The organism is Allobosea sp. P4_C6 (genome assembly GCF_056402015.1).
The window spans coordinates 1-40,523 of the sequence record NZ_JBFUIF010000038.1; the positions used below are offsets into that span (position 1 = coordinate 1).

The 40,523-nt window shown below is 65.7% G+C and carries 40 protein-coding genes and 3 pseudogenes; 23 read left to right on the plus strand and 20 right to left on the minus strand.

The genetic code is table 11. The features are described from left to right. From AC1DVA_RS21235 to AC1DVA_RS21250, 4 genes are all read left to right on the plus strand, one after another. A partial coding sequence (locus AC1DVA_RS21235; protein ID WP_476807186.1) for a DNA translocase FtsK occupies positions 1-406 on the plus strand: 406 nt, incomplete at its 5' end. 188 nt (positions 407-594) lie between these two features. Beyond that, positions 595-1,446, plus strand: a complete 852-nt coding sequence (locus AC1DVA_RS21240; RefSeq protein WP_476807187.1) for a LolA family protein — start codon at positions 595-597, stop codon at positions 1,444-1,446. Between the two features lie 82 nt (positions 1,447-1,528). After that, on the plus strand, positions 1,529-2,344 hold the full coding sequence (xth, locus tag AC1DVA_RS21245; protein ID WP_476807188.1) for an exodeoxyribonuclease III: 816 nt from the start codon (positions 1,529-1,531) through the stop codon (positions 2,342-2,344). A 117-nt stretch (positions 2,345-2,461) separates the two neighbouring features. After that, entirely contained in the window at positions 2,462-3,544 is a 1,083-nt protein-coding gene (locus tag AC1DVA_RS21250) for an EamA family transporter (protein WP_476807189.1), read from the plus strand. Between the two features lie 22 nt (positions 3,545-3,566). Here AC1DVA_RS21250 and AC1DVA_RS21255 read toward each other — a convergent pair. Together AC1DVA_RS21255 and AC1DVA_RS21260 are read right to left on the minus strand one after the other, a co-directional pair. Continuing rightward, positions 3,567-3,854 (minus strand): annotated as a pseudogene (locus AC1DVA_RS21255) (cyclic nucleotide-binding domain-containing protein); the annotation flags it as partial. A 3-nt stretch (positions 3,855-3,857) separates the two neighbouring features. After that, positions 3,858-4,544, minus strand: a complete 687-nt coding sequence (locus AC1DVA_RS21260; RefSeq protein WP_265050914.1) for a response regulator transcription factor — start codon at positions 4,542-4,544, stop codon at positions 3,858-3,860. A gap of 82 nt (positions 4,545-4,626) precedes the next feature. Here AC1DVA_RS21260 and AC1DVA_RS21265 point away from each other — a divergent pair, with 82 nt between their 5' ends. Beyond that, complete coding sequence (locus AC1DVA_RS21265) at positions 4,627-5,181, plus strand: L,D-transpeptidase family protein (RefSeq protein ID WP_265050915.1); 555 nt, start codon at positions 4,627-4,629, stop codon at positions 5,179-5,181. A gap of 115 nt (positions 5,182-5,296) precedes the next feature. Next, positions 5,297-5,676: pseudogene (locus AC1DVA_RS21270) on the plus strand (glyoxalase superfamily protein). An 85-nt stretch (positions 5,677-5,761) separates the two neighbouring features. Here the strand turns inward: AC1DVA_RS21270 and AC1DVA_RS21275 are convergent. Beyond that, positions 5,762-6,427: a YggS family pyridoxal phosphate-dependent enzyme gene (locus AC1DVA_RS21275; RefSeq protein WP_265050916.1), complete on the minus strand. Its 666-nt coding sequence runs from the start codon at positions 6,425-6,427 to the stop codon at positions 5,762-5,764. A 153-nt stretch (positions 6,428-6,580) separates the two neighbouring features. Here AC1DVA_RS21275 and leuS point away from each other — a divergent pair, with 153 nt between their 5' ends. Genes leuS through holA form a run of 3 tightly spaced genes read left to right on the plus strand, consistent with a single transcriptional unit; the run spans position 6,581 to position 10,760 of the window. Continuing rightward, positions 6,581-9,205: a leucine--tRNA ligase gene (gene leuS / locus AC1DVA_RS21280; RefSeq protein WP_476807190.1), complete on the plus strand. Its 2,625-nt coding sequence runs from the start codon at positions 6,581-6,583 to the stop codon at positions 9,203-9,205. After that, positions 9,192-9,725, plus strand: coding sequence for an LPS assembly lipoprotein LptE (locus AC1DVA_RS21285; RefSeq protein ID WP_265050918.1), 534 nt, complete (start codon positions 9,192-9,194; stop codon positions 9,723-9,725). The genes leuS and AC1DVA_RS21285 overlap by 14 nt, the downstream gene beginning before the upstream one ends. Before the next feature lie 6 nt (positions 9,726-9,731). Further along, on the plus strand, positions 9,732-10,760 hold the full coding sequence (gene holA / locus AC1DVA_RS21290; protein WP_476807191.1) for a DNA polymerase III subunit delta: 1,029 nt from the start codon (positions 9,732-9,734) through the stop codon (positions 10,758-10,760). Here holA and AC1DVA_RS21295 read toward each other — a convergent pair whose 3' ends face one another. The 8 genes from AC1DVA_RS21295 to hemE form a co-directional block, all read right to left on the minus strand. Next, positions 10,761-11,642 carry a ParB/RepB/Spo0J family partition protein gene (locus AC1DVA_RS21295; RefSeq protein WP_265050920.1) on the minus strand — a complete coding sequence of 294 codons (882 nt, stop codon included), beginning with the start codon at positions 11,640-11,642 and terminating at the stop codon, positions 10,761-10,763. It abuts the gene before it with no gap. 29 nt (positions 11,643-11,671) lie between these two features. Then, positions 11,672-12,502, minus strand: coding sequence for a ParA family protein (locus tag AC1DVA_RS21300; protein ID WP_265050921.1), 831 nt, complete (start codon positions 12,500-12,502; stop codon positions 11,672-11,674). Continuing rightward, positions 12,499-13,146 carry a 16S rRNA (guanine(527)-N(7))-methyltransferase RsmG gene (gene rsmG, locus AC1DVA_RS21305; RefSeq protein ID WP_476807192.1) on the minus strand — a complete coding sequence of 216 codons (648 nt, stop codon included), beginning with the start codon at positions 13,144-13,146 and terminating at the stop codon, positions 12,499-12,501. The genes AC1DVA_RS21300 and rsmG overlap by 4 nt, the downstream gene beginning before the upstream one ends. Then, positions 13,143-15,032 (minus strand): tRNA uridine-5-carboxymethylaminomethyl(34) synthesis enzyme MnmG, encoded by a 1,890-nt coding sequence (gene mnmG / locus AC1DVA_RS21310; protein WP_476807193.1) that lies wholly within the window; start codon positions 15,030-15,032, stop codon positions 13,143-13,145. The genes rsmG and mnmG overlap by 4 nt, the downstream gene beginning before the upstream one ends. Positions 15,033-15,106: 74 nt before the next feature. Continuing rightward, entirely contained in the window at positions 15,107-16,435 is a 1,329-nt protein-coding gene (mnmE, locus tag AC1DVA_RS21315) for a tRNA uridine-5-carboxymethylaminomethyl(34) synthesis GTPase MnmE (RefSeq protein ID WP_476807194.1), read from the minus strand. A 518-nt stretch (positions 16,436-16,953) separates the two neighbouring features. After that, positions 16,954-18,219, minus strand: a complete 1,266-nt coding sequence (gene rho / locus AC1DVA_RS21320) for a transcription termination factor Rho (RefSeq protein WP_265050925.1) — start codon at positions 18,217-18,219, stop codon at positions 16,954-16,956. Positions 18,220-18,442: 223 nt separating this feature from the next. Then, positions 18,443-18,865, minus strand: coding sequence for a protoporphyrinogen oxidase HemJ (gene hemJ, locus AC1DVA_RS21325; RefSeq protein ID WP_265050926.1), 423 nt, complete (start codon positions 18,863-18,865; stop codon positions 18,443-18,445). Positions 18,866-18,875: 10 nt separating this feature from the next. Further along, positions 18,876-19,895, minus strand: a complete 1,020-nt coding sequence (gene hemE, locus AC1DVA_RS21330; protein WP_476807195.1) for a uroporphyrinogen decarboxylase — start codon at positions 19,893-19,895, stop codon at positions 18,876-18,878. A 468-nt stretch (positions 19,896-20,363) separates the two neighbouring features. Here hemE and AC1DVA_RS21335 point away from each other — a divergent pair, with 468 nt between their 5' ends. From AC1DVA_RS21335 to dnaQ, 5 genes are read left to right on the plus strand one after another with little or no spacing between them, the layout of a single operon-like run. Then, positions 20,364-21,194, plus strand: coding sequence for a pyruvate, water dikinase regulatory protein (locus tag AC1DVA_RS21335; protein ID WP_265050928.1), 831 nt, complete (start codon positions 20,364-20,366; stop codon positions 21,192-21,194). Beyond that, positions 21,191-21,817, plus strand: a complete 627-nt coding sequence (locus tag AC1DVA_RS21340) for a Maf family protein (RefSeq protein ID WP_265050929.1) — start codon at positions 21,191-21,193, stop codon at positions 21,815-21,817. Before AC1DVA_RS21335 ends, AC1DVA_RS21340 begins: the two co-directional genes overlap by 4 nt. A 12-nt stretch (positions 21,818-21,829) precedes the next feature. Then, complete coding sequence (locus AC1DVA_RS21345; RefSeq protein WP_265050930.1) at positions 21,830-22,663, plus strand: shikimate dehydrogenase; 834 nt, start codon at positions 21,830-21,832, stop codon at positions 22,661-22,663. A gap of 15 nt (positions 22,664-22,678) precedes the next feature. Next, positions 22,679-23,305 carry a dephospho-CoA kinase gene (gene coaE, locus AC1DVA_RS21350; protein ID WP_476807196.1) on the plus strand — a complete coding sequence of 209 codons (627 nt, stop codon included), beginning with the start codon at positions 22,679-22,681 and terminating at the stop codon, positions 23,303-23,305. Between the two features lie 4 nt (positions 23,306-23,309). Beyond that, on the plus strand, positions 23,310-24,026 hold the full coding sequence (gene dnaQ / locus AC1DVA_RS21355; protein ID WP_476807197.1) for a DNA polymerase III subunit epsilon: 717 nt from the start codon (positions 23,310-23,312) through the stop codon (positions 24,024-24,026). Positions 24,027-24,051: 25 nt separating this feature from the next. Here dnaQ and AC1DVA_RS21360 read toward each other — a convergent pair whose 3' ends face one another. Together AC1DVA_RS21360 and secB are read right to left on the minus strand one after the other, a co-directional pair. Next, on the minus strand, positions 24,052-24,801 hold the full coding sequence (locus AC1DVA_RS21360) for a TerC family protein (protein WP_265050933.1): 750 nt from the start codon (positions 24,799-24,801) through the stop codon (positions 24,052-24,054). 170 nt (positions 24,802-24,971) lie between these two features. Further along, positions 24,972-25,469 carry a protein-export chaperone SecB gene (gene secB / locus AC1DVA_RS21365; RefSeq protein WP_265050934.1) on the minus strand — a complete coding sequence of 166 codons (498 nt, stop codon included), beginning with the start codon at positions 25,467-25,469 and terminating at the stop codon, positions 24,972-24,974. Positions 25,470-25,714: 245 nt separating this feature from the next. Between secB and AC1DVA_RS21370 the strand changes: the two genes are divergently transcribed. The 5 genes from AC1DVA_RS21370 to AC1DVA_RS21390 all read left to right on the plus strand — a co-directional run bounded on the left by AC1DVA_RS21370 (position 25,715) and on the right by AC1DVA_RS21390 (position 29,637). After that, positions 25,715-26,440 carry a Tim44/TimA family putative adaptor protein gene (locus AC1DVA_RS21370; protein ID WP_476807198.1) on the plus strand — a complete coding sequence of 242 codons (726 nt, stop codon included), beginning with the start codon at positions 25,715-25,717 and terminating at the stop codon, positions 26,438-26,440. Next, on the plus strand, positions 26,437-27,612 hold the full coding sequence (gene mltA, locus AC1DVA_RS21375; protein WP_476807199.1) for a murein transglycosylase A: 1,176 nt from the start codon (positions 26,437-26,439) through the stop codon (positions 27,610-27,612). The genes AC1DVA_RS21370 and mltA overlap by 4 nt, the downstream gene beginning before the upstream one ends. Before the next feature lies 1 nt (position 27,613). After that, entirely contained in the window at positions 27,614-28,177 is a 564-nt protein-coding gene (locus AC1DVA_RS21380) for a Smr/MutS family protein (protein ID WP_476807200.1), read from the plus strand. Next, positions 28,174-28,548, plus strand: a complete 375-nt coding sequence (locus AC1DVA_RS21385; RefSeq protein ID WP_476807201.1) for a helix-turn-helix domain-containing protein — start codon at positions 28,174-28,176, stop codon at positions 28,546-28,548. Before AC1DVA_RS21380 ends, AC1DVA_RS21385 begins: the two co-directional genes overlap by 4 nt. Positions 28,549-28,638: 90 nt before the next feature. Beyond that, positions 28,639-29,637 carry an adenosine kinase gene (locus AC1DVA_RS21390; RefSeq protein WP_476807202.1) on the plus strand — a complete coding sequence of 333 codons (999 nt, stop codon included), beginning with the start codon at positions 28,639-28,641 and terminating at the stop codon, positions 29,635-29,637. Positions 29,638-29,797: 160 nt separating this feature from the next. Here AC1DVA_RS21390 and AC1DVA_RS21395 read toward each other — a convergent pair whose 3' ends face one another. The 4 genes from AC1DVA_RS21395 to rpsO form a co-directional block, all read right to left on the minus strand. Next, entirely contained in the window at positions 29,798-30,433 is a 636-nt protein-coding gene (locus tag AC1DVA_RS21395; protein ID WP_476807203.1) for a pyridoxamine 5'-phosphate oxidase family protein, read from the minus strand. 74 nt (positions 30,434-30,507) lie between these two features. Then, the gene (locus AC1DVA_RS21400; protein ID WP_476807204.1) at positions 30,508-31,272 is read right to left on the minus strand and encodes an alpha/beta fold hydrolase; all 765 of its coding nucleotides are present in this window, start codon (positions 31,270-31,272) and stop codon (positions 30,508-30,510) included. Positions 31,273-31,402: 130 nt separating this feature from the next. Continuing rightward, positions 31,403-33,574: a polyribonucleotide nucleotidyltransferase gene (pnp, locus tag AC1DVA_RS21405; protein WP_265050942.1), complete on the minus strand. Its 2,172-nt coding sequence runs from the start codon at positions 33,572-33,574 to the stop codon at positions 31,403-31,405. A 258-nt stretch (positions 33,575-33,832) separates the two neighbouring features. Next, a complete protein-coding gene (gene rpsO, locus AC1DVA_RS21410) occupies positions 33,833-34,102 on the minus strand; it encodes a 30S ribosomal protein S15 (protein ID WP_265050943.1) in 270 nt (89 codons plus the stop codon). A 229-nt stretch (positions 34,103-34,331) separates the two neighbouring features. On the opposite strand from rpsO, the gene AC1DVA_RS21415 reads away from it, so the two are divergent. The 3 genes and pseudogenes from AC1DVA_RS21415 (at position 34,332) to ligD (ending at position 38,002) form a co-directional block, all read left to right on the plus strand. Continuing rightward, a complete protein-coding gene (locus tag AC1DVA_RS21415) occupies positions 34,332-34,583 on the plus strand; it encodes a hypothetical protein (protein WP_265050944.1) in 252 nt (83 codons plus the stop codon). After that, positions 34,583-35,456, plus strand: a pseudogene (gene ku, locus AC1DVA_RS21420) (non-homologous end joining protein Ku). The gene AC1DVA_RS21415 and the pseudogene ku overlap by 1 nt, the downstream one beginning before the upstream one ends. 26 nt (positions 35,457-35,482) lie before the next feature. Next, entirely contained in the window at positions 35,483-38,002 is a 2,520-nt protein-coding gene (ligD, locus tag AC1DVA_RS21425) for a DNA ligase D (protein WP_476807205.1), read from the plus strand. Here ligD and AC1DVA_RS21430 read toward each other — a convergent pair. Then, on the minus strand, positions 37,989-38,387 hold the full coding sequence (locus tag AC1DVA_RS21430) for a winged helix-turn-helix transcriptional regulator (protein WP_265050947.1): 399 nt from the start codon (positions 38,385-38,387) through the stop codon (positions 37,989-37,991). The genes ligD and AC1DVA_RS21430 overlap by 14 nt on opposite strands. Before the next feature lie 124 nt (positions 38,388-38,511). On the opposite strand from AC1DVA_RS21430, the gene AC1DVA_RS21435 reads away from it, so the two are divergent. Then, complete coding sequence (locus tag AC1DVA_RS21435) at positions 38,512-39,123, plus strand: NAD(P)-dependent oxidoreductase (RefSeq protein ID WP_476807206.1); 612 nt, start codon at positions 38,512-38,514, stop codon at positions 39,121-39,123. A gap of 80 nt (positions 39,124-39,203) precedes the next feature. On the opposite strand, the gene AC1DVA_RS21440 is transcribed toward AC1DVA_RS21435, so the two are convergent. Both AC1DVA_RS21440 and AC1DVA_RS21445 read right to left on the minus strand, forming a co-directional pair. Then, positions 39,204-39,554, minus strand: a complete 351-nt coding sequence (locus AC1DVA_RS21440) for an Atu4866 domain-containing protein (protein ID WP_265050949.1) — start codon at positions 39,552-39,554, stop codon at positions 39,204-39,206. Positions 39,555-39,869: 315 nt separating this feature from the next. Further along, a partial coding sequence (locus AC1DVA_RS21445) for a methyl-accepting chemotaxis protein (protein WP_476807207.1) occupies positions 39,870-40,523 on the minus strand: 654 nt, incomplete at its 5' end.

The window sequence follows — 40,523 nt, forward strand, 5'->3', positions numbered from 1 at the left end:
GCTCTACATGGCCGGCGGCGGCCGCATCACCCGCGTCCACGGCCCCTTCGTCTCGGACAACGAAGTCGAGAAGGTCGTCGCCCATCTCAAGACGCAAGGCCGGCCGCAATATCTCGACGCCGTCACCTCCGAGGAGGAGGAAGCCGGCGAGGACGAGGACGGCGCGGTCTTCGACAAGACCGGCATGGGTTCGGTCGAGAGCGACGATCCCTATGAGCAGGCGGTGGCGGTCGTGCTGCGCGACAAGAAGGCCTCGACCTCCTACATCCAGCGCCGCCTCCAGATCGGCTACAACCGCGCCGCATCCATCATGGAGCGCATGGAGAACGAGGGCATCGTCGGACCCGCAAACCACGCAGGGAAACGCGAGATTCTGGTCGAGACCCAGAACCAGCATGACGAATGAGGCGGGCGAAGCGAGGCAAGCCCTTGCAGCCGCCGAGGCCAGTCCTCAAATTGCCATGACGATGCTGCAACCTCGGCAGCTGACCACGCGTTGAACCTTCGGCAGGCCGGCATCCGTCGATCCTCTTGCCGTAACGCGTTTGCAAGCTGCGGCATGGGGATGGCCGGGGCACAGGGAGTGGAGCAGCCTTGCTCGATAGATTGACCCCGGCGGTCCGGACTGCGTTTCTGGCGACGACGGTTTTCGGTTGCGTGATCGCAGCCGCGCCGTTGGCTGCCCAGCCCCTCCAGCTTCTGCCGCCGAAGCCGGTCGCAGCCAAGCCCGCTGCCCCGCGTCTCGTCCTGCCGCCGCCGCGCCCTGCCAATCTCGGGCTGCCGCGAACCGCCGCCGCGGATGCGCCCGCCGTGCAACCCGCCTCGTCCAGCGCAGCCGCATCCACGGCAGCAGCGGCGCCGGAGTCGGCACAGCCTGCGGCTACCCCCGCAAAAGCCAAGGGCACGGCGCCTGCGACCCAGGAAGAGGCGATCGAGCGGCTCAACACCTATCTCAACAGCTTCGCCACGCTGCAGGGCAATTTCATCCAGTTCGCCGCCAATGGCCGGCGTCTCGAAGGGCGCATCTACATCCAGCGCCCCGGCAAGATGCGCTTCGAATACGAACCGCCCACGACCACCGAGGTGATCTCCGACGGCACCTCGGTCGCCGTCCGCGACAAGCGCCTGGCGACGCAGGACATCTACTCGATCGGCCAGACGCCGCTGAAATTCCTGGTGCGCGAGCGCATGGACCTCGCCCGCGAGGGCACGCTGAAGGGCGCCAGCATCGACGGCGACATCCTGTCGGTCAGGCTGGAGGACCGTTCGACGCTCGGCGGCACCTCGAAGATCACGCTGAAATTCGATCTCGTCGCCAACGAGCTACGGCAATGGATCGTCATCGACCCGCAGGGCTATGAGACCTCGGTCTCGCTCTATAATCTCGACACCCGCCGCCGGCCCGATCCGAAGAATTTCGTGATCGACTACCAGCGCACCCTCTGACGCGGATCGGCAAGCCGAAAACGGCTTGCCTTTTTTTGCTTGCCGAACGAGTTTCCGCCCTCCTCTCGGCCGGAATCCTCGCGTGCAACTCACCGTCACCAGCTGGAACATCAACTCGGTCCGCCTGCGCATCGGCATGGTCGGCGAGTTCCTCGCTCGCTACGCCCCGGACGTCCTCTGCCTGCAGGAGACCAAGACGCCGGACGAGCAGTTCCCGGCCAAGGCCTTCCACCAGTTCGGCTACGTCCATCAGGCCTTCATCGGCCAGAAGGGCTATAACGGTGTCGCCATCGTCTCGAAGCTGCCCTTCAGCGAGAAGGACGCGATGTCCATGTGCGGCCGCAACGATGCCCGGCACATGACGGTGACGCTCGACACCGCGGCCGGGCCCGCTGCCGGCATCGCCATCCATAACTTCTACATCCCGGCCGGCGGCGACATCCCCGACCCCGCGAAGAACGACAAGTTCGCGCACAAGCTCGCCTTCCTCGACGAAATCGGCGCCTGGGGCGTGACGAAGAAGCCGACCGACCGACCCGCGATCCTGCTCGGTGACCTCAACATCGCCCCCTATGAACATGACGTCTGGAGCCACAAGCAGCTGCTCGACGTCGTCAGCCATACGCCGATCGAGACAACGACGCTGGAGCGGCTGCGCAGCGAGCTCGGCTGGACCGACGCGGCCCGCACGCTGCGGCCCGAGCCGGAGAAGCTCTATTCCTGGTGGAGCTACCGTGCGCAGGATTGGGAAGCATCGAACAGGGGCCGCAGGCTCGACCATATCTGGCTGTCAGACGCGCTGAAGCCGACGCTGCGCGACCTCACCTTCCTGCGCGAGGCCCGGGGTTGGGAGCGTCCGTCCGACCATGTTCCGGTCACGGTGACGCTGGACCTCTGAAGAGGCCCTCTGACCCACCCATGTGCCGGAGGCGCCACGGACATGCCGCGCCGGGCCATCCTGCCCCGGATTTCCATGATATAGCCGCGGCACGTTTCCTTGCAGCGGCCAGAGCCAGTGCAGCCCGCACCCTCCACATCGCTATCCCTGCGCGACGCGCTTCTCACCCTCGCGGTGATGGTGGTCTGGGGCACCAACTTCGTCGTCATCCATATCGGCGTGGAGCATTTTCCACCGCTGCTCTTCGCCTGCCTGCGCTTCATGTTCGCGCTTCTGCCGGAGGTCTTCTTCCTGAAGCGGCCGGCCGTGCCCTGGAGCAAGCTCGCGGCCTACGGGATCCTGATCGGCGCCGGCCAGTTCGGACTGCTGTTCATCGCCATCAAGGGTTTCATCGCGCCGGGCCTCGCCTCGCTGGTGGTGCAGGCCCAGTCCTTCTTCACGATCCTGCTCGCCGCGGCGATCACACGCGAGCGCGTCCAGCCCTTCCAGATCGTCGGTCTGCTCCTCGCGGCCAGCGGCATTGCCGTGATCCTCTGGCACGCCGACGGCACGACCACGCCGCTCGGGGTCATCCTCGTGCTCGGCGCCGCGCTCTGCTGGGCGTCCGGCAACACCGTGGCGCGCAGCACCCCGCAGGTCGACATGCTCGCCTATGTCGTCTGGACCAGCCTGTTCGCCGTGCCGCCCCTGTTCGCGCTGTCATGGCTTTTCGAGGGTTGGCCTGCGATCCGCGACGGATTGACCGGCGCGCCTCTCGCCGCCTGGGCGGCCGCGATCTGGCAGGCTGTCGGCAACGTCATGTTCGGCTATGCCGTCTGGGGCTGGCTGCTGTCGCGCTACGCCGCCGCCACCGTCGCGCCGACATCCCTGCTGGTTCCCGTCTTCGGCATGGGCGCCGCCGCGCTCTGGCTCGGCGAACCCCTGCCGGGCTGGAAATTCCTGGCGGCCGGCCTCGTGCTGTCCGGCCTGTGCATCAATATCCTCTGGCCGCGATCCGCGCCGCCAGGCACCCGCCATCGTCGTGAGGGGCCGCGCCTCCCGGCGCTTACTTGCGGTCGATGGCGCCGAGCGCCCTCTGCACGGCCGACAGCTCGCCCACGAAGCCGCGCAGCCTGTCGCCGATCGCGGCCATTATCGCCTCGGCCGAATCGGGCGATTCGCCGAGCACGCGCCGCATCACGCTGCGCGGCAGCCGCATGACCTGCGACGGCTCGCGCGCGATGGCCGTGACCTGGCGGGGCACCGAGGTGAAGAGCGCGAGCTCGCCGATCATGGCACCGGGTCCGATGATCTCGCTCGCCGGCTGGCCATCATCCTGGGCCGTCAGCGCGATGGCGCCGGACACGACCAGAACCGCGCCGTCCGAAGGTTCGCCAGCACGGAACAGCACGTCGCCGGCGCGCAGGATGCGGCTTTCCGCCGCGAAGGCGAGCAACCGCAGCGCGTCGCGTTCCATCACGCTCAGCAGCGGCTGCCGGGCCAGCAGTGCCATGTCGTCGTCGAGGGCCATCCGTCAGGGATTCAGCCGGTAGCCGCCGGCATCGGTGACCAGCAGCCGGGCATTGCCCGGATCAGGTTCGATCTTCTGGCGCAGCCGGTAGATATGCGTCTCCAGCGTATGGGTCGTGACCTGGCTGTTATAGCCCCAGACCTCCTGTAGCAGCACCTCGCGGGCGATCGGCTTCCTGCCCGCTCGATAGAGAAAGCGCAGGATCGCGGTCTCCTTCTCGGTGAGCTTGGTTTTCGAGCCCTTCTCGCTGACGAGCAGCTTCGATCCTGGGTGGAAGGTGTAGGGACCGACTTGAAAGATCGCGTCCTCGCTCGCCTCGTATTGGCGCAGATGGGCGCGGATGCGCGCCAGCAGCACGGCGAACTTGAACGGCTTCACCACATAATCGTTCGCGCCGGCTTCCAGCCCCAGCACCGTGTCGGCGTCCGAGCCTTGGCCGGTCAGCATCACCACGGGGCTCTTGAAGCCGTTCTTGCGCATCACCTTGACCGCCTCGCGCCCGTCCATGTCGGGCAGGCCGACATCCATGACCACGAGATCGACGCGCTCGCCCTGCACGGCCTTGACCGCCGCCGCAGCCGTGCCGGCCGTCGTCAGCCTGAACTCCTCATAGAGTGCAAGCTGCTCGGCCAGCGCATCGCGCAGGGTCTGGTCGTCATCGACCAGGAGAATATGATGGACGACGGACATGAGGCGGTTCGCTCGGAAGCAATCGTTAGGGCAACATGAGCCCGCTGAGTCGTCATCGCAAGTCAGGCAGCCTGGAATCCCCGTGAGAAACCGTCCGCATCCCCCCTTTGGCCCGCGCAATCTCTCCTCGCTGCGGGTCTTCGCGTCCGTTCGCGACCGCCGCAAGGGCTTCCTCGTTGCCGGCTCGGCGGTGTTTCCCTGCGCGCTCGGCCGCGGCGGCATCCGCACCGACAAGCGCGAAGGCGACGGCGGCACGCCGCGTACCAGCCTGCCGCTGCGCAGCGTCTTCTACCGCGCCGACCGTCTCGCCCGCCCCCGCACGCTGCTGCCGCTGAAGCGGATCGGACCGCGCGACGCCTGGTGCGACGACCAGAAAGACCGGCGCTACAACCGCCTGATCGATCGCCCGCCCGGCAAAGCCGAGGAGCGGCTCCAGCGCGAGGATCATCTCTACGACGTCATCGTCGAGCTCGGCTGGAACGACAGGCCGGTGATTCGCGGGCGCGGCAGTGCGATTTTCTGGCACCTTGCCCGCCCGGGCTTCACACCCACGGCCGGCTGCGTCGCGGTCGAGGGGCATGTCTTCGCCAAGGTGCTGCCGCGCCTGGCGCGGCATTGCCGGATTCTGGTCAGATAGGCCCCATTGCGCTAGAAGCGCTCCCGAGCACCGTCTCGAACATCCTCTCCGGACTCGGCCGACGCCTCGGGCACCGCCCCGCATCGTCGCGCCGCTCCCAGCTAGAGAACCTGCGATGACTGATTCGGTCTCCACCGGCCTCCGCTTCGGGCGGATCGCCGCCATGCTGCCCGTCGCCGACATGGCGCGCGCCTGCGATTTTTACATCGGCGCCTCGGCTTCCGGAAAACCTTCGAGAACGGCAATCCCGTCGGCTTCATGATTCTGAAGCGGGATGCGGCCGAGCTGCACCTGACGCTCCAGCCCGGCCACGAGCCGGCCGCTTTCAACGTCGCCCATATGATGGTCGAGGATATCGACGCCATGCACGCCATCGTCCGCGAGCGCGGCCTGCGCATCGTCAAGGGCCTGCGCGACAAGGATTACGGCCTGCGCGCCTTCGTCTTCGAGGACCCGGACGGCAACCRCATCGATGTCGGCGAGCCGCTGAAGTAGATCGTCATTCTCGGGCGGAGCGAAGCTCAGACCGAGAATCTCCGGCCAAAGGAGGCCCCTGAGCCTGCCCGAGCATGACGCCGCGCTATCCCCGCGCGCCGAAAATCGCGCTGCCGACGCGCACATAGGTCGCGCCGAGCTGGATCGCCGCCTCGTAATCGGCACTCATGCCCATGGACAGGCCCTTGAGACCGTTGCGGTCGGCGATCTTGGCGAGCAGGCCGAAATGCGGCGAAGGCGGCTCGTCGGCAGGCGGGATGCACATGAGCCCCTCGATCACCAGACCGTGAACATCGCGGCAGCGCGCGAGGAACGCATCCGCATCGGCCGGCATGACGCCGCCCTTCTGGGCTTCCTCGCCCGTGTTGACCTGTACCAGCAGGCGCGGCGCCCGCCCCGCCCGCGCGATCTCGCGCGCCAGCTCCTTCGCCAGGCTCTCGCGGTCGAGCGAATGGATCGCATCGAAGAGCTCGACCGCTTCGCGCGCCTTGTTGGACTGCAACGGGCCGATCATGTGCAGCTCGGCATCGGGAAAGCGTTCTTTGAGCGCCGGCCACTTCGCCTTGGCCTCCTGCACGTAGTTCTCGCCGAAGATGCGCTGGCCGGCTTCGAGCGCCGGCAGGATCGCCTCGGCCGGCATCGTCTTCGAGACGGCGATCAGCGTGACGCTCTCGGGCTTGCGCCCGAAATCGCGCGCGACTCGCGCGATCGCCCCCCGGGTCGCCTCCAAACGCGTAACCGTATCGCTCATCTGCCAGCCTCTCATGCCCTGCGCGCCGTTGACCGCGTGCGCGCAATGGTGTCCTAGAGCAGATTGCGAGAATCCGGCATCCGGTTTTTGCATTCAGCCCCTGCGCCGGCCTGCCTCCGGGAGCCGGCAAACCCGCAAGAATTGCCCGCTGACATGGCCGTCGAACGTTACAACCCGAAAGAGTCCGAGCCGAAATGGCGCGCCGTCTGGGAGGAGCGCAAGCTCTTCGAGACGAGGAACGACGATACGCGGCCGAGCTACTACGTCCTCGAGATGTTCCCCTACCCGTCCGGCCGCATCCATATGGGGCATGTCCGCAACTATGCGATGGGCGACGTCGTCGCGCGCTACAAGCGCGCCAAGGGCTTCTCGGTGCTGCATCCGATGGGCTGGGATGCTTTCGGCCTGCCGGCCGAGAACGCCGCCAAGCAGAAGAAGGTCCATCCGCGCGAGTGGACCTACGAGAACATCGCGACGATGCGCAAGCAGCTCAAATCGATGGGCCTGTCGCTCGACTGGAGCCGCGAGCTGGCGACCTGCGACCCCAGCTATTATCGCCACCAGCAGAAGATGTTCCTGGATTTCCTGAAGGCCGGGCTGGTCGACCGCAAGACCGCCAAGGTCAACTGGGACCCGGTCGACGAGACCGTGCTCGCCAACGAGCAGGTCATCGACGGACGCGGCTGGCGCTCCGGCGCGCCGGTCGAGATCCGCGAGCTGACCCAGTGGTTCTTCAAGATTACCGAGTATGGCCAGGAGCTGCACGACGCGCTCGACGGCCTGACCCGCTGGCCGGACAAGGTCCGGCTGATGCAGAGGAACTGGATCGGCCGTTCCGAAGGCCTGTTGGTTCGTTTCGCTCTCGAATCGAATGCCGTTCGGCAGGATGAGGTCGAGGTCTACACGACCCGCCCGGATACGCTGTTCGGCGCCAGGTTCGTCGCGGTTGCTCCCGACCATCCGATCGCCAAGGCGATGGCCACGAACAATCCCGCGTTGCAGGCCTTCATCGAGGAATGCAAGCGCACCGGCACGGCGCAGGAGAACATCGACAAGGCCGAGAAGCTCGGTTTCGACACCGGCCTGCGCGCCGTCCATCCCTTCGATCCCAACTGGACGCTGCCGGTCTACGTCGCCAACTTCATCCTGATGGAATACGGCACCGGCGCCATCTTCGGCTGCCCGGCGCATGACCAGCGCGACCTCGACTTCGTCAACAAGTATGACATGGGTAATACCCCGGTCGTGGCGCCCGAAGGCACCGATCCGGCGGATTTTGTCATCACCGACACCGCCTATGACGGTGACGGCCGCATGATCAACTCGCGCTTCCTCGACGGTATGACCATCGCGGAAGCCAAGGAGGAGGTCGCGCGCCGCCTCGAGAGCGAAACCCGGGGCAACCGCCCCGTCGGCCAGCGCAAGGTCAATTTCCGCCTGCGCGACTGGGGCATCTCGCGGCAGCGCTACTGGGGCTGCCCGATCCCGGTCGTCCATTGTTCCGACTGCGGAACGATCCCTGTTCCCGATGCGGATCTGCCGGTGAAATTGCCGGACGACGTCTCCTTCGAGAAGCCGGGCAACCCGCTCGACCATCATCCGGCCTGGAAGCATGTCGCCTGCCCGCAATGCGGCAAGGATGCCCGGCGCGAGACGGACACGATGGACACGTTCGTCGATTCGTCCTGGTACTTCGCACGCTTCACCGAACCCTGGCGGACCGAGAGCCCGACCGACCGCAAGGCGGTCGATCGCTTCCTGCCGGTCGACCAGTATATCGGCGGCGTCGAGCACGCGATCCTCCACCTGCTCTATTCGCGCTTCTTCACCCGCGCGATGAAGAAGACCGGCCATGCCGGGTTGGACGAGCCCTTCGCCGGCATGTTCACCCAGGGCATGGTCGTGCACGAGACCTATCGCGCCGCCGATGGCAGCTGGGTCGAGCCCGGCAACGTCCGCATCGATGTCTCCGGCAACGAACGCAAGGGTTTCGATGTCGAGACCGGCGCTCCGATCGAGATCGGCGCGATCGAGAAGATGTCGAAGTCCAAGAAGAACGTCGTGGACCCCGACGACATCATCGCCTCCTACGGCGCCGACACCGCGCGCTGGTTCATGCTCTCCGATTCGCCGCCCGATCGCGACGTGATCTGGACCGATGAGGGCGTGCAGGGCGCCGCCCGCTTCGTCCAGCGTCTGTGGCGCCTGGTCGCGGAGATTGCCGAGCGCACCGGCGGCAAGGCCGCAAAGCCCGCCGCGATCGGCGAGGCGGCGCTGACGCTGCGCAAGGCGAGCCATCGTGCCCTCGACGCGGTCGCCGCCGATATCGAGCGTCTCGCCTTCAATCGCTGCATCGCGCATGTCTATACGCTCACCAACGCCATCGGTAAGGCGCTCGATGTCGCGGCCGAGAAGGCTGAGCTCGATGCCGATATCGCCTTCGCCCTCCTTGAGGCCGCCACGATCGTGACCCAGCTTGTGGCGCCGATGATGCCGCATCTGGCCGAGGAGTGCTGGCAGGCGCTGGGCCTGCCGGGTCTCGCCGGAGAGGCATCGTGGCCGGAGGTCGAAACCGCGCTGCTGAAGGACGACAGCATCACGCTGCCCGTCCAGCTCAACGGCAAGAAGCGCGCGGAGGTGACGGTTCCGGCCGATGCCGATACGATGGCGGTCGAAACCGTCGTTCGCGGCAACGAAGCGGTGCAGCGGGCCCTCGAAGGGCGCGCCATCCGCAAGATCATCGTGGTTCCCGGGAGAATCGTGAATGTCGTCGTCTGAAGCCGTTCTCCCCCGTCGCACGCTACTGGCAGCCATTCTTGCTGCAGCGGCGCTCGCCGGCGGCTGCTTCCAGCCGCTCTACTCCGAATACACCTCGAGCACGGTGGGCGGCAGCGTAAAGTCGGCGATGCGCAGCATCGAGATTCCCGAGATCAAGGGCCTTATGGGCCATTATTTCCGCAACGAACTGGTCTTCGAGCTCGACGGCGGCGGCGAGCCCGACGCCCAGCGAAAGCTGAAGCTCGACGCGGCGATCTCGGAGTCCGTCGAGGTCGTCACCGTCGACTACGCCAATGGCCGGGCCGATTCGGCGGTTCTGGTCGCAACGGCGACCTGGAAGGTCACACGCATCGGAACGGGCGAGGTCGTCTCATCCGGCACCAACTCCGTCCGCGCCCCCTATGAGCGTTCCTCCCAGCGCTTCGCCACGGTGCGCGCGGCACGCGACGCCCAGGTCCGCGCGGCGAAGAACCTCGCCACCATCGTCCGGGGACTGATCGCCGCCGACCTTACCTCCTGATCGGTCATGGTCGCGATCAAGGCCCATGAGGCGGAACGCACGCTGGCGCGCCTCGATCCGGCCTGGCGCCTTGTCCTGATCTACGGCCCCGATGCGGGGCTCGTCTCCGAGCGGGCAAGCGCGCTGGGCCGATCCAGCGTCGACGATCCGAACGATGCTTTCCAGCTCATCCGCATGGACGGCGATGTCGTGGCCGCCGATCCCCTGAGACTGGTCGACGAAGCCAACACCATCGGCCTCTTCGGCGGCCGGCGCGCCATTCGCGTCTCCCCGACATCCAAGCCCTTGCAGGCCGCCGTCGAGCCGCTGCTGGCGACGCCCTCGCAGGACGCGCTCGTCATCGTCGAAGCCGGCGATCTCCAGCGTACGAACCCGCTGCGCACGGCCTGCGAGAGGGCCAGGACCGCCCTCGCAGTGCCCTGCTATGGCGATGCCGCCCGCGATCTCGGCACGATCATCGACGAGATGGTCCGGGGCGCCGCGAAGTCGATCGACAGGAACACCCGGGATCATCTCGCCGGTTTGCTGGGGGGCGACAGGCAGACTTCGCGCCGGGAGATCGAGAAGCTTCTGCTCTATGTCGGCTCGGAGCCCGCCATCCTCGCCGAACATGTCGAAGCGGTTGTCGGCGACACCGCCCAGCGCGAGCAGGCCATGCTCGTCGATGCCGTCTTTGCCGGAAAGCTGCCCGTGCTCGATCTCGCCCAGGCCAAGCTCAGCAGCGAGGGGCTCGACCCCGGCGTGATGCTCGGCGCCGTGCTGCGCCAGGCCTTGGCCTTGCTCAAGGCCCGTCAGGCGATCGATGCCGGGCGAGGTGTCAGGGACGTCGTGGGAACCATGCGCCTGCCCTATCCGCGCATCGCGACCACGGAAGCCGCCCTCAATACCTGGTCCAGCGCCAAGCTGAACGATGCGGTCGGCCTGCTCGGCAACGCCATCCTGGCCACGCGCCAGAGCGCCGATATGGGCCGCGCTATCGCAACCCGCGCCTTGTGGACGCTTGCCCGTGTCGGGCGAACCAATCGAGCGGACTGATCAGGCCTTCAGGCGGCGGCAGAGCGCGTCAAGCTGTTCGAGCGTCTTGTAGCCGATCTTGACCTCGCCCGACCCGTTGGGACGATGTCCAATGGAAACGGCAAGGCCGAGGGCTTCCTCGAGAGCCTTTTCGAGAGCTCTTGTGTCCGGATCCTTCTCCACCCTGGGCTTCGCCGGGACGGCACTTTTCGTTTCGCCCCGGGATTCTTCCTGCACGACCCGCTCGATGTCGCGAACGCTCAGACCTTCGTCGACTATCTTGCGCGCCATGAATTCCGGGTCCGAAACGGAAAGCAATGCACGTGCATGCCCAGCCGAAACGGCGCCTTCACTCACCATCTTGCGCACCGATTCCGGCAGCTTCGACAGGCGCAACGTATTGGCGACATGGCTGCGGCTCTTGCCGATGACGCGGGCCAGATCGTTCTGCGTGTAGCTGAACTCGGCAATCAGCCGCTCATAGCCGGCGGCTTCCTCGATCGCATTGAGGTCCGTGCGCTGGACGTTCTCGACGATGGCGATCTCGAGCGCCTCTCGATCATCAGCCTCGACGAGGATGACCGGCACATCGTGCAACTCGGCGCGCTGCGCCGCGCGCCAGCGGCGTTCGCCGGCGATGATCTCATAGGCGTCGATCATGCCGGGGATCGAGCGAACGATGATGGGCTGCAGGATGCCCCGCTCGCGGACGGAGGTCGTCAGCTCCTCCAGATCATCCTCGGCGAAGCTGCGGCGTGGATTGCGGGCGCTCGGCCGCAGGAACTCGACGGGGACCCGGCGCTGGCCGCGCGCCCGCTCGATCGCGCCGATTTCCTCGCCGACATCGCCGATCAGTGCCGCCAGACCGCGGCCAAGGCGGGAACGCCCCTGTTCTTCGGCCATCGCCATTCCTCGTAACCTCGTTGCTTGCTTCAGGCGGCCGCGCGCAGGGCGCGCTCGCGCTTGATCACTTCCGACGCCAGCCGCAGATAGGCCTGCGACCCCGAACAGCGCAGATCATAGAGCAGTGCAGGCTTGCCATAGGACGGGGCCTCGGAAATCCGCACATTACGTGGGATCACAGTCTCATAAACCTTGTCTCCAAGGAAACTCTTCACATCTGCCATAACCTGGCCCGACAGATTGTTGCGCGGATCAAACATGGTGAGCACCACCCCCTGGATGATCAGACGCGGATTGAGGCCGGCGCGGACCTGCTCCACCGTCTTGAGCAGCTGGCTGAGACCCTCCAGCGCAAAGAATTCGCACTGCAGCGGTACCAGCACGGCATCGGCGGCCGTCATCGCGTTGATGGTGATCAGGCTGAGCGAAGGCGGGCAATCGATCAGGACATAGGTCAAATCCTGGCAGCGCTGGTCGTAGCACAGCTCGTCGATTGCGGTCTTCAACCGGTGTGCACGATCCTTGGCGGAGGCAATCTCCAGCTCCACGCCAAGCAGATCGAGTGTCGAAGGCGCCAGCGACAAGCCGGGCACAGCCGTCGGCTGGAGCGCCTGACCCAAGCCGACATCGCCGCAAAGCACGTCATAGGTCGAGGATTTCCGGTTGCGGCGATCGACGCCCAGCCCGGTCGAAGCGTTGCCCTGTGGATCGAGATCGACGATCAGCACCTTCTCGCCGATCGCCGCCAGCGCCGTCCCCAGATTGATCGCCGTCGTCGTTTTGCCGACGCCGCCCTTCTGGTTGGCGAGCGCGATCACGCGCGGGCGGCGCGATGGTGTCGCAGATGGAACCTCAGTCATGAATCGGCTCGTCTCTCGGCCGAGCGAACCATCAGGATTCGCGCAGCGGCATCTGTCACGGAGGAAACCGTCGTAGCCTGAATCTTCCAATATCTTGCTGAGTCGGTCAATTCCGCATCTAGATGTTGTCCCTTGGGAAAGAGGCCGAGAGTGCCGTTTCTCAATAAATCTTCGCACCAATCGAGAAGCTGGGTCAGTGGCGCCAACGCGCGCGCTGTGACGACATCGACCTTGCCGTTGAAATCGCCGATCGCATCCTCGATCCGTGCCGCATGCACCCGGACCGGTGCTCCGGTGACGCGAGCCGCGTGCCGCAGAAACGCGCATTTGCGGGCATTGCTCTCGACAAGATCGATCTGGCCCCGGCCCTGCTCTGCCAAGCAAATGCCGATCACCAGACCGGGAAAACCGCCTCCCGAGCCAAGATCGAGCCAGCGCTCGCACCCGGCCGCGAGATTGAAGATTTGCAGCGAATCCGCGATGTGACGCGTCCAGACCTCGGACAGAGTTGCCGAGGAGACGAGGTTCTTCGCCGCCTGCCAACGCTCCAACTCCGCGACGAGCAGGGCCAATCGCTCCTCTGTTTCACGTGAAACAGGCGTCAAGCGCAAAGCGTGCTGACGGTCTTCCTTATCAACAGTCACGTCGGTCCTGTGGATAAAACTGCCGCGGCCCGGGTTTTTCGCGCATGCGCCGCCAGCAACGTCAAAGCCGCTGGAGTCATGCCTTCAATCTTCCCAGCCTGCGCCAGATCAGCCGGTCGCTGCAACGCAAGCTTCGCCTTGAGCTCGTTCGACAGCCCGGAAATGGCGTCGAGATCCAGATCGACGGGGACCTTCAGCGATTGGTCCCGGCGATAGGCCTGAATCTCCGCGGCCTGCCGGTCGAGATAAACCGCATAGACGGCATCCGCCGTGACGCGCGCCGTCACCGAGGCCGGCCAGCGGTGCAATTCGGACCAAACCGCCGCTAGCCGCCCGAAATCGACATCCGGGTAGGAGAGGATCTGATACGCGCTACGTCGCACCCCGTCGCGATTGAGCTGCAGGCCAACGCTGTCTGCCTGCTGAGGCGTCAGCCACAGGTTTTGCAGCGTCTCGCGCAACATCCCGATCTCTCGGTGCCGGTCGTCGAACGCCGCCTGTCGGATCGAGCCGACAATTCCGAGTTGGACACCCAGCGCCGTCAGCCGCTCGTCCGCATTGTCGACGCGGAGCGACAAGCGGAATTCCGCTCGCGACGTGAACATTCGGTACGGTTCCGTAACGCCGTGCGTGACGAGATCGTCGACGAGAACGCCGATATAGGATTGGGTCCGATCGAAGACCACCGGCTCAGCGCCGCCAGCAAGTCGCGCGGCATTGAGCCCTGCGAGCAGGCCCTGCGCGCCCGCCTCTTCATAACCAGTCGTGCCGTTGATCTGTCCCGCCAGGAACAGTCCACCGATGGTGCGCGTCTCCAGCGTGTTCTTCAGCGCGCGCGGATCGACGAAGTCATACTCGATCGCATAGCCGGGCCGCAGCATCGCCGCGCGTTCGAGACCGGGGATCGTCTTCAACAGACCAAGCTGAACATCCTCAGGCAGCGAGGTCGAGATGCCGTTCGGATAGACGGTGTCGTCGTCCAGGCCCTCGGGCTCGAGGAATATCTGGTGGCCGTCGCGGTCGCCGAAACGCCCGACCTTGTCCTCGATCGATGGGCAATAGCGTGGGCCGCGTCCCTCGATCTGGCCTGAGAACATCGGCGCGCGATGCAGATTGGCCCGGATCAGCTCGTGGCTCGCCAGCGTCGTGCGCGTGATTCCGCAGGAGATCTGTGGGTTGGTGATCGCCGTGGTCAGCGCTGAGAACGGCTCCGGCGGCTCGTCGCCGGCCTGCATTTCGAGCGCCGCCCAATCGATGCTGCGGCCGTCGAGCCGGGGAGGGGTTCCGGTCTTGAGCCGTCCCAATGGAAAACCGTGACGCTCCAGCGTGGCCGAGAGGCCGAGGGACGGCGCTTCGCCGACGCGCCCGGCCGGGATGCGGGTCTCGCCGACATGGATCAGGCCACGCAGGAAGGTGCCGGTTGTCAGCACGACCGTTCCGGTAACGAATCGACGTCCATCCGCCAGCACGACGCCGACGACGCGCTCCGCGTCGACCAAGAGGTCGAAGACCTCGCCGGCAACGATGTCGAGGTTCTCTTGCCGCGCAAGCAACTCCTGCACGGCAAGGCGATAGAGTTTCCGATCGGCCTGGGCGCGCGGGCCGCGCACGGCCGGACCCTTGCGCCGATTGAGCATGCGGAACTGGATGCCGCCCAAATCGGCGGCATGCGCCATGATCCCGTCGAGCGCATCGATCTCCCGGACCAGATGACCCTTGCCGAGCCCGCCGATGGCCGGGTTGCACGACATCACGCCGATCGTCTCGGGCTTATGCGTCACCAGCGCGGTGCGCGCGCCATAGCGCGCCGCGGCGGCAGCCGCTTCGGTTCCGGCATGGCCGCCACCGACGACGACGACGTCGTAATGCTGCGGATGAATGGACATGGTGTTTCGCTAGCGAAGCGAGACAGGTGGGTCAACGGCAATCGCGGAAAAGCGATGAAATGGGACGCCGGCTGTCACTTTCCGATACAGAATCCAGAAAACAGCTGGTCGAGCACATCCTCGACATCGATGCGGCCGACCAGCCGTTCCAAGGCGACGACGGCCAGGCGCATATCTTCCGCCAGCAGTTCGCTTTGCCCGTGACCCGCCGTCACGGCTCGCTCCAATGCAGTGATCGCATCCGTCACCGCGGCGCGGTGGCGTTCACGTGTCAGGAGTGCCGGTTCGGCCTGACCCAGCGCTTGCAAACGCGTAACGATCTCCGTCAGAAGCCCGGAAAGCCCGTCGCCGCTTTTGACCGAGATGGCCCGTTCGCCGGGGAGGGCAGCTCGGCCCAAATCCGACTTCGTCGCAATTGGCAGCGTCGGAGCAGCTTCATGGATTCGATACGGCTCCGAATCGATGCTTCGCAGAGCGAGGACGAGGTCCGCTCGATCCACAAGCGCCCGGGCGCGCCTGACGCCTTCGGCCTCGATTGGATCGATGCTGTCTCGCAGGCCGGCCGTGTCGATCAGAATGACGGGCAAGCCAGCGAGATCGAGGCGCACTTCGAGTGCGTCGCGCGTCGTACCGGCTATCGGTGAAACGATCGCCACCTCACGCCGCGCCAATGCATTCAGCAGTGTCGACTTGCCGGCATTGGGCGGCCCGGCCAGCACGACCACAAAACCTTCCCGCACACGCTCGCCCATGGCGAAGCTGCCGAGGGCATCGCGCAGCGACGCCAGAACCTCCACCGCGAGCCCCAGCGCCTGTTCCTGCAGCGGCCCTGACACATCACCTTCATCGGAGAAATCAAGCTCCGCGGCCAGCAGGCTCATCGCCTCGATGAGCTTGCCCCGCCATGCCTGCGCGACAACCCCGAGACCGCCGTCCATCTGGCGCAGCGCCTGCTTGCGCTGCCATTCCGTTTCCGAATCGATCAGATCGCCCAGGCCCTCGACCGCGGCCAGATCGAGCTTTCCCGCCTCGAAGGCGCGGCGGGTAAACTCTCCCGCTTCGGCCAGTCTGACTCCCGGTAGTGCCGCGAGTATGGCCAGAATTCGCGCGAGAACTGCGCGGGAACCGTGAATGTGGAACTCAGCGACATCATCGCCGGTAAAACTCGCCGGCGCCGCGAAGAACAACACCAGCGCAGTATCCACGGTCATACCGTTTCCATCCGACAACCGGCGCAATGTCGCCATACGCGGCTCGGGTATGACTCCTGCAACCGTTTCGAGAACGAATCGGACGCGCGGGCCCGACACTCGCACAACCGCCACGCCAGCGCGGCCAGGCGCCGACGACAAAGCGACGATGGTGGGATGGGCTTCGGATGTGTYGGTATCTGCTGCGGCCATGGTGGCTGATCGATGCTCGGTGAGGCTTTGTGAGGGTGTGCTTTACCAGCGAGGGCCAGTCAAACCCTGCCGAGCCTTCCAGCCCGTGCTGCCAGCAATGCCCGCCGGATGGGAGGCACTGCGTTTCGCACCGGCCGCGCTGATGCTTAGGCGTGCTCGGCTGCAAACCAGCAGCAACCGGCTATCTTCCGCCTTTTGGCAATCATTACGCTACCGAATCGGAGATCAGGGAATGCCTCTCGTTGCCCTCAGCGCGAGTTCGCGCGTCCGACTGCCGTTTGGAACAGCGGTATGACTCTGCGGAAGATGGCAAAGCGCGAAGAAACGCGGAGGTCATACCTAGTCGGCCTGCGGACACCAACCGACTCCAGACAAAGATGACCGACTCCGAATCGATCAACGCGCCACGGTTGGTCAAAAAAGCGTCTGCCCACAAAACGACTTCGCCGCCGCACCGACTGCCGGCTTAGGCAATCGATACGGCGGCGAATCAAATCAGTCTTCTCGAGGCAGGTCCCTCAGGTGTTCATCGAATCGAAGAACTCGGAGTTCTGTTTGGTCTGGCGGAGCTTGTCGATCAGGAACTCGATCGCGTCCTGCGGACCCATCGGGTTGAGGATGCGGCGCAGCACATAGGTCTTCTGCAGATCGGAGCGCGGCGTGATGAGTTCCTCCTTGCGGGTTCCGGATTTGAGGATGTCGATCGCCGGGAAGATGCGCTTGTCGGCCACCTTGCGGTCGAGCACGATTTCCGAGTTACCCGTGCCCTTGAACTCCTCGAAGATCACCTCGTCCATCCGCGAGCCCGTATCGATCAGCGCGGTCGCGACGATAGTGAGCGAGCCGCCCTCTTCGATATTACGAGCTGCACCGAAGAAGCGCTTCGGCCGCTGCAGGGCGTTGGCGTCGACACCGCCGGTCAGCACCTTGCCGGAGGACGGCACGACGGTGTTGTAGGCACGGCCAAGGCGCGTGATCGAATCGAGCAGGATGACGACGTCACGGCCGTGCTCGACCAGGCGTTTGGCCTTTTCGATGACCATCTCGGCAACCTGGACGTGGCGCGAGGCGGGCTCGTCGAAGGTCGAGGACACGACCTCGCCCTTCACCGAGCGCTGCATGTCCGTGACTTCTTCCGGCCGCTCGTCGATCAGCAGAACGATCAGATAGCATTCCGGATGATTGGTGGTGATCGACTGCGCGATGTTCTGCAGCAGCACGGTCTTGCCGGTCCGCGGCGGCGCGACGATCAGGGCGCGCTGGCCCTTGCCGATCGGCGCGACGATATCGATCACGCGCGGCGAGAAATCCTTCTTGGTCGGATCCTGCACTTCGAGCTTCAGCCGCTGGTCCGGGTAGAGCGGCGTCAGGTTGTCGAAGTGGATCTTGTGCTTGATCTTCTCCGGGTCCTCGAAATTGACGGTGTTGACCTTGAGCAGGGCGAAATAGCGCTCGCCATCCTTCGGGCCGCGGATCGGGCCTTCGACAGTGTCGCCCGTGCGCAGGCCGAACTTCCGGATCTGCGACGGCGAGACGTAGATGTCGTCAGGCCCTGGCAGGTAGTTCGAATCGGGCGAACGCAGGAAGCCAAACCCGTCCTGCAGAACCTCGACCACACCCTCGCCCAGGATCTCGGTCTCGCGGGCGGCGAGCTGCTTGAGGATGGCGAACATCAGCTCCTGCTTGCGCATCGTGCTGGCGTTCTCGACCTCGACCCCCTCGGCGAAAGCCAGCAGTTCGGTCGGCGATTTGCTCTTGAGCTCTTGAAGCTTGATTTCCCGCATGGGGCACCCGGATCGTGAACGCCCTGCGAACCAGCAGGGGCGGGGGACGGTACTGGATTGATCGACTTCGGTCCTGGCCGGACCTGCGCGGAGGTTGCGCGACATGAGCTGCTGCAGCGGCAGATCGCTCACGAATAGTCGACAACAGGGAGGACGCTGGAGAAGCGCAGTGTCCTGATAGCGGGAAATGCGCCGGGACTCAAGCCGGAAGCATGATAGGCCTTCAGAACGGCTTGACGATGACGAGAATGACGATTGCGAGCATCAGAACGGCCGGCACCTCGTTGATCATGCGGAAGTAGCGGGCCGGCTTCTGGTTCCGATCCTCCGCAAAGGCCCGAACGTGTTTGGCCAGCATCCCGTGAATACCGGAGAGGATGACGACCAGCAGCAGCTTGGCGTGCAGCCAGCCACCTTTGAAGCCGAACGCATACCAAGCGAGGTAGAGGCCAAGCACCCAGGTCAGCATCATCGCCGGGTTGATGATGCCCTTCAGCAGCCGCCGCTCCATGATCTTGAAGGTCTCGGACTGGATCGAGCCGGTCTGGGCTTCGGCATGGTAGACCATCAGCCTCGGCAGATAGAGCATGCCGGCCATCCACGAGATGACGGCGACGACGTGGAAAGCCTTGATCCACTCATACATGTCCTGATCCTCAGCCCCGAACCGCCTTCAGCAACCGCTCGACATGGGCGATCGGCGTGTCCGGCAGAATGCCGTGCCCGAGATTGAAGATGAATGGCCGGTCGCCAAAGGCAGTCAGGATCATCTCGATCTCCTTTTCCAGTTCCGCTCCGCCGGCCCTGAGCAGGAGCGGATCGAGATGGCCCTGAACCGGCACGATCGACTGGATCGCCTCGCGGGCAAAGCTCCGGTCGATATCGGTTTCGAGCCCTACGGCATCGACGCCGGTACCGGTAACGTATTCCGGGATCAGCCTGCCGGCTCCACGCGGGAAGCCGATGATGCGGGCATGGGGATGAACGGCCCGGACGCCGTCGACGATTCGCCGCGTCGGCGCGATGCACCAGCGCCTGAAATCATCGGGGCCGAGCGCTCCCGCCCAACTGTCGAAGATCTGCACCGCATCGACGCCGGCAGCGATCTGCGCGTTGAGATAGCTGATCGAGGCATCGACGATGCGATCGACGATCGCCTGGAACAGCTCCGGGTCTTTGGCGAAGAGCGCCTTGGCAGGCCCCTGATCCGGCGTGCCGCGCCCGGCGACCATATAGGTCGCAACGGTCCAGGGCGCCCCACAGAAGCCGATGAAGCCTGTCGCTGCGGGCAGGGTACGGCGCACCCGCTGCACGGTCTCCAGGATAGGGTCGAGCTGGCTCACGGTGGCAACGCGATCGATCTCGGCCAGACGGCCAGCATCAGCGACGGGTTCGAGCCGCGGACCTTCCCCCTCGACGAACCAGAGCTTCTGGCCGAGCGCTTGCGGCACGACCAGGATATCGGAGAACAGGATCGCCGCATCGAAGCCGAAGCGCCTGATCGGCTGAAGCGTCACCTCGGCGGCAAGTTCGGGATTGTAGCAGAGCGCGAGGAAGCTACCGGCTTTCGCCCTGACCTCCCGATACTCCTGCAGATAGCGACCGGCCTGACGCATCAGCCAGACGGGAGGGACGGGCAGAGTCTCGCCAGCGAGAGCCCGAAGGAAGATGGGCATTTCACTGGCCATTCCGAGTGCTCGCCGATCCATCTCGCTTCCTCTCTAAAAAGAGATTCTATGAAAGACTCTCTTTCTTTGACTCTTGGACAGGGGAGATAGCCCGGCCCAATCCTGTCCACAACCGTTCCACAGGCAGTGGGACAGCGGGTCGCGGGCTGGCAGGAGCCGCCACCGGCCATTAAGGCTTTATTAACGAATTGGAATCCGCCGCTCCGGCGAGACCGCCAAAATGATTCACGTGAAACACTTCCTTAACCATGCACAGCCGGCCGGCTGTTGATGGTTGGGGTGAGTTATACAAGGCCTCCGGTGGCGGCCGTCTGGATGCGAAGTTGTCCACACCGCTCCCCATGCCCCGGGAAAACTCGGTCCGGCTGCTGTGGCGGTCCTTTCTGCCCGAATGTCCGATTCCGGTCCGGCTGAAAGCGCGCTAAATGAAGTGAGTGCTTCGAGCCGGGGAACGACGTGGTCCGTAACTATTTTCACCTGCATCTGGTGTCGGACGCGACGGGCGAGACCCTGATCGCGGTCAGCCGTGCCGCGGCGGCGCAGTATGAAAGCGTCTCCGCGATCGAGCATGTCTACCCTCTGGTTCGCTCGGAGGCGCAGCTCGCCCGTGTGCTGGCGGAGATCGAATCCTCGCCGGGCGTCGTGCTCTACACGCTGGTCGAGCCGGAATGGCAGGAGAAGCTCGAGAACTTCTGCCGCGAGCTCGGCTGCCCCTGCCTCTCGGTGCTGCAGCCGGTGCTGTCGCTGTTCCAGTCCTATCTCGGCCAGGCCTCGGCGACGAAGCCGGGCGCGCAGCATGTGCTCAACACCGAATATTTCCGCCGCATCGACGCGATGAACTACACGCTCCTGCACGATGACGGGCAGATGGGCGGCGATCTCGACAATGCCGATGTGATCCTCGTCGGCATCAGCCGGACCTCGAAGACACCGACGAGCATCTATCTCGCCAATCGCGGCATCAAGACCGCCAACATCCCGCTGGTGCCGAACATCCCGCTGCCGCCGGAGCTTGAAGGTGCGAAGAAGCCGCTGATCGTCGGCCTGATCGCCAGCCCCGATCGCATCGTTCAGATCCGCCAGAACCGCTTGCTCTCGCTGCGCGCAGACGACGAAACCTCCTATGTCGATCCCGCCGCGGTCGCCGATGAGGTCACCCAATCGCGCCGGCTTTGTGCCCGCAAGGGCTGGCCCGTCATCGACGTGACCCGCCGTTCTATCGAGGAGACGGCAGCGTCGATCGTCGACCTGCTGCGCGACCACCGCATGAAGTTCATCGCGACATGACCGTACCGACCGGCCTCTGGCTCGAAGCGGAGCCCTTGATCCTCGCCTCGGGGAGTTCGACCCGCCGCGACATGCTGGCCGCGGCGGGTATCCCGGTCGAGGTCCTGAAACCCGGGATCGATGAACGCGCGGTCGAGCACCCGCTCGTCGAGAAGAAGGTGCCGGCGGATCAGGTCGCGGCGGCGCTCGCCTGCGCCAAGGCACTTGCCGTCTCTCATGATCGGCCCGGCCGTCTCGTCCTGGCCGCCGACCAGACTCTGACCTGCGACGGAATCGCCTTTCACAAGCCGGTCGACAGCTTTGCCGCAGCCGAGCAGATCGCGGCGCTGGCAGGCAGGACCCATGAACTCCATTCCGCCTTCGTGCTGGCCAGGAATGGTGCGCCGATCGCCGAAGGGCGCGAGACGGCCCGGCTGACGATGCGCTCCCTCGATAGCGATTTTATCGGGCTCTATGTCGAGACGGTCGGTCCTGGGGTCCTGTCCAGCGTCGGCGGCTATCAGCTTGAGGGATTGGGATCGCATCTCTTCGACCGTGTCGAAGGCAATCACTTCACCATATTGGGCCTCCCCCTGCTCGCCGTTCTCGACGCCCTGCGCGATCTCGGCTGCCTCGCCCGTTAATCGGACTGCCTCATGTCGCCTCGCTGCTTCGTCGTCGGACACCCCATTGCCCATTCGCGCTCGCCGCTGATCCATGGCGAATGGCTGCGCCAGCATCGGATCGGCGGTTCCTACGAACGCCTGGACGTCGCGCCGTCCGATCTGCCGGCCTTCGTTGCTCGCCTGCGCGATGGCGAATTCAGCGGCGGCAATGTCACAGTTCCGCATAAGGAAGCGATGATGGCGCTGGTCGATGAGGTCAGCGAAGCCGGGAGGGCCGTCGGCGCGGTCAACACGCTCTGGCGCGATGGCGGGCGCATCCTGGCTGATAACAGCGACGTGTCGGGCTTCCTCGCCCATCTCGATGCGAGTGTGCCGGACTGGCAGAAACGGGTCGGAACCGCGCTGATCCTCGGAGCCGGCGGTGCGGCGCGTGGTGTCTGTTACGGCCTGAAGGCGCGGGGAGTCGGTCGCATCCTCATCGTCAACCGCAGCCGCGGACGTGCCGAAGAGCTGGCTGCGGCTCTCGGTCGGCCGCTCGAAGCCGGCGAGTGGAGCGAACGCGATCGGCTCGTCGGGCAGGCGGACCTCATCGTCAACACCACCGCGCTTGGCATGCAGGGCAAGCCGCCGCTGGAAATCGATCTCTCCGGCCTCCGGCCTGGGACCATCGTCGACGACATCGTCTACGTGCCCCTGAAGACCGCTTTGCTGGCCGAGACCGAACGGCGCGGCGGCATTCCGGTCGATGGCCTGGGCATGCTGCTCCATCAGGCCGTGCCGGGCTTCGCCCGCTGGTTCGGTGTGACGCCGCAGGTGACGCCGGCACTGCGCGCCTTGATCGAAGCCGATATCCTGAAGGCCTGATTCGTCGGAGAGATCATGACCTTCGTACTGGGCCTGACGGGCTCCATCGGCATGGGGAAGTCGACGACGGCCGGCCTGTTCGTCGAGCGTGGCGTGCCGCTGCATGATGCGGACGCGGCCGTGCATCGCCTGCATCGTGGGCGCGCCGCGTCCCCGATCGAGGCAGCCTTCCCGGGCACGGTGATCGACGGTGCGGTCGATCGGGCGAAGCTCGGCGCTGCCGTCCTCGGCAACCCGGAGGCGCTGCGCCGACTGGAAGCGATCATCCACCCGCTGGTGCGGGAGGAGGAGGAAGCCTTTGTCGCGCGCTGTCGCCGCGAGGGAGTGGGGCTCGCGATCATCGACGTGCCGCTGCTGCTAGAGACCGGCGGTGAAGAGCGTTGCGACTCGGTTCTCGTCGTGACCGCGCCGGCCGAGGTTCAGCGCGAGCGCGTCCTCGCGCGGCCGGGCATGAGTGCCGAGAAGCTTGCAGCGATCCTCTCTCGCCAGATGCCGGACGCCGAAAAGCGGCGCCATGCCCATTTCCTTGTGGACACCTCGCATGGGCTCGTGGCCGCAGGCCGGGAGGTCGGCTCTATCCTGAAGGCGCTCGCCGGCCGGCCCGGGCGCGGCGCGGCCAAGAGATTCCAAGCGAGGTCCTGAACCGATGCGCGAGATCGTTCTCGATACCGAAACCACCGGCGTCGAAGCCAATAACGGCGACCGCATCGTCGAGATCGGTTGCGTCGAGCTGCTCAACCATTGCCCGAGCGGCCGCAACTACCACGTCTACATCAACCCAGAGCGCGGAATGCCGGTCGAGGCGTTCAACGTCCATGGCCTCTCTGAGGCTTTCCTCTCGGACAAGCCGGTCTTCGCCGCCGTCGCCCAGGAGTTCGCGGAGTTCATCGCCGGCGCGCGGCTGGTGATCCACAACGCCGCCTTCGACGTCGGCTTCATCAATATGGAGTTCAAGCGCCTCGGCCTGCCGCCGATCGAGCAGGCTCGCGTGGTCGACACGCTGTCGATGGCGCGCCGCAAGCATCCCGGTGCCTCGAACAGCCTCGATGGGCTCTGCTCGCGCTATGGCATCGACAACAGCCGCCGCACCAAGCACGGTGCGCTGCTCGATTCCGAGATCCTGGCCGAGGTCTATATCGAGCTGATCGGTGGCAAGCAGGCGTCGCTCGGCCTCGGCGTCGAGGCTGCGGCGGGCCGCGCGGGCCTATCCGTCGTGACCGTCGAGAAGCCGCAGCGCCAGCGCCCGCTCGCGCCACGCCTCGACGAAGCCGCGCTCAAGGCGCATGAGGCCTTCGTGCTCGGCTCCCTGAAGGCGCCGCTCTGGAAGGGCTATCTCGGCATCACCGACGACGCGGCCCAGTAGGGCCGCGCCGCCCGGTCCGGCGGGCTCATCCGCCGATGTCGGTCCGCGCCGGCCGGCGCGACAGCATGTTGAGCGCCTCGACCAGGGCCGAGAACGCCATCGCGGCGTAGATGTAGCCCTTCGGCACATGCACGCCGAAGCCTTCCGCGATCAGCGTGCCGCCGATCATCAGCAGGAAGCCGAGCGCCAGCATCACGATGGTCGGGTTCTTGTCGATGAAGCGCGCCAGCGGATCGGCGGCGAGCAGCATCGTCAGCACCGCTACGATGACGGCGATCACCATCACCGGGACGTGCTCGGTCATGCCGACGGCGGTGATGATCGAGTCGATCGAGAAGACGATGTCGAGCAGCAGGATCTGGAAGATCGCGGCGCCGAAGGTCAGCGTCGCCGCGCGGCCGCCACCTGCGGCGAGGGCGGAATCGGGATCGGGATCGACTTTGTGATGGATCTCCTTCGTCGCCTTCCAGACCAGGAAGAGGCCGCCGGCGATCAGGATCAGGTCGCGCCAGGAGAAGGACTGGCCCAGGACCGAGAAGATCGGCGCGGTCAGCTTGACGATGAAGGCGACGGTGCTGAGCAGGGCGAGGCGCAGGACGAGCGCCAGGCCGATGCCGATCTTGCGGCCCTTCGAGCGCTGGTGCTCCGGCAGCTTGTTGGTCAGGATCGAGATGAAGATCAGGTTGTCGATGCCGAGCACGACCTCCATGGCGATCAATGCCCCGAGCGCGGCCCAGACAGCGGGGTCGGCGGCAAGTGTCAGAAGGGCGTCCATCAGGTCTCCATCGGATACGGAAAAGGCGGGCGTCCCTGCTGGGGCGTCCGCCATCGATCAGCGCGAAATGGAGAGGCAGTGGAGGCTTCGCAAGGACAACAATAATCCGCAACAAATGAAAAAGGGCCCGCAAGGGGCCCTTCCTCTGATCGTTTCCGCGCCTGAAGGCGTCAGTTGGCGGTGGCGCCGGGCTGGCCCTGCAGCTCCTGCATGCGCTGCTGGTAGAGCGAGGCGAAGTCGATCGGCGGAATGTAGAAGGGCGGGAAGCCGCCGTTCTGCACCGCTTCCGCGACGATCTGGCGCGCGAACGGGAAGAGCAGGCGGGCGCAGTCGATCACCAGCACGGGGTGGATGTGCTCCTGCGGGATGTTCTGCAGGCGGAACACGCCGGCATAGCTGAGGTCGAAGGCGAAGAGCGTCTCGCCCTTCAGCTCGGCCTTGCCTTCCAGCCGCAGCACGGTCTCGTAGTCGGCGTCACCGAGCGCGGTGCTGCCGACATTGACCTGCAGCGACATCTGCGGGCCCTGCTGGGCCTCCTGCTGGGCGAGCGAGCGCGGCGCCTTGGGGTTCTCGAAGGAGAAGTCCTTCGTGTACTGGACTAGGGCGTTCAAGCTCGGAGCCGCTTCCGCAGCGCCCGTGCCATTGCCGTTGGGGAGTTCGTTGGCCATCGGTCCCATCTTGTTCTGGCAGGCTGTCTCGGGAAATCCCGCGCCATTGCCGGCGTTCGGGACTGCGCCCACTTTCAGCGGGCGGCGCGCGCGTCGGCTATCATGGACGCCGGGTCGGCACAAGAAGTCGCCTTCACAAGGTGGGGGGTGGATGTTACGAGCCTGTCTTACCATATGACGGCTAAGGCGTTCCGCAGCTGCGCGGGAAGGCCATAAGCCATGACGGGGAGCGCGGGTCCGCCTAAATGCAAAATTCCTTCGACATGACGACTCTGGTCTTCTTGGCTCTGGCCGTTTTCGTCGCCTGGAAGCTGCGCTCCGTCCTTGGCCAGAAGACCGGCCACGAGCAGCCCAAGGACCCCTTCGCGCGCCGCGAGACGCCGCCGATGCGGCCCGACCAGGCGCAAGCCGCGGACAAGCGGGACAATGTGATCCGCCTGCCGGGCGCGGCCAATGATCCGGTCGCCGCCGAGCCGCCGGCCGCCGAGCGCTGGAAGGATCTGGCCCCGCCGGATTCGCCGATCAGCACCGGCATCGAGGCGATCATCCGCCAGGAGCCGAGCTTCGATCCGCATGAGTTCGTCTCCGGCGCCAAGTCCGCCTATGAGGCGATCGTCACCGCCTTCGCCCGCGGCGACCGCAAGATGCTGAAGGGTCTGCTCGCGAAGGACGTCTATGACGGCTTCGAGCAGGCCATCACCGAGCGCGAGAAGCGCGGCGAGAAGGCGGAATCCAACTTCGTGTCGATCGACAAGGCCGATCTCGCCGCCGTCGACGTCAAGGGCAAGACCGCCCAGGTGACCATCGCCTTCATCTCGCAGCTGATCAGCGTCACCCGCGACGCGCAGGGCGCCGTCGTCGACGGCAGCGCCGAGCAGGTCTCCGAGGTCAACGACATCTGGACCTTCTCGCGCCAGCTCGGCAGCCGTGATCCGAACTGGCTGCTCGTCGCCACCGAATCGGCTGCGTGACCCGTGCCAAGGGGATCGCGCTGTCGCTTTCGGCGGCGATCCTCCTTGCATCCATGACCGCCATGACCGCCATGGCCGCTCCCTTTCCCTTGCCGGATGGTGCCCGGGCCGAGCAGCTCTCGCCCGGAGAGATCGACGGCTGGGCAAGGGACGACCATGCCAGGGCCTTCGCGATCTTCGCGCGCGGTTGCATGGCCGATCCGCCACTGCGCCAGGCCGTGCCGCTTCCAGACGCTCTCACCGCCGCCTGCGACAAGGCCAGGGCGTTGGCCGCGAAGGGTGAGGTCGGCCGCGATCTGGCCCGCGATTTCTTCGAACGGCATTTCAGCTTCTGGCGCATCCGCCCCACCGGGGCCGAGAACGGCTTCACCACCGGCTATTTCGAGCCGGAATTCGAAGGCTCCCTGACCCGCTCCGATGCTTTCCCGACGCCGCTCTACGATCGACCGAAGGACCTCGTGACGCGTTTCCCGGACGATGACTGGCCGGGTCTCGACAATGCGCTTTCAGCCGCCCGCCGCACCGACAAGGGTCTCGAGCCCTTTCCGGACCGCACCGCGATCGAGACCGGCGCGCTCGACGGACACGGGCTCGAAATCCTCTGGCTGCGCGATCCCGTCGATCGCTTCGTGTTGCAGGTCCAGGGCTCCGGCCGGGTGCGCCTGCCTGACGGGTCTGTCACGCGGCTGACCTATTCCGGCCGCAACGGCCATCCCTACACCTCGCTTGGCCGTGTCCTCAGCCAGCGCGAGAGCATTCCGCCCGAGCAGATGACGATGGATCGGCTCGTCGCCCGGCTGAAGGCCGATCCCGCTTTCGCACGCGATCTCATCCGCCTGAACAGATCCTTCGTCTTCTTCGCCCGCCGCGACGACCTGCCGCCCGCGAGCGGGCCGATCGGCGGCGCCGGTCTGCCGCTGACGCCTTTGCGCAGCATCGCCATCGACCGCACGGCCTGGCCCTATGGCCTGCCGGTCTGGATCGATGCGACGATTCCCGATGGTAGCGGCGGGGACGAGCGGCTGGCACGGCTGATGATCGCGCAGGACACCGGCTCGGCCATTCTCGGCCCGGCCCGGATGGACATCTTCGTCGGCTCGGGCCCGGCTGCCGGCCATCGCGCCGGGCTGATCCGGCATTCCGTCGCCTTCACCGTGCTCTGGCCGTGCTGAAATGCGCTCGCGCCGGGGCAAGACGCTGACAGAGACCGATATCGCGCTCTGGCGACAGGTGGCGCGGTCGGTCAAGCCGCTGCCCGGCCGTGCGCCGATCGAGCCGGAACCGGCCCCCCAGACGCCTCCGGCGCCGGCGACCGAGACGGCTGTACTGATCGCCGCGGCCTCTGTCACACTGCCCAAGACCCTGCCCGTGGCACCACCGCTCGCGCCGATCGAGCGCCGTTTGCGGACGCAGCTGCGTCGCGGCCAGCAGGGCGTCGAGGCGGTCATCGACCTGCACGGCATGCGCCAGGACGAGGCCCATCTGGCGCTGCGCGGCTTCCTGCGCCGCGAGCAGTCCCGCGGCACCCGCCTGACCCTCGTCGTGACCGGGAAGGGCGGAGCGGGGCCAAGCCTGTTCGGCGAGGAGCGCGGGGTGCTGCGCCGCATGGTTCCGCATTGGCTCAGGCTTTCCGAACTGCGCTCGCTCGTGCTCGGCTTCGAGGAGGCCGAGCAGCGCCATGGCGGCTCCGGCGCGCTTTATGTCCGTCTGCGGCGGCTCAAGGAATACGGGCCGTGACGCCCTTCGGCCGGCGCGTGCGCGAACTCAGGCAGCGCCGTGGCCTCACCCTCGCTGAGATGGCGGAGGGCCTTGGCGTCACGCCGGCCTATCTCTCGGCGCTCGAGCACGGCAAGCGCGGCCGCCCCACCTTCACCCTGATCCAGGGCACCATCCATCTCCTTGGCGTGATCTGGGACGAGGCCGACGAACTCGTCCGCCTCGCCGACCTCTCGCACCCACGCGTCACGGTCGATACCGCCGGCCTCGATGCCGAAGCGACGCTGCTCGCCAACCGCCTCGCCCTCGAGATCGGCGAGCTCGACGTCGACGATCTGCGGCGGCTCGCCGCCATCCTCGACGAGGCCATCGCGCGGCGCGATATAGGTTGAACAGCTCCGCTTGACCCCGCGCCGTGCGGATGCGACACGCCCGCACCTTCCTTTCCGGCACTTCCGCCGCGCAATCCCGGACACCAGCCCATGACCAAGCCCCGCACGGATGTCCTCGCCCTCGGCAACGCCATCGTCGATGTCCTGGCCGCAGCCGAGGAGGATTTCCTCGTCGCTCAGAAGCTGACAAAGGGCGCGATGATGCTGATCGACGAGGCCCGTGCGGAATCGATCTATGCGGCGATGGGGCCGGCGCGCGTCATCTCGGGTGGCTCGGCCGCCAACACCATCGCCGGCCTCGCCTCCTTCGGCGGCAACGGCGCCTTCATCGGCAAGGTCAAGGCCGACGAGCTCGGCAAGCTCTACCGCCACGATCTGACCTCGCTCGGCGTCTCCTTCGGCACGGCCGATGCGGCGGACGGCCCGGCGACCGCGCGCTCCTTCATCATCGTCACGCCCGATGGCGAGCGCACGATGAACACCTATCTCGGTGCCTGCCAGGGCCTGTCGGTCGCCGATGTCGATGCGGCGGCGGTCGAGAACGCCGACATCATCTATCTCGAAGGCTATCTCTGGGACCCGCCGGCGGCAAAGGAAGCCTTCCGCAAGGCTTCCGAGATCGCGCACAAGGCCGGTGGCCGGGTTGCCATCACCCTGTCCGATTCCTTCTGCGTCGACCGCTATCGCGACGAGTTCATCGGCCTGATCCGCAACCGCATGGTCGATCTCGTCTTCGCCAATGAGCACGAGCTCAAGAGCCTCTACCAGAGCAGCGATTTCGATACCGCGCTGGCGGCGCTGCGGGCCGAGAACATCCTTGCGGTCGTCACCCGCTCCGAGAAGGGCGCGCTGGCGGTGACGCCGGATGGCATCGTCGAGGAGCCGGTCTTCCCGATCGAGCGCGTCGTCGATGCGACCGGCGCTGGCGATCTCTTCGCCGCCGGCTTCCTCTTCGGCCTGACCTCGGGCCGCGAGGTCCGCGACTCCCTGCGCCTCGGCGCTCTGGCCGCGGCCGAGATCATCTCGCATGTCGGCGCCCGGCCGGATGTCAGCCTGAAGAGGCTGGCGGGGAACGAAGGGCTGCTGTGATTCTTCCTTCTCCCCTCGGGGGGAAGTGTCTGTGCAGCAGACGGATGAGGGAAGGGTCGCGCAAGCGGCCCTTTCTTGTTTTCAGTGGGGGCTCGGCCCTCATCCGTCACGGCTTCGCCGTGCCACCTTCTCCCCCGAGGGGAGAAGGGCGGCGCCCTCCTCAATACAGCGTGGCCTTGACCCGGGCCGGCAGCGCTTCGTCATAGGCCTTGCCGTCGAAGGTCTCGACCTCGGCATTGCGCGCCGTGATGTCGCGCAGGATCGTGCCGGGCGACGGCAGCTTGCGCTTGTCGACCTGCCGCTCCGGGTTCCAGAGCTCGGCCCGCACCACCGCGCGCGAGCACTGGAAGTAGACGGCGTCGACATGAACGATCATGACGCTCGCCGGCAGCTTTCCGGCCATCTCGAAGCGCGAACACAACCCAGGATCGCAGGATAGCTCGGCGCGTCCGTTGACGCGTAGCGTCTCGCCGTAACCGGGGATCAGGAAGAGCATTCCGATTCGATCGTCGAACAGGATATTTCTTAACGAATCCAGTCGGTTATTGCCTTTTCGGTCGGGAATGAGCAGCGTTTTCGCGTCCCGGACCGTGACGAAGCCCGGCAAATCCCCACGCGGTGAACAGTCCAGCCCCTCCGGACCGACCGTCGCGAGCACGAAAAACGGCGAGGCGGCGATCAACGCTGCATAATTCTCGTCGACATGATCGATCTCCTTGAAGACCGATGCCGGGGCAGATGGGTTGGGATAAGCGCGGGCGAGGTCGTCAAGCGAGGCGATGCGGTGGTCGGACATGCCGGTCTCCATGAATCGGCATATGTCTAGACTATTGATCGCAGCGCGTCACCCTGCCGCTGGCGCCCCGTTCTTCACGACAGCGCCGCGRCAATCGCCCGGCTGAGGCCGCCCGGATTCTCCCAGGCCATCGAGTGCCCCGCATCCGGTACGACGATACTGGCTACCCCGGATTCCGGCAGGCCTTCCGCGTCGTCATAGGGCAACGACCTTTCGCCGATGATGATCGTTCTTGGCCGGGTGAGGCTCGTCACCACGCTTCGCCATGTCGGATCGCTGCCCGCGATCAGAGAACGCGCCGTCCGATGAACGGCATGGGGTGCGCTCCTTGCGAGCGACGCGGCCCAGATATCATTGCCTTCGTCCCGGCTGGCACGGACCAGCGACGCCTGGCCATGGTCGACATAATCCTCCTCGCTCATCGCGGCGATCCTGCGGCTGAAGAAGCCGCCGCCGGGATCGAGATTGGGCTCCCCGACGACGAGCCGGCCGATACGCTCCTTCAGCATCGTGGCCGCGGCGATGGCGACCGCGCCGCCCATGCTATGGCCGAAAAGGTCGAGCTCTCTCAGATCCAGCGCCTCGGCGAGTGCAACGATACTACGCGCATGGTCGTCGATCGTGTAGCCGAAGGCCTGCGGCCGATCGCTGAAGCCGGAGCCGAGCAGATCGACCAGCAGCATGCGGCGACCTTGTAGGGCGCCATTGGCGGCGACCGCGGGATAGTCGCGGGACGACGCGCAGCCGAGGCCATGGATGAACAGCAGCGCCGGTCCATCGCCCGTGATGTCATGGAACCGCAGCCGCGCGTCGATTCCGGGAAGAGGACAGGATTTCATCGGCACGCCTTCCGCTCGTCTCCGGCATGGCAAGCCGATGCGCCGGAGCATGTCAGTAGCGGCACAAACGAAAACGCCCCGCATCCTGCGATGCGGGGCGTCTCGTTTCACGTGAATCGCGGCGGGTGAATTACTCGGCCGCGCCCTGCTTCTCGCGGCTCTTCTCGGCGTCGCGCTGCGCCTTGAGCTTCTCGGTCAGGTCCTCGCCGGTCTCCTGGTCGACGACCTTCATCGAGAGGCGGATCTTGCCGCGCTCGTCCTGGCCGAGGAACTTGACCTTGACCTTGTCGCCTTCCTTGACGACGTCCGAGACCTTCTGGACGCGCTGCGGGGCGAGTTCGGAGATGTGGACGAGGCCGTCCTTGGCGCCGAAGAAGTTCACGAAGGCGCCGAACTCCATGATCTTTACGACCGTGCCGTCATAGATCACGCCCGGCTCGGCTTCCGAGACGATCGACTTGATCCACTTGATTGCGGCTTCGATCGACTTGCCGTCGGCCGAGGCGATCTTGATGGTGCCGTCGTCCTCGATGTTGACCTTGGCGCCGGTCTTCTCGACGATCTCGCGGATCACCTTGCCGCCCGAACCGATGACTTCGCGGATCTTGTCGACCGGGATCTTCATCGTCTCGATGCGCGGCGCGAACTCGCCGAGCTGGCTGCGCGAGGCCGAGAGCGCCTTGTTCATCTCGCCGAGGATGTGATCGCGCCCGCCCTTGGCCTGGTCGAGGGCGACCTTCATGATCTCCTCGGTGATGCCGGCGATCTTGATGTCCATCTGCAGCGAGGTGATGCCCTCGGCGGTACCGGCGACCTTGAAGTCCATGTCGCCGAGATGGTCCTCGTCGCCGAGGATGTCGGAGAGCACGGCGAAGCGCTCACCCTCGAGGATGAGGCCCATGGCGATGCCCGCGACCGGCGCCTTCAGCGGCACGCCGGCATCCATCAGCGCCAGCGAGGTGCCGCAGACGGTGGCCATCGAGGAGGAGCCGTTCGACTCGGTGATCTCCGAGACGACGCGGATCGTGTAGGGGAATTCCGCCTTCGCCGGCAGCATCGGGCGGATGGCGCGCCAGGCGAGCTTGCCATGGCCGATTTCGCGGCGGCCGGGCGAACCCATCCGGCCGGTCTCGCCGACGGAGTAGGGAGGGAAGTTGTAGTGCAGCAGGAAGGTTTCCTTGTAGGTGCCTTCCAGCGAGTCGATGAACTGCTCGTCGTCGCCGGTGCCGAGCGTGGTCACGACCAGCGCCTGCGTCTCGCCGCGGGTGAACAGGGCCGAGCCGTGGGTGCGCGGCAGCATGCCGGCTTCGGCGACGATCTTGCGCACGGTCTTGAGGTCGCGGCCGTCGATGCGGGTGCCGTCGTCGAGGATGGTCCAGCGCACGACCTTGGCCTGGGCTTCCTTGAACTGGCCGCCGACCTGCTCCTTGGTGAAGGTGGTCTTGCCGTCGGGCTCGGCCGAGATCAGCGAGGCGACCTTGGCCTTGGCGGCGTCCAGCGCCTTGTAGCGCTCGGCCTTGGTGGTGATCTTGTAGGCGGCGCGCAGATCGGCGTCGACGAGCTTGAGGACGGCGTCCAGAACCACCGAGTTGTCGGCCGGGGTGTAGTCGCGCGGCTCCTTGGCGGCCTTCTCGGCCAGACGGATGATCGCATCGATCACCGGCTGGAAATGCTTGTGGCCGAACATCACGGCGCCGAGCATCACGTCCTCGGGAAGCTCCTTGGCCTCCGATTCGACCATCAGCACCGCGTCCTGCGTGCCGGCGACGACGAGGTCGAGAACCGACTCCTTGGCCTCCTCGACCGTCGGGTTCAGCTTGTAGGCGCCGTCGATATAGCCGACGCGCGCGCCGCCGATCGGGCCCATGAAGGGCACGCCGGAGAGCGTCAGAGCGGCCGAGGTGGCGACCATCGCCAGAATGTCGGGATCGTTCTCCAGATCATGCTGGAGCACGGTGACGACGACCTGCGTGTCGTTCTTGTAGCCTTCGACGAAGAGCGGGCGGATCGGACGGTCGATCAGGCGGGAGACCAGCGTCTCCTTCTCGCTCGGGCGCCCCTCGCGCTTGAAGTAGCCGCCGGGGATGCGGCCGGCGGCGAAGGTCTTCTCCTGATAGTTCACCGTCAGGGGGAAGAAGTCGAAGCCCGGCTTCGGCTCCTTGGCCGAGACGACGGTGGCGAGCACGACGGTCTCGCCATAGGTGGCGAGCACGGCGCCGTCGGCCTGACGGGCGATCTTGCCGGTTTCGAGGACGAGCTTGCGGCCGCCCCAGATCAGTTCTTCGGTTTGGATATCGAACATGAGATTCGTCTTTCGGTCGGGTTCGACCCGTCCGGTGCCTTCAGGCCCATGGGCAAGACGGCGGAACGCTCGGTGAGGAGGATGGAGCCCGAGCGCTCGGCGATCCTGCCATGGACGTCTTCGGCGCCCGGCGGGTCACGCGGGAGGACCGCCCCATGCGGTCGCCGCGGAAGTCAGGTGGTCCGCCCCATGGCGGCATCGCCTGAAAAGGAACCGCCCGGAGCGGGTCGCACCGGGCGGAAACGGTTCAGCCTACGATCAGCGGCGGATGCCGAGCTTCTCGATCAGCGTCTTGTAGCGGCCTTCGTCCTTGCCCTTGAGGTAGTCGAGCAGCGAACGGCGCTGCGAAACCAGCTTGAGCAGGCCGCGGCGGGAGTGGTTGTCCTTCGCGTGCGACTTGAAGTGGCCGGTCAGGTTGTTGATGCGCTCGGTCAGGATCGCGACCTGCACTTCCGGCGAGCCGGTGTCGTTCGGCTTGGTGGCGTGTTCGTTGATGAGCGCGGTCTTGCGCTCGGCAGTGATCGACATCGGGATGTCCTCTTGTTTCGGGTTGATCTGGCGGGCCAGGCCGGGATGTCGTCCAGCAAGGTCCGAAGCCCACGAGCCGCCTCATCGCGGAGGGGTCGCGCAGCCGGCTCATTCGGGCCGGTTGCGGCGCGTATACACGAAATCGGCGGAAATGCCAGCGTCCTGCGGAACATGGCTGGCCGCGGCCCGTTTGACTCGATCACTCAGTTCCGGCTGCGGGAGTCTTGTCATGGCCGTTCCGTCGAAGAGCACGGTTTCACCGAAGGACCGGCTCATCATCGCGCTTGCCGCCCAGCTCCGGGCCGAGCGCGAGACACGCGCCGCCCTAGCGGAAATCGTCGCCAATGGCCAGCTCGACCGGGAGGTGCTGGAGGCGGTCCTGACCGATCCCGTTCCTGTCATCACGCAGGAGGATGTCGCCCATGCCGAGCGCCTCGCCATGGAGCCTGCACGGCTGGCCCGCCATCGGGAGACGCATTGATGGCACCGCGTCCGGCCTGGAAAGGCTATCTCAAGCTTTCGCTCGTCTCTTGCGCGGTGGAGCTCACCGGCGCGACCAGCCAGAGCGAGAAGGTTTCCTTCCGCATCATCAACCGCAAGACCGGTAACACCGTCCGCCGCCAGTATATCGACAGCGTCTCGGGTAAGCCGGTCGCCGACGATGACGAGGTCAAGGGTTACGAGATAGGCGACGATGAGTACCTCCTGATCGAGGAGGACGAGATCGAGGCCGTCCAGATCGAATCCTCGCACACTCTGGCGATCGAGAGTTTCGTCGACCGCGCCGACATCCCGCAGATCTTATTTCGACACGCCGTATTACGTCACGCCCGCCGACGAGGTCTCCGAGGAAGCCTTCGCCGTGATCCGCGAAGCCATGGCTAAGCAGAAGAAGGCCGGCATCGCCCGCATCGTGCTCTATCGCCGGGAGCGCCCCGTGATGATCGAGCCCTTCGACAAGGGCCTGCTGCTGACGACGCTGCGCTACGACAAGACAGTCCGAAAGCCCGAGGAGATCTTCGACGGGCTCGGCAAGGAGAAGACCGATCCCGAGCTGATCGACCTCGCCACCCATATCATCGAGAAGAAGCAGGCGACGTTCGACCCGTCGAGCTTCGAAGACCATTACGAAGACGCGCTGCTGGAGCTGATCCAGGCCAAGCAGAAAGGCAAAAAGCCTCCCGTCGTTCAGGCGGCGGAGCGGCCGGCCAATGTGGTCAACCTGTTCGAGGCGCTGAAGAAAAGCCTTGCAGGCGACGACGGCGGCAAGCCGGCTTCGAAGTCCGATTCAACGCCTGCCAAATCGAAATCGACGCCGAAAAAACCCGCGGGCAAGGCGCGCAAAAGCGCTTGAAGCGCGATCGACGTTGAGGAGGGCCGATGTCCACGCTCGATCTCTACCGCTCCAAACGCGATTTCACGCGCACGCGCGAGCCCAAAGGCACCGGCAAGGGAAAGAAGGGGGCAGCTGCGCAGGGCGGTGCCTTCGTCGTCCAGAAGCACGCAGCCCGGCGCCTCCATTACGATTTCAGGCTCGAACATGCCGGCGTCCTCTGGTCCTGGGCGGTGACGCGGGGCCCGAGTCTCGACCCGGACGAGAAGCGGCTTGCCGTCCATGTCGAGGACCACCCGCTGGAGTACGGCGGCTTCGAAGGCACGATTCCGGCCGGCCAATATGGCGGCGGATCGGTGATCGTGTGGGACGAGGGCCGCTGGTTGCCGGAGGGCGACCCGGCGGCGGGCATGAAGAAGGGGCACCTCGTCTTCACGCTGGAAGGCCATAAGCTCCATGGCCGCTGGCATCTCGTGCGGCTGAAGCCCCGGCGTGGAGAGAAGCGGGACAACTGGCTGCTGATCAAATCCGAGGACGAGTTTGCCAGGACCGACGAGGATATTCTCGAAACGCAGCCGGATTCAGTGAAGTCCGGCCTTTCGGTCGAAGCCATCGGCAGCGATGCGGAAAAGGGCGGCGTCTGGGATACGACAAAGCCTGCGAAACGCGCCGCAGCAGCAGCGAAACCGGCCCAAAAGGCGCGTCGGAAAAGCGATGACGGCGAACTGCCGCCCTTCATCGATCCCTGTCTCGCGACGCTGCAAGAAAAACCGCCCCCCGGCGAGAATTGGCTGCATGAGGTCAAGTTCGACGGCTATCGCTTGCAGGCGCGTATCGACCATGGCGCGGTGAAACTGCTAACGCGGTCCGGTCTCGACTGGACCTCGCGCTTCGGCAAAAGCCTTGTCGCGGCGCTGGCGGCCCTGCCCTGCGATGAGGCGCTGATCGATGGCGAATTGGTAGCGCTCGCCGAAAGCGGCATTTCTTCTTTCTCGGCCCTGCAGGAGGCGTTGTCCGAAGGCCGTAGCGCCGGCCTTGTATATTTCGCCTTCGATCTGCTCCATCTCGACGGTGAAGATCTGCGCAGCGAGCCGCTTCTGGCCCGCAAGGAGCGGTTAGAGCATCTGCTGCAGCACGGTGCCCCCGCTGAAAGTTTGGTGCGCTACAGCGAGCATTTCGTCGAACCGGGACAGACCATGCTGAACCATGCCTGCCGCATGGGGCTCGAGGGTGTCATATCGAAGCGTGCGGACGCACCCTATCGCAGCGGGCGCGGTCGCGACTGGATCAAGTCGAAATGCACCCAGCGCCAGGAGTTCGTGATCGCCGGCTATGTCCCGTCCCAGGCTTCGCCGCGCAAGCTCGGCTCGATCGTCACGGGCTACCATGAGGATGGCGAACTGAAGCCCGCGGGCCGCGTCGGCACCGGCTTTACCGTAAAATCGGCCGCAGCGCTGAAGGCGAAGCTCGATGCGATCGCGAGCGATGCGTCGCCCTTCTCGGGCGCCGCCGCGCGGGAGCGAGGTGTCGTCTGGGTGAAGCCGGAATTGGTTGCGGAAGTCGAATTTCGGGCCTGGACCGCCTCGAAGACCCTGCGGCACGCTTCATTCATGGGATTGCGCGAGGATAAGCCGGCTGGCGAGATCGTCGCCGAATTGCCGGTTAAACCGGCCCTGGAGAAGGCCAAAAAGGCGACATTGGGTTCTGAAAAGGCGCCGCCTGTGAAGACGACGGTGAAGCTGTCGAGCCCCGACAAGCCGCTCTGGCCGGATATCGGCTTCACCAAGCAGGATCTGCTCGCCTATTACGCCAAGGTCTGGCCGCTGATGCAGCGCTTCGTCGTCGGCCGGCCCTTGAGCCTGGTGCGGGCGCCGAATGGCATCGAGGGCCACCGCTTCTTCCAGAAGCATGCCGGCCCGGGGATGCACGAGGCCGTCAAGCGCCGGAAGGACAAGGATGGCGAGGAGCTGATCTATATCGAGGATTTCGACGGGCTCGCTGCGCTCGTCCAGCTCGGAACGGTCGAAATCCATGTCTGGGGCGCGGCGATGGAAGCCGTCGAAACGCCCGATCAGGTCATCTTCGATCTCGATCCCGATACGGGCGTGCCGCTCGAACGGGTGCGCGACGCGGCAATGACGATCAGGCGCCATCTCGAGGAACTCGGCTTCGAGAGCTTCCTCAAGGTTTCCGGCGGCAAGGGCTTCCATGTCGTGCTGCCGCTGAAGCCGAAGGCCGGCTGGGATCGCGTCAAGGATTTCGCCCGCGACTTCGCCAAGGCGATGGAGCACGCCGAACCGAAGCTCTACACCGCGACGCTCTCGAAGAAGGCGCGGCGTGGCCGCATCTTCATCGATTATCTGCGCAATGGGCGCGGCGCGACTGCGATCGCCCCTTATTCCACTCGCGCAAGGCCGGCCGCAACGGTTGCGATGCCCGTGCCCTGGGAGGAGATCGGCGCCCTGAAGCCCGACGCCTTCACGGCGCCGGATATCATCCGCGGTGATATGCTGGAGGATCTCTGGAACGGGTTCTTCGCCGCTGCCAAGCCGCTCACCGGCGACTGAGCGCCGGCGTTGCTGCAGGCGGCGTCAGGCCGCGGTCGTAAAGCTGCTGCGCGGCTTCGACCTCGCCGATATGGCTCTCGGCCCAGAGCGTGAGCTGGTTCACAGTCTGCGCCAGGGTGCGGCCGAGCTCGGTGAGCGAGTATTCGACGGTGACGGGCACGGTCGCGAATACTTCGCGCCGGACCAGCCCGTCGCGCTCCAGGCTTTTCAATGTCTGCGACAGCATCTTCTGCGAGATGTTCTCGATGCGCCGCCGCAATGCGTTGAAGCGCAGTGTGCCACCATCGAGCGAGATCAGGATCAGCACCGCCCAGGTATCGCCGATGCGGTCGAGCACGCGCCGCGTCGGGCAGAGCGCCTGGAAAGGGTCGGGGCGTTTCAGCATGGCGGTTTCCGGCAGGTGACCATGTCGCGTGAAAGTGCCTTCTTTACGGGGCCACACAGCGTGATCAGATAGGTTCCATCGGGATGCAGGTATCTGTTGGATACTAACATAAGGAACCCCTGTCATGAAAGTTGCCTTGATCGGAGCCAGCGGCTTCATCGGCTCGCGCCTGCTGGCCGAGCTCGCATTTCGCGGTCACGCCGTCACCGCGATCGTCCGCAATCCCGAAAAGGTTTCGGCCCTCCAAGGCGTCACGGCGGTGAAGGGCGATGTCTTCGACAAGGAGGGGCTGACAAAGCTCCTCGCCGGCCACGACGCGGTGATCAGCGCCGTGCATTTCACCGCCAGCGATCCGCAGGCCCTGCTCGCAGCAGTCAGGCAGTCGGGCGTGAAGCGTTATCTCGTCGTCGGTGGCGCTGGGAGCCTCGAGGTCGCGCCGGGCGTCAAGCTGTTCGACACGCCCGAATTCCCGGCGATCTACCTCGACGAAGCGAAAAAGGGCGGTGCCTTCCTCGACCTGCTGAAGCAGGAACAGGCGCTGGACTGGACCTTCCTCTCGCCTTCGGCCCTGATCCAGCCAGGCGAGCGCACCGGCACATTCCGGCTCGGAGCCGACCGGCTCCTCGTCGACGACAAGGGCAACAGCGCGATCTCGGCGGAGGATTACGCGATCGCCCTCGTCGACGAGCTGGAAAAGCCGGCCCATAGCCGCCGGCGTTTCACCGTCGGTTACTGACCGGCTCTCTGATCTACGCCGGAAACAATAAGGGCCATGCCACCGATCGGAGGCATGGCCCTTCTGCATTCAATGACCGGTCACGCCTTGCGGAAGCGCTTCTCGCCGATGCTGAGCGTGCCGCGCTTCAATTTGCCGAGGGCGACCCAGCCGGTTTCGCCCTCGAAATAGAGCTTCGAGCGGTCGACGGCATAGCGGCCGCGATGCTGGCCGCCCGCAGCCGGCTTCTCTTTTTGGAACTGCCCGTCGGGCCTGAGGTCGATGAGGATCGCTCCGTCCTCCGTCGTCCAGGTGCCGATCGCTGCCTGTTCGAAGGGGCTGGGGCCATCCGTCTCGATGAAATCGATTTCGAGCGGGCGTACGGAACGGCTGCTCGGCGTGAAGTCCGAGGCGAGCTGGCCGAGAGCCTGAAGAACCTGGCTGAATGGCATGGTTCGTCTCCTTGTTGTGGTGACGGCTGAAACCGCTTGTCGCAGACATCCCCGTCGGGATCTGTCAGCAAGCGGTTTGGCATCCGCCGCTTCCGGGGAAGCGGCCTGACGATCGTCACGGATCTGTTTGCGATGGCGGCGTCGTGAGGGGGCATGAAGCCCCGGCGCCTCTCGCACAGATAGGTCGATACCGGCCCGGCACAAGGCGCGGTCGTACAAAAATCTGATCGCCTGAAAGAAAACGGCGCCCTTTCGGGCGCCGTATGGTGTCGGGATGGATCGGCCGCGTGGTCTGCGGCCGGCGCGTCTGCCGTCTCAGAACTCTTCCCATCCGGCATCCTGGGCGCGTCCGTTGGCGACCTTGCGCGGGGCGGGAGTGGCCTTGGACTGGGCGAAGGCGGCCTCGGCGAGCTGGCGCAGGCGCTCGGGCTCGGCGCCGGCCGGAGCCCGGACGGATGCCGCCGGGGACGCTGCCGCAACCGCGACCGGCCGGGCCGGGGCCCGAGCCGGCGCCACGGTTTTCAGGGCGCGCGCCGCGGAGGAGGCCGCCATGACCGGCTGCGGATAGCCGCTCTGGCCGACAGCCTCGCGGCCGGTGCGGAAGGCCGCGACCAGCTCGTTGAGCTGGCCGATCCGGCCGGTCAGCGCATTGGCGGAGGCCGCGCTCTGCTCGGCCAGCGCCGCGTTCTGCTGGGTCATCTCGTCGAGATGGGCGACGGCCTGACTCATCTCGTCGATGCCGTTGGCCTGCTCGCCCGAGGCGGCCGAGATGTCGGCGATGGTGGCCGCCACCTTCTGCGAGGCGGCGAGGATGCGCGCGAGCTGGTCGCCGGCCTGGCGCACCAGCTTCACGCCCTCGCCGACCTCGGTGTTCGAGGAGGAGATTAGCCCGGAGATGTCCTTGGCCGCCTCGCCCGAGCGCTGCGCCAGAGTGCGCACCTCGGAAGCGACGACGGCGAAGCCCTTGCC

Coding starts and splice junctions, on each gene's coding strand:
- AC1DVA_RS21340 (WP_265050929.1), top strand. CDS start 21,191: ATGACCGTACCGACCGGCCTCTGGCTCGAAGCGGAGCCCTTGATCCTC.
- AC1DVA_RS21430 (WP_265050947.1), bottom strand. CDS start 38,387: ATGCTGAAACGCCCCGACCCTTTCCAGGCGCTCTGCCCGACGCGGCGC.
- AC1DVA_RS21285 (WP_265050918.1), top strand. CDS start 9,192: ATGTCGTCGTCTGAAGCCGTTCTCCCCCGTCGCACGCTACTGGCAGCC.
- AC1DVA_RS21260 (WP_265050914.1), bottom strand. CDS start 4,544: ATGTCCGTCGTCCATCATATTCTCCTGGTCGATGACGACCAGACCCTG.
- AC1DVA_RS21295 (WP_265050920.1), bottom strand. CDS start 11,642: ATGGCCGAAGAACAGGGGCGTTCCCGCCTTGGCCGCGGTCTGGCGGCA.
- AC1DVA_RS21300 (WP_265050921.1), bottom strand. CDS start 12,502: ATGACTGAGGTTCCATCTGCGACACCATCGCGCCGCCCGCGCGTGATC.
- pnp (WP_265050942.1), bottom strand. CDS start 33,574: ATGTTCGATATCCAAACCGAAGAACTGATCTGGGGCGGCCGCAAGCTC.
- dnaQ (WP_476807197.1), top strand. CDS start 23,310: ATGCGCGAGATCGTTCTCGATACCGAAACCACCGGCGTCGAAGCCAAT.
- leuS (WP_476807190.1), top strand. CDS start 6,581: ATGGCCGTCGAACGTTACAACCCGAAAGAGTCCGAGCCGAAATGGCGC.
- AC1DVA_RS21275 (WP_265050916.1), bottom strand. CDS start 6,427: ATGAGCGATACGGTTACGCGTTTGGAGGCGACCCGGGGGGCGATCGCG.
- AC1DVA_RS21345 (WP_265050930.1), top strand. CDS start 21,830: ATGTCGCCTCGCTGCTTCGTCGTCGGACACCCCATTGCCCATTCGCGC.
- AC1DVA_RS21390 (WP_476807202.1), top strand. CDS start 28,639: ATGACCAAGCCCCGCACGGATGTCCTCGCCCTCGGCAACGCCATCGTC.
- AC1DVA_RS21370 (WP_476807198.1), top strand. CDS start 25,715: ATGCAAAATTCCTTCGACATGACGACTCTGGTCTTCTTGGCTCTGGCC.
- rho (WP_265050925.1), bottom strand. CDS start 18,219: ATGCGGGAAATCAAGCTTCAAGAGCTCAAGAGCAAATCGCCGACCGAA.
- AC1DVA_RS21360 (WP_265050933.1), bottom strand. CDS start 24,801: ATGGACGCCCTTCTGACACTTGCCGCCGACCCCGCTGTCTGGGCCGCG.
- secB (WP_265050934.1), bottom strand. CDS start 25,469: ATGGCCAACGAACTCCCCAACGGCAATGGCACGGGCGCTGCGGAAGCG.
- rpsO (WP_265050943.1), bottom strand. CDS start 34,102: ATGTCGATCACTGCCGAGCGCAAGACCGCGCTCATCAACGAACACGCC.
- hemE (WP_476807195.1), bottom strand. CDS start 19,895: ATGCCCATCTTCCTTCGGGCTCTCGCTGGCGAGACTCTGCCCGTCCCT.
- AC1DVA_RS21380 (WP_476807200.1), top strand. CDS start 27,614: ATGCGCTCGCGCCGGGGCAAGACGCTGACAGAGACCGATATCGCGCTC.
- coaE (WP_476807196.1), top strand. CDS start 22,679: ATGACCTTCGTACTGGGCCTGACGGGCTCCATCGGCATGGGGAAGTCG.
- AC1DVA_RS21435 (WP_476807206.1), top strand. CDS start 38,512: ATGAAAGTTGCCTTGATCGGAGCCAGCGGCTTCATCGGCTCGCGCCTG.
- ligD (WP_476807205.1), top strand. CDS start 35,483: ATGTCCACGCTCGATCTCTACCGCTCCAAACGCGATTTCACGCGCACG.
- AC1DVA_RS21440 (WP_265050949.1), bottom strand. CDS start 39,554: ATGCCATTCAGCCAGGTTCTTCAGGCTCTCGGCCAGCTCGCCTCGGAC.
- AC1DVA_RS21395 (WP_476807203.1), bottom strand. CDS start 30,433: ATGTCCGACCACCGCATCGCCTCGCTTGACGACCTCGCCCGCGCTTAT.
- mnmG (WP_476807193.1), bottom strand. CDS start 15,032: ATGTCCATTCATCCGCAGCATTACGACGTCGTCGTCGTCGGTGGCGGC.
- AC1DVA_RS21415 (WP_265050944.1), top strand. CDS start 34,332: ATGGCCGTTCCGTCGAAGAGCACGGTTTCACCGAAGGACCGGCTCATC.
- hemJ (WP_265050926.1), bottom strand. CDS start 18,865: ATGTATGAGTGGATCAAGGCTTTCCACGTCGTCGCCGTCATCTCGTGG.
- holA (WP_476807191.1), top strand. CDS start 9,732: ATGGTCGCGATCAAGGCCCATGAGGCGGAACGCACGCTGGCGCGCCTC.